Raw genomic sequence first — 55,856 nt, 5'->3', positions numbered from 1 at the left:
CAGCTCTTCATAGGCCACCGGCAGTCTGTCTGGGGTGGGGGTGTGTGGGTTCGCGGGACCCTGAGCCGCATGGATGCGGCGACGGAGCTTACAGGGGTGAGGGCGCATTGCTTGCGAGGCACTGCCTCGCATGCGTCCGAACGCACAGCCGCCAGCGGCTGGGCCGGGCCGCGGAGCGGGACTTGCAGCGTGTCCCGCGGGCCCGCACACCCCCACCCAATCCAGCGATCGTTGCGCCAGAAGCCGTTGCGGTTGCTTTGGCTTCGCTCTGGCTTTACGAGGAGCCGGCCAGCGGCCGGCACTACCCACAGCCGCCGGCGGGCGGCCGACACCGCCACGCGGCCAGCGGCCCGCAGCAGCGCGTCGGGTGGTCAGCGGGTGGGGCGTTCCAGGTGGGTCAGGTACAGGCGCAGATCGAATTCCAGCTGGTGGTAATCCGCTTCCATGTGCGTGCACAGCTGGTAGAACGCCTTGTTGTGGTCCGATTCCTTCAGGTGGGCCAGCTCGTGCACTACGATCATCTTCAAGAAGGGCGCTGGGGCCTCGCGGAAAACCGTCGCGATCCGGATCTCGCGGCTCGCCTTCAACCGGCTCCCCTGAACCCGTGACACCGTCGTGTGCGTGCCCAGCGCATGTTTCAGCACCTGCAGCCGGCTGTCGTAGACCACCTTGGACAACGGCGCCGACTGCCGCAGATAGCGCTCCTTCAGCCCCTGCGTGTAGTCGTACAACTGCCGATCGTTGCGCACCGTGTGCAGGTCCGCGTAGCGCTTTTCCAGCCACGGCCCCAGGCGGTCGCCCGCGATCAGCTCGCGCACCTGCTGCTGCAGGGCCTCGGGGTAACCGGCTAGGTACTTCAGGGCGGTCATGGACGACGGTTGGGGCTGGGCGGGCAGACCAGTATGATGGCCTCCGGAATCCCGCAACAACAGATGCAAGCGTATGGCGAAGGCAAATCCCCTGCAGGAGCAGCTGCTCAAGGCCGGGCTGGTCAAGAAATCCCAGGTCTCCCAGGCCGCCCGTGAACAGGTGAAAGCCCGCCACGGCAAGGCCCCGGTCGCGCCCAGCGAAAGCCAGCGCGAGGCCGAGCGCCTGCGTGCGGAAAAAGCCGAGCGTGATCGCGCGCTGGAAGCCGAGCGCAAGGCCAAGGCCCACGCGCAGGAGCTGCAAGCCCAGGTCCGCCAGATCATCGAGGCGCACAAGGTCAAGCGTGAGGGCGAGAGCGAATACCGCTTCAACGACGGCACCGTGATCCGCACCCTGCTGGTCAACAACGTGCTGCGCCGGCAGCTGGCCTCGGGCAGCCTGGTGATTGCCCGCCACGGCGAGGGCTTCGAACTGCTGCCGCGTGCGGCGGCCGAGAAGGTCCGCGAGCGCGACGCGAGCGTGATCGTGCTCGACAACAGCCAGCCCGGCAGCGAGCCGAGCACCGGCAATGCCGAGGATGATGCGTACTACGCCCAGTTCCAGGTGCCCGACGACCTGGTCTGGTAAGCGCTGCCTGAAGCATTCACCCGGCGCCGTGCGCGTTCAGCCCCACGTCGGCTGGCCGCGCCGGGCCGGGTCTATGCTGGTGGCCTGACACCGGCATGGGAGACACATCATGGCGACAGGTTGGGCAGGCGACGGCGCGGTGCAGGACCAGATCGACGCCACCGTTGACGACGCCATCCAGCGCGCCCGCGCGCAGCTCAAACAGGGCCCCGGGCTGACCCACTGCGAACACTGTGACGCGCCCATTCCCGAGGCGAGGCGCAAGGCCGTGCCCGGCGTGCGGCTGTGTGTGCGCTGCCAGGAAGAAGACGACGCGGCCCAGCACGAAAACGGCGGCTACAACCGCCGTGGCAGCAAGGACAGCCAGCTGCGTTGACGCGTGCGGGTCGTTCTCCTGTCGTGCGTCGCGGGAGGCGTGAACGGTGCTGCGCCGACCTCGATGGACGGCAGCCCTATGCGTGGTTGTGATCACCGCGACGCGCCATACTGGTGCGAGATAGCACCCTCTACCAGGCGCAGGCGGATGACCACCGGGCATGAAGACGAGCCTCTCCATCGATTGTCGTCATGGATTGGAACCGAGGACTCTAACTGGACCCACTACAGCAGCGAACTAGTCGCAAAGACAGTGCTGGTGGATTTCAGGGACCGGCAATGGGACCAGTTGCAGAGTCAGATATTGAATCAGCCTGAGTACTGGCAGCACCGTTGCGCAGTAGCGCTGGGGCAAGACAGGACGGAGCGCGCCATCGACACCATGAAGCTGCTGCTCGTTCATTCGCAGCATCGAAACGTGAGGATAGAGGCGGTATACGAACTGGACTGGGCCGAAGTAGCCATGGAAAGCGACTATGGGCCGCTGATTCGGGCTCTTATCGCATCCACCCCGCTGGATGAGATCGAGCCTGAGTTCTACAGCCTGCTGGCAAAAGCCGATGCAGCAAAGCACTGAGTGACGTCGCACAGCGGGGCAGCTCGACCCGGCGTATGCCTCCATCGCTCATGGAGGCGGCGGCTGGGCCCTGTTGGATGCCGACGAAAGTGCGACGCCCTCAACCGTCGCCTTGAATACCGCCCGGGGCCTGCGACGGATCACGCCAGCGGCGCACGGTGCGCTGGAAGAACATGTTGTTGGGAATCTGCAGCACGGTCCCCTCGTGGTGACCGTCGGTTTCCTGCAGCGTGGTGTAGATCAGGTTCACGTCGATCACGCGGCCCTTCAACCCCGGCTTCTCGCCGTTCTCCAGCAGCTCGATGTAGTCGTGCAGACGGAACGGGCGCGTGGTGAAGATCAGCAGCGTGCAGAAGATGTTGGACAACACGCTCCAGGCGGCGAAGAACGCCACCGCACCCACGGCGGCAAAGCCGGTGAAGGCGGTCCACAGCACGCTCGCCTTGACCCCGACGATGCTCAGGATCACCAGCAGGGCGGTTGTATAGACCACGAAACTGAAGGCGCGGCGCACGCCCATGATCATTTCCGGAGGCAGCGTGTAGTGCTCGCCGACGCGGCGCATCAGCCGCCGCGCGACCAGGCGCAGCAGCCAGGCGGCCAGCAGGGTCAGCAGGATCTGCAGGGCAGGAACCCCGTAATGCAGCCATTCGTGGGTCCAGGTAGGCAGATGGTCTTTCATGTGCAGCGTGGATCCTTGCAGCGATAGTGCGTCGAGCCCCTATCTTAATGCGGCTGCGCGCCGAGGGCCGCCCCGTCGTTCAAACCACGGGCTGCGATGCCAGGCGTGCGATCAGTACCGAGGCGCAGACCGGGTCATGCGCGGCATATTGCACGCACAGGTCCGGTTGCGGCGACACCGACAGGCGGACAGTCACCGGGCTCCAGGGAAGGGTGCAGCTGCTGGCCAGCGACAACAGCAGGACGAGGCAACTGGTGGACATGGCGATTCCTTGGCGATGGCACGTGGGGTACGCAGGCTTGGATGCGGGCGGCGGCCAAAAGGTTTAGAACCGGCACCGGCGAACATCGCGGCAACCGGTTTAAACCTTTTCGCTGGACCCCGCATCCAACGGATATGCTCAACGCCACCATGCCCGCATCCCGTGCCCCGACTGAGGCCGATCCCGCCGACGACCACGCCCTGGTCCGCGCCGCGGTCGCGGGCAACATGGCCGCCTACGAACAGATCTACCGACGCCATTCGCCGCGCATCTACGCCGTGCTGTGGCGGTTGTGTGGCGGCCACGCCGCACGCGCCGAGGATGCCCTGCAGGACGCGTTCCTGCAGGCATGGAAGGCGTTGCCGGGGTTCCGTTTCGACAGCAGCCTGGCTACCTGGCTGCACCGGCTGGGGGTGAACGCGGCGCTGATGGAACTGCGCGCCAGTGCGCACTGGCAGCTGACCGATGCCGGCGAGGAAGGGCATGACAGCCTGGCCACGCTGGTGGCGGTGGACCGGTGCGCGGGCACCACGCTGGACCTGGAGCGCGCGCTGGAAACCCTGCCGCCGCGCGCCCGTGCGGTGCTGGTGCTGCATGACATAGAAGGATGGAAACACCACGAGATCGCCGAGCAGCTGCAGATGGCTGTGGGCAGTTCGAAGGCGCAGTTGCACCGTGCACGCGGACTGTTGCGCGCACGCCTGGGAGAAACCGCATGAACGACATGAACCACATCGACAATTCCGATGACCTGCAGGCGCGGTTGCGCGCGCTGCCGGCCGAGCGGCTGCCGCCGGCACGGGTATGGCAGGGCATTGCCGCGCAGTTGCCGGCCATGCCGATGCCCGCGCCGGCACCGGCCGCCGTGACCGTGTTGGCCCGGCGCCGACGCTGGCCGCTGCGGGTTGGCCTGGGCATGGCCGCCGCACTGGGCCTGCTGATGGTGGTGCCGACACCGGTGCCGCAGACCCCGCCGCCGACGCTTGTGCAGCGCCAGGCCGAGGCGATGGTGGCCGAGTACCAGCAGGCGATGGCGACCCTGCCCACCGCCCAGGTGGGGGGCGAATGGCAGCCGGCGCTGCGCGAGCTGGACAGCAGTGCCGACCATATCCGCGCCGCCCTCAGTGAAAACCCCCGCTCGCGCGTTCTGCTCGGGCAACTGCAGCGCACCTACGCGCTGCGCCTTGAACTTACCCAGCAGGCCGTGATGGCCGCTGGCCTGCCATCCTGAAGGAGACACCACCATGCACCATTCATTGCGTTTGATCGCAGCCCTGGCCCTGCTGCTGCCGTTGGCGGCGCAGGCGGCCACCCGTGTCGATGAGCGCGCCCCGCTGGGAGCGGGCGGGCGCGTGGAAGTGAGCAACATCGCCGGCAAGGTCAGTGTGCGCGGCTGGGACCGCAACGAGGTCGCGCTGACCGGTTCGATGGCCGATGGGCTGACGCTCAAGCAGGACCGCAGCGCCAACCGGGTGCGATGGGAGGTGGTCTATCCGCGCGGTCGGAGCAACGGCGGCGCAACGCTGGAACTGCGGGTGCCGCGTGCGGTGGAAGTACAACTGGGGACGGTCAGCGCGGACATCGATGTGGCCGACGTGGACGTGCGGCGGTTGCAGGCCAATGCGGTGAGCGGCGGCATTTCGGCCGCCGGGCGCAGCGGGGAGACGGCGTTGACTACGGTCAGCGGTGGGATCCGTTCACAGGTGCAGACGCCGCGGCTGGACCTGCGGGCGGTCAGCGGCGGGATCCAGGCCGGCGGCGGTGCGTCGGGCGAGGTGGCGCTGGAGACGGTGTCAGGCAGCATCAAGGTGGACGCGGGCCGGGTGCAGCGGCTGTCGGCTGAAGCGGTGTCGGGCAGCGTGACGGTGGCGGCGGCCGGGTTGGCGCCGGGCGGCAAGGTGACGTTGCAGACGGTGAGCGGGTCGATCGGGCTGCAGTTGCCGCGGTCGGTATCGGCGCAGCTGAGCGTGAAGACGTTCAGTGGCGACATCCAGTCCGATTCGGGCACGGTGGAGCGGCCGCGGTACGGGCCGGGCCGGAGTCTGGATGCAAAACTGGGGGGCGGCGACGGTGACATCGCGATCAACGCCCATTCGGGCAGCGTGCGGGTGGGGCTGGGCGGGCGTTGAATGCGGCCCCCGCACCGGCACGGGGCCGGTGCGGACGGCTGCAGGTCAGCCGGTTTTCTTCAGTGCCAAGGTGTTGCCAAGCACTTCGATCTTGCCACCGCCCTTGCGGAACGCGGCCAGGTCGGCTGCGATGCTGGTGCTGTTGACGGCCGTGCTGGAACCCTGCTTACGGTCGACGCGAACGGTGTTGCCTGCCTTGGGGGAGGTCTTTGGCGTACGAGCCATGGATGCTCCTGTCATGGTTGGAACGAGGGAAAAAGCGTCGACAGATCGTGCTGTTGTCGACGGTAGTCCTGCCGCACAAGGCGGCAGTCATCGCCGCCCATGTCAAACTGGCGGCAGATGGCGGGACGCTGCGAGTAGATGGTGCAGCGCAGGTGATAGGGGTCGATGGCGGCGCACCAGCCTTCGTCGTTGCGCGCCATGACGGTGCGGCCGGCTTCATCGGTATCCAGCAGGTAGCTGGGTACGTTGTCGTCGGGCATGACGGTCACCGACATCCGGCAACAGACCGCGTCACAACGGCGGCAGTCGATGGGGTCGGGTTCGGCAGCGGTAACTGGGGCTGGTACAACCAGGCGTTCGCCCAATCGGATATCTCTTGGCGGCTCAGGGCGCTACATGCTGGGAACGAGCCGGATCACAGCGTAAAAGCGATCCCGGCGCCCGGGACATATCCAAGGCGGCAGCATCGAGAAGGACGGTGGCCTGTACTAGGCCCGGGACGACGTGCGCATTGCGCATTGACGCCGAAAGATGATAGCGCTTTTGGAGTAACGTTTTGTTAATGCTCGCGGGTGCTGGGGCGAAACCCTTGCGGGGCCTGGCTTTCCGCCTTCCTTGCCTTCCCTTTGATGGGGGTGGGAGGGGTGGAATTCAAGAGCGAAGGGCAACGTCTGGAGCCAAGTCCAGGTCCAAAGCCAGAGCCAGAGCCGAAGCTAAAGCCCTGGGCCGCGTGGTCCTGGGTGGGGCGCGTCGTGTGTGGGTTGGCAGGGCACGCTGCAAGTCCCGCTCCGCGGCCCGGCCCAGCCGCTGGCGGCTGTGCGTTCGGACGCATGCGAGGCAGTGCCTCGCAAGCAATGCGCCCTCACCCATGTAAGCTCCGCCACCGCATCCATGCGGTGGAGGGCCCTGCCAACCCACACACGACGCACCTGCACATAGGGTCGGTGCGCAAGGGAATAGCCGGAGCAACGGCTGCTACGCCAGTTGGGCTGGCGGGACGGGCACGCGGATTGATCGGCAGCACTGTCTGAGGCTGCGGCTGCGGCTTAAGTTTGGATGTGTGTGGGTGTGGCAGTGAGCAAAGGCCGCGAGAGCGGCAGCGCCTGTAGCTGCTGCTTTGGCCGTTGCTTCGGCCTTTGCAGTGGCCTTTGCAGTTGCTTCGAAAGTGCCGAGCTACGCTCGGCATCCTCCCCCCCCAAAAAAGCTGCGGTGCTTTTTGCATGCGCACCGGCCAACTGTCGGGGGGCGGGGTGGGTGAGGTTGCGGGGCCCTCCACCGCATGGATGCGGTGGCGGAGCTTACAAGGGTGAGGGCGCATTGCTTGCGAGGCACTGCCTCGCATGCGTCCGAACGCACAGCCGCCAGCGGCTGGGCCGGGCCGCGGAGCGGGACTTGCAGCGTGCCCCGTAACCTCACCCACCCCGACCCAAACCAGAAGGCCGTCAGCCCCGCTCTAGATTCACCGCAGTTACGAAGCCGCCGCCCATGCCAACCCGTGGACTACGCCGAAGGAGGGGTTGCCGCGGATCAGCGTTGCGCCCGGGAATGCTGCCGCCACCGCCTCCTGCAGATACCCCGCGCGCGACATCCCGCCGGTCAGGAACACCGCGGCCGGGTCGTGGCCGATGTCCGCGCGCACCTGCTCCAGCAGCGTCGTCAGCTCGGCCAGGTAGTTGCCCGCCGCCGCTTCCAGCCGCGCGCGTTCCACCTGCACCGCCATCCCGCGCTCGATGAAATCCAGTGCGCTCTCATGCGCCACCGCGCTGCTCAGCGCGATTTTGCACTGCTCCACCTCACGGTACAGCCGCGCCGTGTTGCCCGTGTCCTGCAGCGCCTGCAACCGCTTGCCCCACGGCGCTTCCGCATCGCGATAGGTGTGCTGGCGGAAATCGCGCTGGCGGGTCATGTCCTGCACCATCGCCGCTTCCACATAGTGGTGCGCCGGCACCCGGCTCACGCCGCGGCCGAACAACGGCATGTACGCGCCCAGGCTCAGCGCCAGATCGATATCCGTACCACCGCGCGCGATACCCCATGCGCGGTGGATCTTCGGGGCGTGCTGCCCACCCACCCGCGCATGCGCGATATCGGTCGTACCGCCGCCGATGTCCACCACGATGGCCTCGTGCTCCTGGGCGCTTTCGGCGTGGTAGTGCATCGCCGCCGCGGCCGGCTCCTCGAGGAAATCCACATCGTCAAAGCCCGCCGCGATCGCCGCGCTGTGCAGGATCTCCAGCGCCTGGTCGTTGCCCGCCGCGCCGATCGAACTGCGGAACTGCACCGGGCGCCCCAGCGTGGCCGTGCGCACCGGGCGGTCCAGCTGTCGCGAAGCGGTCAGGCGGATGTGTTCCAGGATGTGGGTGGCAATGCCGGTGATGGTCTGGCGCGCGCGCGGATGCAGGTTATAGCCCAGCATCGACTTCGGGCTCTGCACCAGGTTGCCCTCGTTCTCTTCGAAATAGGCTTCCAGCGCCTCATCGCCATACACCGCGTTCTGCAGCAGCTTGGTCGAGGTCAGCGGCGCGCGCATCTGCTCTTCCATCCACTGCCGGCGCACCACGCGCAGCGCTTCGCGGCGCAGGGCGTCGTGGGCGCGTTCCTGGCCGGCCGCGCGTGCATCGCGCGCGGCGGCGTCGATCAGCCGGGCCAGCTCGTGTTCCAGCGCCGGGGTCAGCTCGAAGTCGTTCGGGTCGCGCATCACTTCCGGGAAATACACCGTCGTGCGGAACTGCTCGGCCTGGCCGAACTGGATCGGCACGACCCTTCCGTCCACCACCGCGGCGGCGGCGGAGTTGCTGGTACCAAAGTCGATGCCGATTTTCATGCGGGGCCGGGCCGGAGGTCAGGGGGCGCGCACTGTGCGGCAAGCGGGCCAGCGGTGCAAGGGCCGGAAGGCGGGCGGTTACAATAGGGGTTGTTCAGTTTTCGAAGGCTTCACCATGTCTACCGCTCCCGCCTGCCCGCAATGCACCCTGGAAAACACCTACGCCGATGGCGCGCTGTGGATCTGCGCCGACTGCGGGCATGAGTGGACCGCCGCCGAAGCCAGCGCCGGGGGCGTGGTGGTGCGCGACAGCAACGGCAACGTGCTGGCCGGGGGCGACACCGTCACCGTGATCAAGGACCTGAAGGTGAAAGGCTCCTCCATCCCGCTCAAGCAGGGCACGGTGATCCGCAACATCCGCCTGGTCGAAGACGACGCCGAGCATATCGAAGGCAACTCGGACAAGATCAAGGGCCTGGTGTTGAAGACCTGCTTCCTCAAGAAGGCCTGAGCCGGGCTCAGTTGACCGCCGCGGTGCCTTGCCGCAGGCGGTGCAGGGTGTCCAGTTTGGCCTGGTACTGCGCCTTGAGAAAATCGGCGTTGGTCCCGGCCAGGTCGCGCGCCTTGGACATTTCCACCGAGGCGCGACGGTTGTCGCCGGCCAGGAAGTAGGTGCGGGCCAGCCCGAAATGGAACTGGTGCGCGGTGCCGTACAGGCTGATCGCGCGCCGGTAGGCACGGATCGCGTCGGCATAGTCGCGGCGCTGCTCGGCCTCGTTGCCGAGGCGGAACTGCACGAACGGATCGCTGCGCTGCACCTGCTGCAGGCGTCGGGCGAGCAGGCCGGCCTGGCGGGTGTCACCCATGCGGCGGTACAGCGCGCTGGCGTTGGTCAGGCTGGCGGCATTGCGCGGCTTGAGCCGCAGCGCGGTGCGGTAATCGCGCTCGGCTTCGGCCAGGTTGCCGCTACGCGCATCCAGCACGCCAAGGTTGTTCCAGCCCGCCACGAATGCTGGGTCCTGCGCCAGCGCGGCCTGGAAGTAGGCGCGTGCCTGCACCAGGTCGCCCTCGCTCATGCGCATGGCGCCGCGGTTGTTGTAGAAGTGCGCCAAGGCACGCGGCTGGTCGATCTGCTGCGGGCCGTAGCGGTCGTAGAGCACGTTGCGGTCCAGGTCTACCAGGGCGATGCGGCCGTCCAGGTTCACCCCGGCGTTGACGTGCCCGATGTTGTAGATGGCGCCCTGGTCTTCATACCAGGTGACCACCTGGGCCACCTCCTGCACGCGCGCATCGATGCCGGCCGCGCGCGCCAGCGTCACGAACATCAAGGTGAAGGACAGGCAGTTGGCACGCCGGTTCTGCCAGGTTTCGGTCAGGGTCTGGGTGGCATACGGGTCGTATGACAGGTGCATGGCGTCTTCGTCGAAGATCATGTGCACCAGCCGCTGTACGCGCTGCTCGCGTGAGTAGACCGGGGCGATCACCCGCTGTTTCAGCAGTGCCTGCAGCTCGGGCGGTATCGCCAGGATCTGTTCGGGCGTCGGCGGGGGGGCGGCGGTCCACGGCGCGGGCGCAGCGACCGGCGCAGCGGCGGCGGCCGGCAGCGCGGGCAGCGCCGACAGCAGGGCCAGCACACACAGCATTCTCCAGGCGGACATGTCGCTCACCTCGCGGGGACGGTCGTTGCCGACTTCAGTCTAGGCCTGCGCGAGGCGGCCGGGGTGCCGTCCGTCGGCGCGATCGCCATCCACAGCCGGTGTGGACCAGCCATGGGCAAACCTGTGGATAAGCCGGTGCACGCGCCGTGCGGCGGGCCTTCGCGATGGGTGGTCAAAAAACTGCCAGCGGTGCCTGCTTGCCAGCCGCTGGCAGGAACGCCACTGTTGGCCCATGCGCTTTGAACCGATGACCTTGCCAGCGGCCATGCAGGCCGACCTTGAAGCCGCCTACGCGATGCCGGCGCGGGCGTACCACAATTTCTCGCACGTGCAGGCGGTGCTGCAGCACTGCCGCGCGGTGGCCGACGGGCCGGGCTGGGAGCACCCGCGCGAGGTGCAGTTGGCCGCGCTGTACCACGACGCGATCTACGACGCCGGGCGCAGTGACAACGAGGCGCGCTCGGCGGTGATGGCGCGCGAGGCGATCCAGCGCTGGCTGCCTGACGCCGGCATCGACGTGGCCCGGGTGGTGCAGCTGATCGAACTGACGGCCCGCCACGGCGCGTTGGGGGCAGCCGACATCGATGCGGAGGCGGCCCTGTTCCTGGACTGCGACATGGCCATCCTGGGGGCGCCGGCTGCGGTGTTCGACGCCTATGACCAGGGCATCGCCGAGGAGTACGCCGGCCACGTGCCCGGATTCCTGTTCCGGCTCAACCGGCGCCGCTTCCTCAAGCAGCTGCTGCTCAAGCCGCGCATTTTCCTGAGTGCGTTCTTCCATGCGCGGCTGGATGCCGCCGCGCGCGCCAACCTGCGCCGCCGCATCGGATAATGGCGGGGGCGCCGGTCTGGCGCCCCGGTCTCCCTCCACCACGTCCCGCCTGCCCATGTCCCTGCCTGCCGTTTTCCCCGATCCCGACCCGCGTCCGCAGCCGCCCGAAGAGCCCGGCCCCAACGAGTGCTGTGGCAGTGGCTGCCCGCTGTGCGTGCTGGATCTGTACAGCGACGAGCTGCAGCGCTACCGGGCCGCGCTGGCGGCGTGGAGAGTGCGCCACCCCGACGCCACCGACTGAGCGGGGCCGCCGGGATGACCATTGCCCCTGCTGCACACGGTGTATCGCCCCGGCACGGCCATGCCGCGCTGCTGGCGGTGGCGGCGCTGAGCGTGTTTTCCGCCACCGCGCTGTGGCTCCAATGGGCACGCCAGGATCTGGACTGGGTGCAGGCCACGCTCAGCCTCTACCTGCACGGCCCGGGCGGGCTGGCGTTGCGCAGCGCGTACTGCGTGCTGGCGATGGCGATCATGCTGCTCGCCTGGTCGCTGCACGCCGGCAGCCGTTCGCCCCGGCGCAGCAGTGCCGCACCGCTGTTGTTCTGCGTGGCCGGGCTGGGCCTGATGGGCGTGGCGATCGGCGACAGCTGGTTGCCGGCGCTCGCCCCGCTGCTGGCGCCGCTGGTGCACGCGGTGGCGGCCAACACCGCGTTCCTGTGCGTGAGCGTGGCCATGCTGCTGCAGAGCTGGTACCTGCGCGCCGACCCGCTGTGGTCGCGCTGGGCGGCCCCGGCCTGGTGGTGGGCCTGGGGCTGCTTCGTGCTGCTGTGGCTGCACGTGCTGTGGCGCGCTCCGCCGCGCGGGGCGGGGCAGAAGCTGGTGATTGCCGCCGTGGTGGTGTGGCTGCTGGCGGTGGCGCTGCGCCAGTGGCGGCACGCGCGCCGCCGGGCCGGTTGAGCGGCGCGAAGTTGCAGCCAGTCTGTGTACATGCCGTTGCCGGGGGACCGGCGTATCGTGGCGAGGACTCTTTTGGGATGCGTAACGATGCGGCGAGCCGGGTGGGGGAAGGTTCTGGGTCTGGTGATCGGGGGCTGGGTGTCGGTGGCGGCTGCCGCGACCCCGCAACAGGTCAGCCATGGGCGGTTCCAGCAGGTGCCGGTGTACCTGCCCGACGGCCACCCGCAGCGGGTGGTGGTGTGGTTCGACGGCGGCCACGAGCGTGAGCGCAGCCGCGGGCGCATCGACGCCCTGCGCGCACAGGGCGCGCTGGTGGCCCAAGTGGACGTGGCCCGGCTGCGCCAGGTACTGGCCAAGGAAGGCAGTGGCACCTGCGCATTCGGCGCCGGTGACGTGGAGAATTTCTCGCGCTGGTTCCAGGCCTACCTGCACGTACCCGGCTACCACCTGCCGCTGATCGGCGGTGATGGCGAAGGGGCCGAGCTGGCCTACGCGGTGGCCGCGCAGGCCGATACGCAGGTATTCGCCGGCCTGCTGACCACCGGCTTCTGCCCCGACCACGCGCGCGAGCGCAAGGTCTGCGGTGCGGGCAGCAGCCATGGCCGGCTGCAACCGGCCGAGCTGAATTTTCCGTGGTTGAACGCGGCGGGCGAGCGCCATTGCACCGCCGGCAACGCGGCCGCATTCGTGCGCAAGGTGGCGATGGGGCGTGATTTCCAGCGCACCGCCGACGGTGACGACCTGCCGGGGCTGTTGGCGGCCGCGCAGGTGGTCGGGGCGCAGAAGGGCGTGAGCCTGGCGCCGCCGCCGGATGCGCTCAAGGGCCTGCCCGTGGTCGAGGTGCCTGCCAGCAAGCCTGGCGACACGTTCGCCATCTTCGTGTCCGGCGACGGTGGCTGGGCCGGACTGGACAAGGAAGTGGCGGCGGCGCTGGGCGAGGCGGGGGTGCCGGTGGTCGGCGTGGATTCGCTGCGCTACTTCTGGACGGCACGCACCCCGGAAGGCTTCGCGCGCGACCTGGAGCGCATTGCCAGCCACTACAGCCAGCAATGGCAGCGCAAGCGGGTGGTGCTGGTCGGGTTCTCGCAGGGCGCCGACGTGCTCCCCGCGGCGATCAACCAGCTGTCCCCGGCCACGCGCGCCAACGTGGCGATGATCGGCTTGATGTCGGTCGGCAAGAACGCCGACTACGAGTTCCACGTCAGCAACTGGCTGGGCGGTGGCGGCGGCGGCATCCCGATTGCGCCGGAGATCGCCAAGCTGCCGGCGGGCAAGACGCTGTGCCTGTATGGCGAAGATGACGACGACGCACTATGCCCGTCGCTGCCGGCGGGCAACGCGCAGGTGATCAAGCTGCCGGGCGACCACCATTTCAAGGGCGATTACGATCGCCTCGCGCAGACGCTGCTGGACCACCTCCCCGCCCGGTAGAGCCGACCGTTGGTCGGCTGCCGTAACGCCGTACAGGGTAGAGCCGACCGTTGGTCGGCTGCTGTAGCGCCGCGCATCAGAGCAGCCGACCAACGGTCGGCTCTACCGGCTCGGGTCCAGCGCCATCCGCCGGGGGTAGGGCGTGACGATGATCGGCTTGATGTCGGTCGGCAAGAACGCCGACGACGAATTCCACGCCGCTTGGCGCAGACGCTGCTGGAGGGTAGAGCCGACCGTTGGTCGGCTGCCGTAACGCCGTGCGGGTAGAGCCGACCGTTGGTCGGCTACCGTAACGCCGCGCGGGTAGAGCCGACCGTTGGTCGGCTGCCGTAACGCCACGCATCCAAGCAGCCGACCAATGGTCGGCTCTACCGCCGCGGGTCCAGCGAGATCAGCCGGGTGGCATCGAGCAGCGCCGCAGGCAAGTGCACGCCGCCCGGTGCGGCCAGGTAACGCGCGCGCCATTGCGGGGCGAACTTGGACTTGAAGCGGCGCAGCCCGCTGAACCCATAGAAGCGTTCCCCGTGGCGGGCCACGATGTTGGCAAAGCGGTTCCAGCGGCCGGCCAGCCGGTGTTGGGCCAGCCCGGACAGCGGCGCCATGCCCAGCGAGAAGCGGTGGAAGCCGTGTTCGCGGCCCCACAGGAACAACTCGATGAACAGGAAATCCATGGTGCCCTTGGGCGCGTCGTCGACGTGCCGCATCAGGTCCACCGACAGTTCATGCCCGGCCGGCGCCTGCCACAGATTGGCGAACGCCACGATGCGGCCTTCAGCCTCCACCAACGCGACCGGGAAGCGCACCAGGTAGTCCGGATCGAAGCTGCCCAGCGAGAAGCCCTTTTCGTCGCCGGCCTTGTCGTCCAGCCACTGTTGCGAAATGGCGGCCAGTGCCGGCAGCAGCGCCGGCACCTCTGCCGGTGCAGCCACGCGGAAGCTCAGGCCGCCGCGCTTGCCGCGGTTCCAGGCCTGGCGCAGGTCGGCGCGGTCGCGTCCTTCCAGGCCGAAATCCTGCAGCGGAACCATCGCCTCCTCGCCCAGTTTGACCAGGGTCAGCCCCAGGTCGAGGTAGGTCTGCCAGTACGCTTCGCCAACCTGGTAGAACACCGGGCGCAGGCCGAGCCGGTCGGCTTCCTCGCGGAAGCGCCAGATCAGCCCACGCGCCACGTCCGGCGGTCCCACCGGGTCGCCCATGGCAATCAGCGAACCGCCGTAGCGCTGCATCATCACAAAGCCGCGCTGGTCGGCATCACGCAGCACCGCCTTGTCGGCGGTCAGCACCAGGCAGGCCTGGGTGTCTTCGGCGGCGAGCAGGATCGGCGCAAGCGCATCCAGCGTGGGCGTGTCGGCCGGCGGCAGCGGGCTGCGGGTGCTGTGCAGCAGCCGCGCCAGGCCGAAGATGGTGAGCGCGATGGCCACCACCAGCAGCGCACGCAGGGCGCGCGGCGCATTGCCTTGCAGGGCGAACTGCCACCACAGCTCGTTCTGGTATTCCACGTGGCTGTAGACGAAGAACAACAGCCAGATCACCGCCACCAGCACCAGGCCAAGGTTGCGGATCCACGGCCATGACCAGGCTTCGTCCAGCAGCGCGCCCTGGCGGTAGAACTCGCGACGCGAGGCCCACAGCGCCATGGCCACCAGCAGCGCCGACAGCGCGATCAGCACCTGGCCGCCGCGCAGCCAGATCGGCAGCGGCGCGATCACGCAGATGCCCAGCGCCAGCATCCACGCGGCGTGGCTGCGCCGCTGCAGGCCCTGGCCGATCAGCAGCAGCGCCACGCCGGCGAGGCTGCCGAGCAGGTGCGAGGTTTCCAGGATCGGCAGCGAGGCGTTGAGCAGGTGCCGGCGCGGCGTGGGCAGGGTGCCGTCGATCACCAGCGCCGCGCCCACGCTGAACACCGCCAGCGCGATGATCTGCGGCAGCCACGGGCGCAGCGCGGTCCAGCCGGCGCGGGTGGCCCCGGCGCCGACCCGCAGCGGCTTGCGCAGGGCCGGGCCCAGCGCCAGCAGCGTGGCCAGCAGCAGCGGCAGCACGTAGTAGGTGACGCGGTAGATCAGCGCCGCGGCCAGCACGGCGGCCGGTGCCACCTGCGGCAACAGCTTGAGCAGGCTCCACTCGAACACGCCCAGACCCGCCGGCACGCTGGAGATCAGCCCGGCCAGCACCGCCACCAGGTACAGGCCGACAAAGCCGGGCAGACCGGTCGGGGTGTCCATCGGCAGCAGCACGTAGAACGCGGCGCTGGCCAGCACCAGTTCGACCACGCTCAGCGCGGTGACCCAGAGCATGGTGCGGCGGTCGGGCAGCCACAGGGCGTGGCCGCGGATGCTGAAACTGCGCCCGTCGCGGCCAACCAGCAGCAGCGTGGCGGCATAGCCGAGCAGGCCGACGATGCCGGCCACGCGCACCGCCTGCACCGATACCGGCAACGCCAGCGCGGCCGCGCCGGGTTCCAGCACGAAGGCCAGGGCGAGCAGCAGCCAGGCACCGAACACGAAGCCGAGCGTGCTCATCAGCACCACCTGGCCAATCTCGCCCAGGCTCAACCCGGCGCCGCCGTAGCCGCGCAGCCGTACCGCACCGCCGGTGAGGGCGGCAAAGCCCAGGGTCTGGCCCAGCGTGTGCGCCAGGAACGCGGTGATGCCCACGCGCGCCGGATGCAGGCGCTTGCCGCTGCGGCGCAGGCCGATGGCATCAAAACCGATCAGGCAGGCGTAGCTGGCCAGGCCCAGCACCACGGTCAGTGCAATCTGCCCCGCGCCGAGATGGCGGAAGGCTTCGCGGATGGCACGGTAGCCATGTTCGTCGAATTCGCTGGCCAGCCCGCGCAGGGCCAGCGCCAGGATCGCCAGGCTGAAGATGACGGTGGCGGCACGGCGCCAGGCGAGGCGGGCCGGTGCGGGAGCAGGGGTTGTTTCGGTCATCGGTGAAGCGTGCTCCGGGGCGGGCGATGAAAGAGTCAAGACAGGCGGCGCGGTGTGCGCGCGCATCGTGCGCCTGATGCGCACGCTTGCCAAGGGTGTGCGCTGTGCCTGCCGTGGCGGCAATGATCCAGGGCAAGGACAGGCTCACACCGCATCGGTGACAATGGCCCATCACCCAGAGGAGCCATCGCCATGTTGGAACGTTTCGACGTCGGTCCGCGCATGTCTGAAATGACCGTGCACAACAAGGTTGCCTATCTGTCCGGGCAGATCCCGGAAGACACCAGCCAGGACATCACCGGCCAGACCCGGCAGGTACTGGAAGAGATCGACAAGCTGTTGGCCCTGGTGGCCAGCGACAAGCAGCACGTGCTGCGCGCGGAAGTGTTCCTGGCCGACATCAACGATTTCGCCGGCATGAACGCCGCGTGGGACGAGTGGGTGGTGGCGGGCATGACGCCGGCGCGCGCGACGGTGGAAGCCAAGCTGGCCGACCCGAGCTGGAAGGTGGAGATCGTGATTACCGCTGCGTTGCCGTAAACAGGGGCACATAGAGCCGGGCTCTGCCGCGCCACGCGAACCGATGGGCGCCGTGATTCTCGACGCATCGCCATGCGCCCATGCGTCACCGCTCTCGCGGTGCATGTAGTAGAGCCGGGCTCTGCCGCGCCACGCGAACCGATGGGCGCCGTGATTCTCGACGCATCGCCATGCGCCCATGCGTCACCGCTCTCGCGGTGCATGTAGAGCCGGGCTCTGCCCGGCTGTCCGCCGGCCATGCAAATTCAACAGCAGCCGGGCAGAGCCCGGCGCTACGGGCGTGTGCCGCGATCAACGTTCGGCGTTGCGGGGCGTGTGCCGCGATCAACGTCCGGCGTTACCGGGCGGGTGCTGCGATCAATGCGATGCAATCCACCGGGCACGGGGGAATGCACAGCTCGCAACCGGTGCACAGATCGGGCAGGACGGTGTGCATGTACTTGGCACCGCCCACGATGGCGTCCACCGGACAGGCCTGGATGCATTTGGTGCAGCCGATACAGTCGGCTTCGACAATCAGCGCGACCTGCGCGGGTTTGTGCGCGCCGCGGCTGCGATCAAACGGCAGCGCCGGCACGCCCAGCACATGGGCCAGCGCACGGGCGCCGTCGTCACCGCCCGGTGGGCAGTGGTCGACGCCGGCCTCGCCACGGGCCATGGCCTGCGCATACGGGTAGCAGCCGTCATAGCCACACTGGCCGCATTGGGTTTGCGGCAACAGGCGGTCGAGGCGTTCGATCAAACTGGCGGTGGTACTGGGCATGCGTGGCGTCGGCTGCGCGGGACGTTATTTGAGGGGTTTGCCGCGATACCAGCGGTCGTGGGCGAGCGCCAGCATCGGCCGGTCTTCGCGGCTGTCACCGTAGGCGTGGATGCGCTGGAAGCGTGACAGGTCGTAGCGTTGGCGGATGTGTTCAACCTTGCGCGGGCCACAGTCGCCGTCGGCATAGCGCCCGGTCAGGCGGCCGTCGTGGCTTTCCAGCCGGTTGCAGATCAGGCCCAGCCCCAGCGATTCGCACCACGGCCGCAGGTACAGGTCCAGCGAGCCGGACACGATCACCACGGTGTGCCGTTGTTGCAGGTGCCAGCGGATCTGTTCGAGCATCTGCGGGCGCACCACGCCGGGCAGCACGTCGCGGGCATAGCCGGCGGCCTGGGTGGCGATGTCCTCGCTGTGGCGGTTGCTGAAGGTCAGCCGGGTAACGCGGGCGCGGATCCGTGCGGCCGAGATCAGCTTGAGCCGGTAGGCCAGCAGCCACGGACCCACTTTCCACCAGGCTTGGGCCAGTTGTTCCGGGGTGGCCACGCGGCGCAGGAAGCGGCCGTAGGTGTCGCAGGTGGTGACCGTGTGGTCGAAATCGAACAACGCCAGTTCCAAACCGCACCTCCGTCCGTGCAGGCCAGCAGGCGGGGACGGCGGCAGCGCCGCCCCCGGATGCGATCAGCGTACCGGCATGCCGGGCTGGGCGCTGCTGTCGGCGTCGAGCAGGGCCAGGTCGCCGCCGTCGAAACCGGCCGACAGGATCATGCCTTCGCTCAGGCCGAAACGCATCTTGCGCGGGGCCAGGTTGGCAATGAAGACCACGCTGCGGCCGACCAGCTTCTCCGGTTCGCCGTAGCTGGCGCGGATACCGGAGAAGATCTGGCGCTTGCCGAGGTCGCCGGCATCCAGTTCGAAGCGCAGCAGCTTGTCCGAGCCGTCCACGAATTCGCAGACCAGCACCTTGCCGATGCGCAGGTCGAGCTTGGCGAAGTCGTCGATGCCGATGTAGGCCGGGCCGTCGGCAGGTGCGGCGGGCACCGCCGGTGCCGGTGCGGCAGCCGGCTTGGCGGGCTTGGCCGGGGCAGCCGGGGCGGCAGCGGCGAGGGTGTCCTTGGAGGCGTCGGTCATGGCGTCGATCATTTTCGGGTCAATCCGGGTGAACAGCGGGGCATACACGGCAATGGTGTGCGCGGTGAGCGGGCGGGCGACGTCGGTCCAGTCCTGCACGGGGGCGGCCAGGAACGCGTCGGCCTGGGCGGCGGTGGCCGGCAGAATCGGCTTGAGCGCGGTGACCAGCACGCGGAACAGGTTCAGGCCCTGGGTGCAGACGGCCTGCAGCTGGGCGTCGGCGCCCTCCTGCTTGGCGATCACCCACGGTTTCTGGTCGTCGATGTAGCGGTTGGCTTCGTCGGCCAGGGTCATGGTCAGGCGCACGGCGGCGGCCGGGTCGTTGCGCTCGTATGCCTCCCGGATGGGGGCGAGGGCGGCGACGAAGCGGTCGTACTGGGCGGCATCGGGCAGGCTGTCGGCCAGGCGGCCGTCGAAGCGCTTGCTGATGAAGCCGGCGCAGCGGCTGGCCAGGTTGACGAACTTGCCCACCAGATCAGCGTTGACGCGCGCGGTGAAGTCGCTCAGGTTCAGATCGAGGTCTTCGACGCCGCCGCCGGACTTGGCGGCGAAGTAGTAGCGCAGGGCCTCGGCTTCCAGGCCGACGTCGAGGTAGGTGCGGGCCATGACGAAGGTGCCGCGCGACTTGGACATTTTGGCGCCGTCGACCATCAGGTAGCCGTTGACGTGCAGGCGGGTGGGCGCGCGGTGGCCGGTGCCGTGCAGGACGGCCGGCCAGAACAGGCCGTGGAAGTTGACGATGTCCTTGCCGATGAAATGGTGCAGTTCGGTGCTGGTGCCGGCGCGCAGGTGGGCGTCGAAGTCTTCGCCGTTCTTGTCGCACAGGGTCTTGAAGCTGGACAGGTAGCCGATCGGGGCATCCAGCCAGACGTAGAAATACTTGCCGGGCTGGCCGGGGATTTCAAAGCCGAAGTAGGGGGCATCGCGGGAGATGTCCCAGGCGCGCAGGCCGCCGTCGGCATTGAGCCATTCGCCGAGCTTGGCCTTGACGCCGGGCAGGGCGACGTCGCCGGCGAGCCACTCGCGCAGGAAGGCGTCGAAGTGGCCGACTTCGAAGAAGAAGTGTTCGGAGTCGCGCATTTCCGGGGTGGCCCCGGAGATGACCGAGCGCGGGTCCTTCAGTTCGGTGGGGGCGTAGGTGGCGCCGCACACTTCGCAGTTGTCGCCGTACTGGTCCGGGCTGCTGCAGACCGGGCAGATGCCCTTGATGTAGCGGTCGGGCAGGAACATGCCCTTGGCAGGATCGTAGAACTGGGCCACGGAGCGGCGCGCGATGTGGCCTTCGGCCTCAAGCTTGAGGTAGAAGGCTTCGGTGAGCGCTTTGTTGGCGGCCGAGTTGGTCGAGTCGTAATGATCGAACGCCACGCCGAACGCGGCGAAGTCGCGCTCGTGGCTGGCCTGGATGTTGGCGATGAAGGCTTCCGGGGTGACGCCGGCCTTTTCGGCGGCGAGCATGATCGGGGTGCCATGGGTGTCATCGGCGCAGACGAACCAGGTTTTGCCGCCGCTCATTCGACGCGCACGCACCCAGATGTCCGCCTGGATGTAGCCGACCAGGTGGCCCAGGTGCAGGGGGCCGTTGGCGTAGGGCAGTGCGGTGGTGACTAGAGCGGTGCGGGTCATGGTCTGCGTTGTTGCCTTGGGGACCGGGGATTATCGCATGGAGGGGGTGGGCGCCTGCGGCGGGCTTTTTTTTCGAAGCCGGAGCCAGGGCCAGAGCCGGAGCCACAGCCGCAGCCGAAGCCGAAGCCACAGCCACAGCCGAAGCCTGTTGACCGGTCTGCTGGGGGAGGGCCGGGGTGGGTGAGGCCGCGGGGCACGCTGCAAGTACGTCCGTGTAAGCTCCGCCACCGCATCCATGCGGTGGAGGGCCCCGCAACCTCACCCACCCCAGCCCTTCCACAGTTGGCTGGTGTGCATGGGAACGGCGGGGGGGGGCAGGGCAGAGGCCGGAGACTAAGCGAAGCGAACCGGGCCGATCGAACCGAACCGAACCGAACCGAAAGGAGCTTCTGCGTGCCGGAGCCGGAGCCAGAGCGGTTTGGTTCGGGGTGTGGGGGAGAGTAGAAATGCAAAAGGCCGAAGCGGCGCAGCCGCTTCGGCCTTCTTCTTCCTCCCAACCGGCGATGCACATGCCTGGAGGGCGAGGCGGGTTCAACCCCACCGGGACCGTCCACGGCATGGATGCCGTGGACGAGCCCCCAGGGATGGGTTCACGGCGTGTCCCGGTGGGGTTGAACCCGCCTCGACCACACCGCAGCAATGACTAGCTAAACCAACGCCGAAAAATTACTCCCGCACCCATGTCTGGGAGCGGCAGATGAAGGCGATGCAGCCGGAGACGTCGAGCTTGGCGCCGCCGGTCTGGAGCTTGACCTTGGACTTGTAGGTCTTGCCGTTGGCCGGGTCCAGGATGGTGCCGCCGGACCAGGCGTTGGCGCCGTCGGCCTTCAGGTTCCACAGGATGGTCATGCCCTTGACCGGCTTGTTCTTGTTGGCGCCTTCGCAGCCGTCGCAGACCGGGTTGGGGCCCTTGTCCGAATGCAGGATGTCCACGACCTTGCCGGTCAGCGCGCCGTTGGCGGCCTGGGTGATCTCCACGATCGACTTCACCTTGCCGGTCTTGTCGTCGATGGTCTTCCAGCGGCCAACCGCACCGTCGGCGGCGCTGGCCGACATCGCGGCCAGCATCAGCGGCAGCGCCAGCAACAGGGTCTTGAAAGTCTTGCGCATGTTCCCCTCCCAGGGATGTCGGTGAAGGCCGGCGCAGTGCCGGTACAGGCCGACTGTATACCCATTCGCCGGGGTATGGGCAACGGGGATCAGCCGATTTCGTACAGCTCCAGCGGCAGGTCGTCCGGATCGGCGAAGAAGGTGAAGCGGCGGCCGGTGTACTCATCGGTGCGGATCGGTTCGCACACCACGCCGGCGGCGGCCAGGCGCGCGATCATCGGTTCCAGGGCCGCTACCCGGAAGGCCAGGTGGCGCAGGCCCTGGGCCTCGGGGCGGCTGGGCCGGGGCGGGGCGCCGGGGAAGGAGAACAGTTCGAGCTGGCTGCCGTCGGGCAGGGCCAGGTCCAGCTTCCAGGAATCGCGTTCGGCGCGGTAGTTCTCGTCCAGTACCCGCAAGCCCAGTACCTGGGTGTAGAAGGCCTTGGAACGGGCGTAGTCCGCGCCGATCACGGCCACGTGGTGGATGCCGAGCAGCGGGGTGTCGGTTGGAGGCGTCATTGCAGGGTGTCCAGCCAGCGCTGGGCGATCTGCAGCGCCAGCGGATAGGGTTCGGGGCCGTCGCGGTTGGTCAGGATGATCACCGTCAGGTGCTGGCGGGGATAACGCAGGATCACGTTGCGGAAGCCGATGCTTTCCCCGCTGTGCCATTGCGCGTCGCCATTGAGCCGCCAGCCGAAGCCGTAGAACGGCACGTCCGGCTCGTTGGTGCGCGTGGCGGGGGCGAAGGCCTGGCGCAGGGAGGCGGTCGTGAGCAGGCGCTGGTCGTACAGCGCCGCGTCCCACCGGGCCAGGTCGTCGAGCGAGGAATAAATGCCGCCGTCGCCCAGCACCGCGCTGGTCGGGCTCTGGTCGGTGCGCTGCCAGCGCCCGTCGAGCGCGCTGTAGCCATAGGCGCGCCGGGCCACGTCGTCCACGCCGTCCTGGTGGGCCACGGTGTCGCGCATGCCCAGCGGCTGGAAGATCCGTGCGCGCAGGAACGTGGCGAAATCCTGGCCCGATGCCTTGGCCACCACCAGCGCCAGCAGCGCGTAACCGCTGTTGCTGTACCGGTACTGGCTGCCCGGGGCGAACAGGGTGCGGTCCTGGGCCTCCAGCAGGTGCAGCACGTCGATGTCGTGCACCTGCGCGGTGGCCGTGGCGGGCATCAGGTCTTCGTAGTCGAGCAGGCCACCGGTATGGCTGAGCAGGTGGCGCAGGGTGATCGCGTCGGCGGCGGCCGGGAGCGAGGGCAGCCAGCGTTTGAGCGGGTCGTCCAGGCGCAGCGCGCCGTCTTCGGCCAGCAGCAGGATCGCCGCGGCGGTGAACTGCTTGCTGACCGAGGCCAGGCGGAAGTTGGTCCGGGCGGTCACCGCCGTGTGGTCTTCGACCACCGCCAGCCCGTAGCCGCGCTGGAACACCGGCTGGCCATCGTGCAGGACCAGCACCGCCGCGCCCGGCACCTGGTCGTCGTAGCGCTGCAGCAGCGCGTCGATGCCAGGGTCGGGCGGCGACAGTACCGGCGCTGCCGACGTGCCGCCCGCCGCCAGCAGGCCCAGCCAGACCAGACCGCCCGCCATCAACCTGCTGCGGTAACGCCGGCGATCAGGTGGCTGCATGGCCGGCTCCGTGCATGGGTCAGGGGGTCGAGGCGGGCGCCGCTGTGCCAGCCGTCTCGGCCGCGATCCAGCGGGTCATCTTGGCGTCCAGGATATCCAGAGGCATCGAGCCGTCGCGCAGGACTTCCTCATGGAAACGGCGCAGGTCGAAGCGCGGGCCCAGCGCGGCCTTGGCGCGCTCGCGCAGCTCCACCATCTTCAGTTCGCCCAGGCCATTGGGCAAGGTCTGCCCGGGCAGGGCCATGAAACGCTCGACTTCGGCAGTGGCATCTTCGGTGGGCATGTCGGCGGTCTTGACCAGATAGTCCACGGCCTGGCGCTTGCTCCAGCCCTGCGCATGCACGCCGGTATCAGCGGCCATGCGGGCGGCGCGGGTCAACGCGGCCTGCAGGTAGCCGATGCGCTCATAGGGGTCCTGGTACACGCCCAGCTGCTCGCCCAGCGATTCGGCATACAGGCCCCAGCCCTCGATGAAGGCGATATCACCGCCGAGGCGACGGAAGCGCGGCAGCTTGTCCAGCTCCTGCTGCAGGCCCAGCTGCACGTGGTGGCCGGGAATACCTTCGTGCAGGAACTGCATCGGCGCCGACCAGCGGCGGCGGGTGGGCAGGTTGGCGGTGTTGACGTACAGGATGCCCGGGCGCATGCCATCGGGCAGGGGCGGCTGGTAGGCCACCGCCGCCGCACTGGCCGCGCGCTCGGGTTCCACCGCACGCACCTCCAGCGGGGCCTTCGGCAGGGTGCCCAGCAGGGCCGGCAGGCGGCTGCCCACCTGGGCCTGCAACTGCTTGTAGCGGGTCAGCAACGCCTCGCTGTTGGCGTACTGGAAACTGCGGTCGGTGCGCATGTTGCGCAGCACTTTCTGCTGCGACCCGCGGATCTTGTTGTCCTTGAGGGTCGCGGTGATCTGCGCCTGCAGGCTGGCCACGCGCTGTTCGGCCACGGCGTGGATCTGCTTGGCGTCCAGGGTGACGGCGGTGCTCTGCACGATGTTCTGGGTGTACCAGGCCTGGCCGTTGGGCAGTGCGCCCAGGCCATCGCTGGTGCGCGTGGCCGGCAGGTATTCGGTGGCGATGAAGCCGCGCAGGGCGCGGTAGGCCGGCATGATGCGGTACTCGATCATGCGCTTGTATTCGGCGGTGATGCGCGCCTTGTCCGCCTCGGGGAAATCCTCGGGCATGTTGCGTACCGGCGCCCAGAAGATGCTCTCCTCGGCGGTCGGCTTGATCACGGCATCCAGCTGCGGCAGCACCTTTTCCATCAGGTCGCGCGGCTGCACCACGCCGGCCTTCATGCCGTCGCGCATGTTGGCCACGGCCTGGTCGAACAGCGGTGCGATGCCCAGCGAGCGCTTGGACCAGCTGTCGTAGTCGGCCACGGTGTTGAACGGCTGCGCGCCCGAACCGGAGCCCAGGATGGCCATGATGCTGCCCAGGTTGTAGTACTGGCTGACCGGCAGCATCCAGCTGGGGTACTTCTCGGCGGCCAGCGACATGCGCGCATCGCGCACGAAGATTTCGTAGCTGAGCAGGTCCTGGCCGGTCAGGCCATCGGTGCCGATCTTTTCGACCTTGCCCAGCCATTCCACGGTGAAATCATGCGACTGCTGGCGGTAGGCGGCCGACAGGATGTTGGGCAGCTGGTCGTTGTGGCGGGCATCGCCCTGGAAGGTGGCCTGCAGCGGGTTGAGCCGCATCGAGGCATCCCAGTATTCATCGTAGATGCGGTTGAGCTGGGCGGCCTTGCTCTGCTGGCGGACCAGCGGCTGGCGCGTAGGCGCGGCGGCCGGACGTGCGCGCGGCTTGGCCTTGGGCTTGGCGGCAGCGCGGGTCTGCGCGGCAGCCGGTCGGTTGGCCTTCTTCTTGGCAGCTTCAGCCGGTGCGGCGCTGCCGAACAGCAGCAGGGCGGCGATGGCGAGCGCCAGGGCGCGGGCGGGATGGGGCATCGGCGGTATCCGTAAAACACACAGACCGGGGAGCTTGCCCGATCCGTGCGCATACGGCCAGCGCCGGCCCCTGGTCAGTTTCGTGCGGTACGGGCCTCAGTCAGCTGCGGCATCGGCCCGCAGCTGCGCGGCGCGCTCGGCCCCCAGGTAGCGGGTGATGGCGCGCCGCATCAGGTACAGCAAGGGAATCAGGGCGATGGCAAAGCCCATCTTGTAGACATAGTTGACGCTGCTGACCGCCAGGAACAGCGAGGTGGGCCACTGCTGCGGGCCCAGCACGAACGCGATCCAGATCACCACGAAGCTGTCCACCAGCTGCGACACCGCCGTGGAGCCGGTGGCGCGCAACCAGACGTGGCGTTCGCCGGTGGCCCGGCGGATGCGATGGAAAATGGAGACATCGATCAGCTGCCCGACCAGGAACGCCACCAGCGACCCGGCGATGGTCCACATGCCCTGGCCGAACACCGCCGCGAACGCGGCCTGGTAGTCGGGCACGCCATGGGCGCTCATCGAGGTGACCCACCAGCTGGCCGGCACCAGCGAGATCGCGGCGAAGGCGAACAGGAAGCCGTAGCTGATCAACACCGCCGCCAGCCACGAGATGAACTTCACCCCGCGGCGGCCAAAGAACTCGTTGATGGTGTCGGTCATGATGAACACCACCGGCCACAGCAACGTGCCGGCGGTGAAACTGAGCGAGCCGGTCTGGCCGAACAGGTTCCAGTTGAACGGCGCCACCCCGAGGGTGTCTTCGAGCGCGAAGATCTTCACCCCGATCAGTTCGGCCAGCACCGCGTTGGCGCAAAAGAACGCCGACAGCGCGATGAACAACAGCACCGCGCGGTCCTGCAGCGGCCGCGCGCTCACCTCAGCGGTCGCCGGCGCGGGTGAACGGCACGCTTTCCGGCGCGACAGCACCGCCGGAGATGATGAAGCTCATCGCCTGGTCGACGGTCCAGTCGGTGGGGGTCAGCAGTTCCACCGGCACGATTTCCAGGTAGCCGGAGGTGGGGTTGGGCGTGGTCGGCACGTACACCGCGGCCAGCTCGCGGTCGGTGCCCTGTTCGCGGATCACCCGCGTGACCAGGCCGACCGACTTCATGTCACGGTGCGGGAAGTCGATCAGCACCACGCGCTGGGTGCTGCCCGGTTCGGTCTGCAGCATGTCCAGCAGCTTCTTGGCGCTGTCGTAGATGATGCTGGCCAGCGGAATGCGCTTGATGACCGCGCCGAACCAGCGCAGCAGGCGCTGGCCGATCACCCGGCGGCTGAGCACGCCCACGCTGAGGATCACCAGCAGGGTGGCAGCCAGGCCGATCACGTTCTGCATCCACTCGACCTTGACCCAGCCCAGGTAATGCGGGAACGAGGCGGCGATCTGCTCGGACAGGGGCACCACCACCGGGCTGGAAATGCCCGACAACAGCACGAACACGAATTTGACCACCACCCAGGTCAGCCAGATCGGCAGCAGGGTCAGCAGGCCGGTCAGGAACAGGCGCTGCAGGGAGGGGCGCGGAACGAGTTGGGGGGCTTCGGGCGACATCGGCGCATTGTAGCGGTGCGGCCGCCCGGATTACCCTGCCTGCCGCTGCAGGGAGCGGCGCAGGGAGGGAATGCTGTGTTGAAGGGACTGAAGTGGGTGGGTGTGACCGTGCTGGGGTTGGGCGCGCTGGTAGGGCTGGTGCTGCTGGTGTCGTGGTTGCTGCCGGTGCCGGCCGCGGAACGCCGGGCGCTGCAGGCCATGGAGGCGGGGTTGCCCACGATGGCACCCGAACGCAATGCGTTCCCGGCGATCTGGCTGCTGGACCATGACGGCATGACACCGGCGCAGGTGCAGGCGCAGACCGCCGAGGATGCGCGCCGTTGGGCGCCTGGGCCGGCCCGCGGCGCAGCGCCGGCCGGCGATGCCGTGGCGGTCGAAACGCACGTTGCGAAGGTCACGCCGGCCACCGGCTGGTGCAGGCGCGACGTCAGCGCCTGTCTGGCCGCGGTACGTGCCGACGCCGATGCGGTGGCGCAGGCCCATGCCGGCCATGACGGGTTGCACGCCCGCATTGCCGCGCTGGGCGAGGACGATCACTACCGCTCGCTGTTCGTGCCCGACGTGGCGATGCCCTTCCCGTCGTTCCAGGTGCTGATGGAGCGCACGTCGTGGCACGCGCTGGCGCACGTGCGCGGCAACAGCACCCAGGCACTGCAGGGCACCTGCGAGGACATCCGCACCGGGCGCATGCTGATGGCCCGCAGCGACAGCCTGCTGGTGGCGATGGTGGGGTCGGCGATGGCCGAGCGCAACGCGGGCCTGTTCACCGAGATCCTGGCCGAGCTGCCGGCGGGCACCGCTGTCCCGACAACGTGCCACCAGGCGCTTGTCGCCCCCACGGTGGCTGAGCTGGACCTGTGCCTGCCGATGCGCGGCGAGTTTGCGTTCGTGCGGGCGGCGATGGCCAACCAGCCGGCGCTGGAGCAGGCGCAAGGCTGGTTGCACGACGAAGGCAAGACCCAGGCCCGCAATGCCTGGCAGATGTCGCGTACCTGCAGCACCGAGGTGCAGGCGCAGATCCGCGACGATCGCCCCGTGCAGCTGCCCGCGGCGCCGTCGATCTGGTCATTGGCCTGCGTGGCCAACGCGGCCGGTTGCATGACGCTGGCCATCAGCGAGCCGGCATACGACGGCTATTCCCTTCGCATGCAGGATGCCGGCGCCCAGCTGCGGCTGGCGGGGGCGATGCTGTGGCTGCATGGGCAGCCGCGTGGCCAGACCGACGCGCTGGCCCGCCTGGCCGCGATGCCGCAGGCGCTGCGCAGCACGCAGCGCCCGCCGCAGCTGAGCGCCGATGGGCAGCGGGTGCAGGTGCCGCGGTACGGCCGCGCGGGCGATGGCGGGCCGCCGTGGGTCAGCGCAGCGCTGCCGCAGGCGTGGCGCGCGCATTGAGCGGCGGGGTCATGGCAGCGGATTGAACGCCGCACCGTCGCCGATGCTGTCCAGCGTCCAGCGCTGCGTCGAGGCCAGTTTCTCCCAGCCCACCTGCTCGCCATCCGTTTCGATGCTGCCGCTTGCGCGGCGTATTTTCGCGGTGGAGTAGTTGATGCTCACCGATTCGGTCTGGCCCGAATTGCGCATCATCGTGTCACTGTCGTAGCCGATCAACGCGAACGCGTCGTGCTGCCATCGGAAGGTGAAGCGGGTGGACCCGGAGGCCCAGCTGCCGGCGTTGGAGAAGGCGTACAGGCCCACCTGCAGCGTGCCGCGCACGATCGACACGCCGCCCGCGCCGTCCTCGAACACGTCCGACAGGTTCGGGTACTCGTGGCGCGGAATCAGCTGGTGGTTCTGCGCGGCCAGCGCATAGCTGCCATCCGGCCGCGCCCAGGCGATGGCGAGCAGGCGCGGGTTGCTGTCCAGCGGGCTGATGCCCATGCCGTCGTGTTCAAGCACGTTGCGGGGATCCTGCTGGCGCAGCACCAGCACCAGGTCGGCACGCCGGTCGGCGTTGAGGTCGCCGTCCAGCCGCTGTTCGATGCGCCAGCCGCGCGGCACGAAGCCGTTCGCATCCGCGGCGGTGGCCGGCAGCGTCGGATAATCCACCGGCGGTATGTCCAGTGCGTGCGCAAGCACCGGCAGGCACAGCAGGGGCAGGGCGATAAGCAGGGTACGCATGATGCAGGGGCCGACGTTGGGGGCGCCGAGCATAGCAAGCACGCCGCGTGCTCAGCCCTTGCGGGCGCCGCCGTTGCGCGCGTCCGGCTTCAGCCGCAGGTACACCTGCTTGCGTACCCGCGCGACCACCTCGCCCTGTGCGTCGCGAATGTCGTTGCTGAACCAGTGCAGGTACTTTTCGCCACCGGCCGTGGCGGCACGCAGCTGGTCCAGCAGCGCGTCGTCCAGATGGAATTCCGCACGCACCGTGCCGCGACCCGGTTTGAGGAATTCGATTTCGCCGGCCCTGTCCCACACGTAATAGTCGCGGCCCAGGTTGTGCATCACGGTGAGCATCCAGAACGGATCGGTCATCGCAAACAGGCTGCCCCCGAAATGGGTGCCCACGTAGTTGCGGTTCCAGGGGCGCATGCGCAGCTCGACCTGCACGTGGCGGTAGTCGGGGCTGACTTCGGTGACATGGATGCCGGTGAACAGGAACGGCGGCCACAGGTTCATGCCGTGGCGGAACACGCTGGCTTTCATCGGGTCGACCCAGGTTGCGAACGAGGGATGAATCTTACCATTCGCAGGCGTATGGTGTGGCAATCAGTCGCCGTCGTCGGCCATGTAGCCGTCACGACCCGCGGCCTTGGCCTTGTACAGCGCCGCATCGGCGCCTTCGAAGAAGTGCCGCGGTTCGCTGCGGATGGCGGGTACCCGCGTGTACACGCCCACGGTCAGGGTGATGTGGACGCGTTGCCCGTTTGCACCGGGCACCTCCAGCAGGCGTACCCGTGCCAGCAGGTCCTCGATCACCTGCACCGCGCCGTCGGCCGCGGTGTCGGGCAGGATCAGCGCGAACTCGTCGCCGCCGAAACGCGCGGCCATGTCGCGCGGTCGCCGCGCGTGTGCGCCGATCTCGGTGGCGATCAGGCGCAGCACGTTGTCGCCGGCCTGGTGCCCATACACATCGTTATGGTGTTTGAAGTGATCCACATCGATCAGCACCAGGCTCAGCGGGCGGCCACTGCGGCGGCCGGCGTCGTGTTCCTGCTGCAGGGTCTGCTCGAAACGCAGGCGGTTGCCCAGCCCGGTCAGTGCATCGCTGTTGGCCTGGCGGCGCCACGCGCTGATCCGCCACAACACCCACGCGCAGATGACGGCCAGCATGCCGGTGAGCGCCGCAGCCGGGGCAAACCAGAGGTTGCCGGCGCGCAGCAATACGAAGCTGAGCAGAAGGGTGGACGGCAAGGCCAGCAGCGCGCTGGCCGATGCCCGGGGCAGCGACAGGCCCAGGCAGCACAGCGCCACCAGCAGGCCGCTGAGCAGGTCCCGCCACAGCGTGGGTGGCAGGGTGATGACCTTGTCGGTGAGCAGCATGGAGGCGACGTTGGCCTGGTACTCGCTGCCGCTCATCCAGCGCTCGCGCGTGGTCGGGGTGAGCAGGCGCGGAGCGATGCCGCTGGCGGTCATGCCAACCAGGACCAGCCGCCCGCGCAGCAGCGCCGGGTCGACGTCGCCGTTGAGCAGGTCGACGTAGGACACCTGCGGAAACCGTTCGGGTGGGCCTGCGTAGCGCACCCGTACGTAATGGTCGCGGCGCCATTGATAGGGCGAGGACTGTCCCGGGTCCGGATCGCGCAGGCCGGGCAGCGGGCCGCGTGCGTCAGCCAGCGCCAGCCCGAGGGCGGGCCAGTGCGGTGAGCCGATCCCGGCGGTGAGATACAGGCCGCGTGCCACCCCGTCGGCGTCCACTTCGACATCGCTGTGCCCGAGCGTGGCTGCGTTGGCGGCGATCAGCGGGATCGGCAGCAGTTCCTCGGCCATGTTCGGGCCGCTGGCCGGCGCGGCCAGCACCGGCAGCACCACGTGTCCGTTGCGACGGATCGCCGCCGCCAGGTCCGCATCCTGCGCTGCATCCTGACGGTCCGGTTCGGACAGCATCAGGTCCAGTACCACCCGAGCGCTGCCCGCCTCGGTGAGGCGGTCAAGCAGGCGTGCGTGGGTCGAGCGCGGCCAGGGCCACTGCCCGATCTGCTGCAGGCTGTTGTCGTCGATCGCCACGATCAGCAGGCGCGGGTCGGGCGGGTAGTCCCACGCCCCGACATACGCATCGTAAACCGCCTCGTCCTGCTGCCAGAACCACTGCCAGTGGCTGGCGATGGCGGCCAGGCCGCCCACCAGTGCCGACAGCGCCAGCCGCTGCGGCCACGACAGTGCCAGTGGTTTCACAGCAGCAGCCACAGCAGCAGTGCGCCGCCGCCAGCGCCGTAGCAGGTGCGGCAGGGCAGCGTGACCTGCTGTGCCGGCGAGAACGGGCCGGCATAGCCGTCGTCATCGATGTACTGCACGCGCACGTGCAGGGTGCCGTGCCAGGGACGCTTCAGCGATACCTCCGGCTGGTCGACCTCGCGGTCCAGTAACGGGTTGGCGAAATCGCCTTTGCGGTCGATCTGCACGCGGTAGCGTTGACCGGTTTCACCGGCCTGCCAGCGCAGCGTCAACTGGCCCTTGGCAGCCTGCGGTGGCTGCAGGGCGGGATCGACGGGGGCATCGGTGAGGGTAAGCGCGACCGGGTGGCCGAAGCGGCCGCGGTGGCCGTTGCCATCGCGCGAGGCAACCCGCCAGAAGTACGTGCCCGGGGCCAGGTCCGCGGCCGCGCGTGCATGCGGGCTGGTGCTCTGCTGCTCCAGCACGGGCTCAAGGAACTGGGCGTCACGCGCGATCTGCAGCACGCTCGTCGCGGCGCCGTCGACCTGGCTCCACTGGAACCGCGGCCGCGCGCTGTTGACGGTTTCCTCGTTGACCGGGCGCACCGTCAACGGGGGCGGCGGTTGATCGCGCACCTCGAAATCGTGCTCGGCGTCGAGACCTTCCACATCGTCGGCGCTGACCGCGCGGACCAGTACGCGCAGCGTGCCGGGCGCCAGGTCCGGCACGGTCAGGGTGGTGGCCGTGGTGTCCTGTGCGAACAGCAGGATCTCGGGTTGGTCGGCACGCACCACGTCCACCCGGTAGTGCGCGGCACCGTCCACCGCCGTCCACGCCAGTTGCGCGGGCAGCGGGTCCAGGCGCAGCTGCGCCGGGTCCAGCAGTGGCGCCGGCAGCAACGGCTCCAGTGGGCCCGGGCGCGTGTCCTGCGATGTGCTGCGGGTGGCCTGGCCGCGGCTGACCAGGCGTTGGCCGCGCGGGTTGCCGACCTGCACCTTGCCCTGCAGCACTTCGGTGGCCGCGCTGCGCCCGTCACCGCCGGCGCTGACCCGGAACACGGTGCCGCGTACGCTGCTGGTCGCCGTTGGCGCATCGATGATGTAGCGCGATGCCGGACCAGTTGCCGGCGTTACCCGGTTGCTGGTGCGGCCCTGTTGCAGGCGCACGCGGGTGTCGACCATGCCGGTGTGCCCGTAGCGGCTGAGCTGGTCCAGGCGCAGCCGCGAGTTTTCGCGCAGCTGCAGCCGCGAATCATCGGCAAAGACCAGGGTGACGCTGGCATCGGCCCCGGTGACCAGATGCTGGCCGATCGTGAGCAGCTCGCCTTCGATCACATCGCGCAGGCCACCGCGCGCCGCGTCGCCAACCTGCACCGGCCCACGCAGGGCCAGTACCCGGGCCGGGACAGGCTGCACCGCCAGCCACGCCACCGGGAAACGCAGCTGGCTGCCCGGCGGCAACCGGTAGGGGTCGCTCACGCGGTTGTGGGATTGCAGGTGTTGCCACGGTACCGACGGTTTCAGGTAGCGCGACCCCAGGTCCCACAGGGTGTCGCCGGGGCGTACCCGGTAGGTCCAATCCTGGGCCAGCAAGGGAAATGCGGAGAACAGCAGGGCTGCCACCATCAACAGGCGTGCGGGCAGCGAACAGGGGTGAAGCAAACGGGTCGAACTCACGGTCATCTGGGCCCTGCTGGGCGGGGCTCAGCCGTGCGGCCCCCATGGCCCAGACCTCATCCCCCCGAATGGATCGCGGCGTCGTGGACGCCGCGGTCGCATTATTGCCCGGGACCCGTGCAGAGTTTCTGAACGTGACTTCCGTCACATTCCATGTGGGCGAGGCGCATCCGTCCGTAGTAACTGAACACGTGGCGCCTCCTGCGCCGGATCAGAACAGCAGCGATGCCATCCGGCGGCGATAGCGGCCCACCAGATCCTCGTCGGCGATCACCTTGAAGGCATCGATCAGCAGCTTGCGCGGCAGGCCTTCGGCGAAGGTACGGTCGCTGCGCAGCATGGCCAGGAACTGCTCCAGCGCGGCCTCATCCTCGCCGCCCAGCAGCAACTGCACGCCTCGCAGGTGGCGCGCCTGCAGGTCATCGCCATTGGCCGCGATGCGTGCGTCCAGCGTTTCGGCCGCCGGTGCGTCCTGCAGTGCGTTGGCGAAATCCAGGCGCGCACGGGCCCGTACCGCACGGTCGTCGGTGGCCAGGTTGGCCGGCAGCGCATCGATCAACGTGCTGGCCTCGGCGGTGCCGCCGGTCTGCAGCAGGGCCAGCGCCAGGTCCAGCTTCAGCTCGTCCTTGTCCGGCTCGGCGGCGATCGCCGCGCGCAGCACGTCGACCTGGGCCTGCGGGTCCAGCGGTTCGGGCTCGGCCACCGCGTCGGCGGCCGGTTCGGCCGGGGTGACGCCGTGCTGGGCCAGGAACTCGCGCAGCTGGCCTTCCGGGATCGCACCGGGAAAACCGTCTACCAGCTGGCCGCCCTTCACCAGGAACACGGTGGGCACCGAGCGGATCTGGAACGCCGCCGCGATCTGCTGTTCGGCATCCACGTCGACCTTGGCCAGCTCGAAGGCGCCGTGGTACTCAGCGGCCAGCTTTTCCAGCATAGGCCCCAGGGTTTTGCAGGGCTCGCACCAGCTGGCCCAGAAATCGACCAGCACCGGCGTCTGCAGAGACTTCTGCAGGACCTCGGTTTCGAAGGTGGCGGTGGTGGCGTCGAAGACGTGCGGCAATTCGCTCATGGTCGGCAATCAACGATTAAAGATGTACGCAGTGTATGGGTGCGCAGGTTGCGGGACGCAACCCCGGCTCCCGGGATCGGCGCAAACCGGTGACAATGCGCGGCGTTCCCTTTGGCCCAGGCAGACCTTCATGCACATTTCGCCCCGTATCGATCGCGGCATCGGCGCGCTTGCCGCGCTTGTGTTCGTCGTGGCGGTTGTCGGCTTCGGTGCGGCGCTGCCGGGGTACCGCGCGCTGTCGCATCCGGTGGCGCTGCTGGGCGCCACCGGGGTGCCGCATGCACAGGCATTCAGTTGGCTGGGGCTGGTGCTGCCGGGGGTACTGGCGTGCGGGGTGGCGCTGCGCCTGCTGGTGCGGGTGCCGCGCACGGCGCCCTGGACGCTGCGCGTGGGCGTGCAGCTGCTGGTGCTGGCGGGGGCCGGCTTCGCCGCGATGGGGCTGCTGCCGCTGGACGCCAGCGATATTGAAAGCCCGGCCAGCCAGTTCCATGCCAGTGCGTGGATGGTGTGGGTGCTGGCGTTCGTGCCGGGCACGCTGCTGTACGGGCTGGGCGCGCTGCGCGTGCCGGGCTGGCGCGCGCAGGCGCTGCTGCACCTGGGCTGCGCGGTGGGCATGGTGCTGGCCGCGTTCGTGCTGCAGGCATGGATGCCGGCACCGCTGGCGCAGCGGCTGGCCTTTGCCGTCTGGGCGGTGTGGCTGGTCGCGGCGCTGCCATTGGCGCATCGCCTGCGCTGAGCGGAATCCGTCGTCTGGGGAAAACCCTTGGCGATTCAACGGGATGAGGGCTTTGTGGGGCAGGGTAGCTGCGCTCGATTGGAGCCCCATGCCGCACTGCGGTACCCTGTCCCGCTTTGCCGCCGCACTAGCGTTTCCATGACCAGCGTCGAACCCAACGTTTACGATCCGCAGCAGGTTGAATCCGCCGCCCAGAAGTTCTGGGATGCCACCCGTGCCTTCGAGGTGAGCGAGACTTCGGACAAACCGAAGTACTACTGCCTCTCGATGCTGCCGTACCCGTCCGGGGCGCTGCACATGGGCCACGTGCGCAACTACACGATCGGTGACGTGATCAGCCGCTACAAGCGGATGACCGGGCACAACGTGCTGCAGCCGATGGGCTGGGATGCCTTCGGCCTGCCGGCCGAGAATGCGGCGATCAAGAACAAGACCGCGCCGGCCAAGTGGACCTACGCCAACATCGAGCACATGCGGGGCCAGTTCAAGGCCATGGGCTATGCGGTGGACTGGTCGCGCGAGTTCGCCACCTGCACGCCGGAGTACTACGTGCACGAGCAGCGCATGTTCACCCGGCTGATGCGCAAGGGCCTGGCCTACCGCCGCAACGCGGTGGTGAACTGGGACCCGATCGACCAGACCGTGCTGGCCAACGAGCAGGTCATCGACGGCCGCGGCTGGCGTTCCGGCGCGCTGGTGGAAAAGCGCGAGATCCCGCAGTGGTTCCTGCGCATCACCGATTACGCCCAGGAACTGCTGGACGGCCTGGATGAACTGCCGGGCTGGCCCGATTCGGTCAAGACCATGCAGCGCAACTGGATCGGCCGCTCCGAAGGGCTGGAAATCCAGTTCGACGTGCGCGACGCTGACGGCAGCGCGCTGGATTCGCTGCGCGTGTTCACCACCCGTCCGGACACGGTGATGGGCGTGACCTTCGTGTCGATCGCCGGCGAACACCCGCTGGCCCAGCACGCGGCCAAGTCCAACCCGGCACTGGCCGCACTGCTGGCCGAGATGAAGCAGGGCGGCGTGTCTGAAGCCGAACTGGAAACCCAGGAAAAGCGCGGCATGGATACCGGCCTGCGCGCCGTGCATCCGGTCACCGGCGCCCAGGTGCCGGTGTGGGTGGCCAACTTCGTGCTGATGGGCTACGGCACCGGCGCGGTGATGGCCGTGCCGGGCCACGACCAGCGCGACTTCGAGTTCGCCACCAAGTACGGCCTGCCGATCCGCCAGGTCATCGCGCTGAAGGCGTTGCGCAAGGAAGAAAGCGCCTACGACGCCAGCCGTTGGCAGGACTGGTACGGCGACAAGACCCGCGACACCGAACTGGTCAACTCCGACGAGTTCGACGGCCTGGACTTCCAGGGCGCCTTCGAGGCGCTGGCCGAACGCTTCGAGCGCAAGGCCCAGGGCCAGCGCCGCGTGAACTACCGCCTGCGCGACTGGGGCGTGAGCCGCCAGCGCTATTGGGGCTGCCCGATCCCGGTGATCTACTGCCCCAAGTGCGGCGCGTTGCCGGTGCCGGAAGAACAGCTGCCGGTGGTACTGCCCGAGAACGTCAACTTCGTCGGCACCGGGTCGCCGATCAAGGCCGACCCGGAATGGCGCAAGACCACCTGCCCGGACTGCGGCGGCGCGGCCGAGCGCGAAACCGACACCTTCGACACCTTCATGGAGTCCAGCTGGTACTACGCGCGTTACACCTCGCCGGGTGCCCGTGATGCGGTGGACAAGCGCGGCAACTACTGGCTGCCGGTGGACCAGTACATCGGCGGCATCGAGCACGCCATCCTGCACCTGATGTACTTCCGTTTCTTCCACAAGCTGCTGCGTGATGCGCGCATGGTGGACAGCAACGAGCCGGCGCAGAACCTGCTGTGCCAGGGCATGGTGATCGCCGAGACCTACTACCGCCCGAACCCGGACGGCTCCAAGGACTGGATCAACCCGGCCGACGTGGACGTGCAGCGCGACGAGCGCGGCCGCATCACCGGCGCCACCCTGATCGCCGACGGCCAGCCGGTGGTGATCGGCGGCACCGAGAAGATGTCCAAGTCCAAGAACAATGGCGTGGACCCGCAGGTGATGGTGAGCAAGTACGGCGCCGACACGGTGCGCCTGTTCTCGATGTTCGCCGCGCCGCCGGAGCAGTCGCTGGAGTGGAACGAGGCCGGCGTGGATGGCATGGCGCGGTTCCTGCGCCGCTTGTGGACGCAGGTGCAGAAGCACGCTGCCGAAGGCCCGGCCCCGGCGCTGGACGTGGCCGCGCTGAACGCCGAGCAGAAGGTGCTGCGCCGCAAGACCCACGAAACCATCGGCAAGGTCGGCGACGACTATGGCCGCCGCCACAGCTTCAACACCGCCATTGCCGCGGTGATGGAACTGATGAACGCGCTGGCCAAGTTCGACGATGCAAGCGGGCAGGGCCGTGCGGTCCGCCAGGAAGCGTTGCAGGCCACCGTGCTGCTGCTCAACCCGATCACCCCGCATGCCAGCCATGCGCTGTGGCAGGTGCTGGGCCACGGCGAAACGCTGCTGGAAGACCAGGCGTTCCCGCAGGTCGACAGCAGTGCGCTGGTGCGCGATGCGGTCACCCTGGCGGTGCAGGTCAACGGCAAGCTGCGGGGCACCATCGAGGTGGCCGCCGATGCGCCGCGCGACCAGATCGAAGCACTGGGCCTGGCCGAGCCGAACGCGGCCAAGTTCCTGGACGGGCTGACGGTGCGCAAGATCATCATCGTGCCCGGCAAGATCGTGAACATCGTCGCTGCCTGATCCACGTAGAGCCGGGTTCTACCCGGCTACCGTAAAGCCGGGTTCCACCCGGCTGCAGCACCCCCGTAGAGCCGGGTTCTACCCGGCGCCCCCCGGAGCGGGGCAGAGCCCCGCTCTACGTTCACGCGGCATCGGGCATCTTCAGTGCCTGTTGCCGCGCCCGCCCGGCTCCCCCAGACTGTGCCCATGACCCGATTCCTGCTTGCCCTTGTCCTGACCGCGTCCCTTGCCGGCTGCGGCTTCCACCTGCGCAACAAGCTGATGCTGCCGGCCGATACCGCCGCAGTGAAGGTGGTGTCCACCGCGCCGTACAGCGAGCTGGCCAAGCTGCTGCGCCGGGGGCTGCAGTCGTCGGGGGCGCAGATCGCCGAGTCGGACGACACCGCCAAGGCGGCCCAGCTGCAGGTGCTGTCCGAGCGCTGGGGTGATCTGCCCATTGCCATCGATGCCCAGGGCCGTGCCCAGGAATACAGCTTGCGCTACGCGGTGATCTTCAAGTTCCTGCGTGAGGATGGCAGCGAGCTGGTGCCGCAGCAGGTGATCGAGCTGTCGCGCGACTACGTGTCCCCGCCCACCGACGCCACCGGTACCACCACCGAGCGCGAGATCCTCGCCGACGAACTGCGTCGTGAGATGTCGGCCTCGATCATGCGCCGCATCGACAGCGTGGTGCGCGCCGAGATGGAAGGCCGCATCCCGGTCAAGCCGGCCACCCCGGACAGCCTGCCGGTTGAACCGCCGGTGCCGCCGCCGGCGGCCCCTGCTACGCCCATCCCGGGGCACTGACCGGTCCCTCCGGACCGGCGCCAGGATGGAACTGCGACCCGAACAATTCGCCAGCCAGCCGGCTGGCCAGGCATTGGCCCCGGTCTATCTGATCGCCGGCCCGGAAACCCTGCGCGTGCTGGAAGCGGCCGACGTGGTGCGCGCCCGCGCCCGCGCCGACGGCATCGACGAGCGCGAGGTCTTCGATGCGGACGGCCGCGATTTCGATTGGCACCAGGTCGAGGCCAGCTTCAATGCGCCCAGCCTGTTCAGCCCGCGGCGTTTGATGGAACTGCGCCTGCCCAGCGGCAAGCCGGGCAAGGAAGGCGCCGAAGTGATCAGCCAGTTCTGCGCGAATCCTGCGCCGGACGTGATCCTGCTGATCACCTGCAACGAATGGAGCAAGGCCCACCAGGGCAAGTGGGCCGAGGCGGTCAATCGCGTCGGCGTGCTGTCGGTGGCCTGGGCGATCAAGCCGCACGAGTTGCCGGACTGGATCGAACGCCGCCTGCGCAGCAAGGGCCTTCGCGCCGAACCGGCCGCTGTGCAGCGCCTGGCCGAGCGGGTGGAAGGCAACCTGCTGGCCGCCGCGCAGGAGATCGACAAGCTGGCCCTGCTGGCCGCCGGGCAGACCCTGGACGTGGACACCATGGAATCGCTGGTGGCCGACGCCGCCCGCTATGACGTGTTCCGCCTGCTGGAGGCCACGTTCTCGGGGCAGCCGGTGGCGGTGCTGCGCATGCTGGCCGGGCTGCGGGGCGAAGGCGAAGCGGTGGCGGCGCTGACCCCGATGGTCATCCGCGAGCTGCTGTCCACCGCCGGGCTGGCCCGCGTGCAGGCCCGGGGCGGCAACCTGGCCGCCGAGATGAAGAGCCGCGGGATCTGGGAATCGCGGCAGGCGCCGTTCAAGCGCGCCCTGCAGCGCCATCCCGAACCCAAGCGCTGGGAGCGTTTCGTGGCCGAGGCCGGTCTGGTGGACCGCATGGCCAAGGGCCGTGCCGACGGCGACCCGTGGCTCGGGCTGGAACGCCTGCTGCTGGCCGTGGCCGAAGCCCGCGCCGTGCGCCTGCTGGCCCGCGCCTGAGCGGCATGGGCCTGCGCATTCATTACGGCGGTACCTTCGATCCTGTGCACCTGGGCCACCTGGCGATCGCGCGCGCGGCGCGCGACCAGTTGCAGGTGGCGGTGCGCCTGCTGCCCGCGGCCGACCCGCCGCACCGGGCCGCGCCGGGCGCCGATGCCGGGCAGCGGGCGCACATGCTGGCACTGGCGATCGGCGACGAGCCGGGCCTGCTGCTCGATCTGCGTGAGCTGGAACGGTCCGCGCGCCAGCCCGGGGTGCCGTCCTATACGGTGGACACCCTGCGCGAGCTGCGCGCAGAGCTGGGCCCCCATCAGCCGCTGGCGTGGCTGGTGGGCGCCGACAGCCTGCTGGGCCTGACCGGCTGGCATGACTGGGAGGCCCTGTTCGGGCTGGCCCACTTCATCGTCGCCGACCGCCCGGGCAGCCCGCTGGAGCAGGCCCTGCCGCCCGCGCTGGAGGCCGCCCTGGCCGGGCGCTGGGCCGACCACGAGCGCGCGCTGCTGGGCGCCCCGGCCGGGCGCGTGCTGCGCCTGCAGACCCCGCTGCGCGAGGAATCGGCCAGTGCCGTCCGCGCCCGGATCACCGCCGGCGAAGACTGGCGCAGCCTGCTGCCGCCTGCCGTGGCCGACTACATCGCCGACGGGGGCCTGTACGGCGCCCAGCGTGTGTGAATACGCGCGGGGCCCCGGGCCCGTATAATCGGCCCCACATTTATCGAGTTCACCCGCTTTGAGCAACCAAGCCCAGCCCCAGACCATCAAGGTCCAGATGCCGAACCCGGCACCCTCCAACGCGCAGCTGCTGGAGTGCGTGCGCAAGGCCACCGAAGAACTGAAGGCCAAGGATCTCGTCGAAATCGATGTGATCGGCAAGTCCAGCGTCGCCGATTACATGGTGATCGCCTCGGGTACCTCCAGCCGTCACGTGAAGTCGATCGCCGATGAGGTCGTCAAGTTCGCCAAGGCCCTGGGCGTGATGCCGCTGGGTGTGGAAGGCGAGCGCGAAGCCGAGTGGGTGCTGGTCGACCTGGGCGACGTGGTGGTGCACGTGATGCTGCCGCGCGTGCGCGAGTTCTACGCGCTGGAGCGCCTGTGGACGGTCGGCGACCAGCCGCCGAGCCTGCTGGACGACGACGCCGAAGAAGGCGACGAGTACGGCCACGGCGCACGCTGAAGCGGCGCGTCGCGGACACGATGACGGCGCCGATGGCGCCGTTGTCATTTCAACGGCATCGCCGCAGATGCCGGGAGACTGCAGATGAAAGCCAGGCTGATCGCCACCGGCGAACGCGCCCCCGCCTGGGTGGCGCAGGGCTTTGCCGAGTACCAGAAGCGCCTGTCGCACTGGTTGCCCTTCGAGCTGGTGGAGATCGAGCCGGGCCTGCGTGGCAAGGGCCGCGACGCGCGCCGTGCCACCGACGATGAAGGCAAGCGGGTGATTGCCGCGCTGCCGAAGAATGCCTACGTGGTGGTGCTGGATGTGCCGGGCCGCCAGCTCAGTTCGGAGCAGCTGGCGCAGCGCCTGGAACATTGGCGCGGGCAGGGCAGGGACATGGCCTTCCTGATCGGTGGGCCCGAAGGCCACTCGGCGGAAGTGTCCGCGCTGGCCGATGAAAAATGGTCGATTGGTCCGCTGACGCTGCCGCACATGCTGGTGCGACTGGTGGTGGCCGAGCAGCTGTATCGCGCGGCGGCGATGCTGGCCAACCACCCGTACCATCGCGCCTGACAACGGGCTGGAAGAAAACCTGCGAAAACGGGTTACATCCTGTGAAAAACGGGCTACAATGCGCACCCCGCCCGAATAGCTCAGCCGGTTAGAGCACTTGACTGTTAATCAGGGGGTCGTTGGTTCGAGTCCAACTTCGGGCGCCAAGTTTTGAAAAGCCTCGCAGCGATGCGAGGCTTTTTTTTGCCCGCCATCCGGGGGGCATCGCGCGCAACGCGGCAATGATCGAAACCAACGCCCACGCCGCCGCCAACAAAAAGCCCGGGCACTGCCCGGGCTTTTCGTTCCCCACATGCGTTACATCAGTTGAAGGTGTACTTGGCCCCCACGGTGAAGTAACGGCCGATTGCACCGCTGAAGTGCAGCGGGTTGTAGTTGACCGCGCCGTAGGTCGTCGGATCCAGCGGCGCAATACGGTCGAACACGTTCTGCACCGAGGCGTTCAGCTCGAAGGCTTCGGTGACGTTCCAACGGCCGGACAGGTCGAAGGTGGTGAACGAGGAGATCTTCGTCACCGGCGTCTCGTCGGCGTAGAAGGCCTGGTAGGAACCACCGCGCTTGTCGATGTTGTCCATCTTGGAGATGTAGTTGGCCACGCCGCTCACACTCCACATGCCCTGCTTCCAGGTGGTGCCGAAGTTGATACGGTCCTTCGGCGTGCCGATGCAGTTGGTCACGTCGCAGTTGCCGTGCGTGCCCGCGTAGTCATCGGTGGTGGTGCCGCTGGTGCGCTCGAACTTGAGCACATGGCTCCACTGCAGATCCATCTCCAGCTGGCCCGGGCCGATATCGAAGGTCTGGCGGATATCGGTGTCGATGCCGCGCACCCGCGACGAGGTGGCGTTGACGTAGTCGGTGTTGACCGCAAGGATCGTGCCGCTGTTGGGCACGCCATTGAGGTTGTTGCTGTCACGCAGCACATTGCCCGCGGCGATCGCATCGTCGGTGTCGCCCGGGGCGATTTCGTTGGTGCGCTTGATCTCCCATGCATCCACCGTCAGCGAGGTGGTCGAGGTGGGCTGCATCACGATGCCGACCGAGTAGCTCTTGGACTCTTCCGGCTTCAGGTCCGGGTTCGGACGGGTGATGATCGCCACCTGGCGGGCCTGGCAATCGGCGGTTGCGCCGGTGATGCCGCAGCGGACCGGATCGACCGCGTTGGAGAAGGCGGCCAGGCCACCGTCACCGTTTTCGGCCGGGTTCGGGGCGCGGAAGCCTTCGGCGTAGCTGGCACGCAGCGCCAGCCAGTCAACCGGGCTCCACTTCACGCCCAGCTTCGGCGTGGCTTTGCCTTCACCGCTTTCGTACTTGTCATAGCGCAGCGCGGCGCTCAGTTCCAACTGCTCCAGCACCGGTGCGGACAGTTCGGCGTAGCCGGCGTACACGTTCTGCGTGCCGTCATAGGCCGAGTAACCCAGGCCGATGATGTCACCCTGGTCGGTGTAGGTCTGCGGGGTCAGGCTGTTGCTGGTCTTGCGCCACTCGGTACCCAACGCCAGGCCCAGCGGGCCGCCCTTGAGGTCCATCAGGCTGCGCGACACGGTGAAGTCGAACATGTCCAGGCTGGACTTGGCGCGAGCACTGATGTCCGGCGAGATGTAGTCGTACAGCGCCTGCGAGTTCAGACCGGCATTGTCACCGATGCGCCAGACGCCACCCGGGCAGGCCGCATTGCCCAGCGCGCAACGCACGGCGCTGTAACGCAGGAAGCCGGTGCGCTTGTTGGTCAAGTCGGTACCCGAATGCAGGTACGCGGTGTCATAGCTCCACTCGCCCCAGTTGCCCTTCACGCCGACCAGGAAACGATTGAACTCGTTGGTGTTGTTGGTCACGCGCGGGCCCACGTCCCACGCCGAGTAGCGCAGGCGTGCGCCGGTGGCCGACAGTGCCGGCGGCAGGTCCGGGTGGCCCGGGCCCAGCACGGTGGCGCCAGCGCCGCTGTTGGCGTTGACCGGGCCGCCGGGATAGCCCCAACCGCCCGACACGCCCGACGGGGTGTTGGTGAAGGTGGTGTCTTTCTTGGAGTAGCCGATTTCGGTGTACACCTCGCCGCCTTCGCCGAAGGCGAAGCTGGCGCGGCCGAACACGTTCACGTACTTCTCTTCCGGGGTCAGGTCACGGTACTGCTGGTTCGGATCCCACAGGCAGCCCTGTGCCTGTGCGGTGGCATCGGTCTGGCCCGGGATGGTGGTCAGGCCGGCGCAGCCCGGCAACGCGACCAGGTGGCCGGTGGCGTCGAACACCGAGCCGTTCGGGCCCGTGCCGCCGCCGGTGCCGCCGTTGAGGAAGGCGCCGCCGAGGAACTGGGCGTCGGTAGCCGCGTAGCCCCACGGGCGGGTGTCGCCGGTGCCGATCCACTTGCGGTTCTTGCGGTCGCTGATCTTGATCGCGTCGGTCTTGCCCACGTCCAGGCTGAAGAACGCATTCCAGCCATCGCTGTTGAGGTCGCCGGTACCGGCGGTCAACGTGGCCTTCTTGGCATTGCCGTCGCCATCGCCGGAGGTGCCGTAGGAGCCACGCAGGATGGCGCCCTGGAAGTCGCTGCGCAGGATGATGTTGACCACGCCGGCGATCGCGTCCGAACCATAGATGGCCGAGGCGCCGTCCTTGAGGACGTCGATACGCTCAACCGCATCCAGCGGAATGGTGCTCAGGTCGGTGAAGACCTTCTGGCCGTCATCGGCCAGGCCATAGGTCGCCATGCGGCGGCCGTTCAACAGCACCAGCGTCGAGCCGGCGCCGAGGCCACGCAGCGAGATGCCGGCGCCGCCGCCAGCGAAGCCGTTGCCGAAGGTCTTGGGAATCGAGCCGGAGCCGTCGGCGGTCAGGGTCTGCAGGTATTCGGCGACCGTGGTCTTGCCGGTGCGGTCGATCTCCTGGCGGGTGATCACCTGGACGGGCGAGGGGGTTTCGGTGTTCGTACGCGGGATGTTGGACCCGGTGACGGTGATCCGGTCAAGGTTGGTGGCCTGTTCCTGCGCGAACGCAGAAGAGGATGCCAGCGCTCCGACCAGCAACAGGGTGCTGCTGGTGAGTACGGTGGAAATGGATTGGGCGAGGCTATTGCGGCTGCTGTTGAGCCGTTGGACCGGGTGTTTCACAGCTTCTCTCCTGACTGGGAAAACCAACAATGACGATGGATCGGCACTGAAAATGAGTGACGACGGCGACAATCTAGGTTTCCGGAGGGTGACGAAGTCGTGAAAAATTGCTTAATTCGGGTCGCCGTCTGTCGGCGACCAAAGGCGCGGGGAGGCCGTGGCCGGTCCCCCGCGCCTATTACGTCACTGCGGCCTCAGTCCGGCAGGGTGAAGCTGACCGGCACCAGGCCATCGGCCGGCACCTGCTGGCCGTCCACCATGGCCGGCACGAACCGCCACTGGCGCAGCACCTGCTGGCGGGCGGCGTTGTCCAGCGCCCGCGAGCCACTGCTGCGCTCGATCACCACGCTGGAGGCCCGGCCATCGGCCTCCACCCGCACCCGCAGCAGCACCGTGCCCTGCTCATGGTTGCGGATGGCGGCGATCGGGTAGGCCGGCGGCGGCGCGCTGCGGTACTGCAGCTGCGCCCCGGCACCACCGGCAGCCGGCCCCGGCACGCTGGGGGCCAGGACCGGGGACTGGGGTTCACTGGCCGGCAGCGGCGCCACCGCCAAGGCATCGTCGGCGTTGGCGGTCGGCGGCGGCAGCGGGGCCACCTGCGGCTTGGGCACGGTGCGCGGCTGCACCAGGGTGGGGACGTCCGGCTTGATCGGCACCGGGACCGGCGGGGTGGGCTCCGGCGGTACCACCATCCGTATCTGCATGCGTTCACGTGGCAGGGGCGCGGCCACATACGCTGCCGGGATCAGCAGCAGCATCAGCGCCAGCACATGCAGGGCCAGGGCGGTGCTCCAGCCGAGCACGCGGGAAACGTCGATCTGCAGCGGCACTACGCGGGGTTGGGTACGGACCATGCTCCACTCTCCTTGCCAGATGTGCGGGAACATCAAACGTGCGGGCGCGGCCGGTGGGGTTGCAGGACGCAGAAGGCGGGGCCGCGCAATGACAGCAATACCGGAGCGGGGCGCGGCCCGGAAGTCAGGGGGCATGTGGGTGTTTGGCTGGCGCTCAGGAACCGGGCCCGGAACGCATGACGGCGCCCGCAGGCGCCGTCACGTCATGGACCGCTGGCCGTTACCGACCCAGGTCGAACACCACGTCCAGGTTCACCGACACCGACGACTCGCCCGGCGACACCGGGGTGGACACATCGGCGGCCATCGGCGCGGCGGCCGCACGCATCATCACCGGGCGGAAGTTGCCGCCGCCGTTCTCGGAGATGCTCACGATGCGGCGCACGCGCAGGCCCAGCGACTTGGCGTAGGTCTCGGCGCGGGCTTGGGCCTTCTTCAGCGCGGCCAGGCGGGCTTCGTCATACACCGGTTCGGGCTGGTCGATCTCGAACTGCGGGCCATTGATCTGGTTGGCGCCCTGGGCGGCCAGCGCGTCCAGCACCTTGCCCAGCTTGGCGATGTCGCGCACCTTCAGGCTGACCGTGTTGCTGGCCTGGTAGCCGGTGATCTTCGGCGGCTCGTTGTCCACATAGCGGTACTGCGGGTTGAGGTTGACCCCGCTGGTCTGTACGTCACGTTCGGCAATGCCGGCGGCCTTGATCGCGGCCAGCACCTTGACCATCTGCTCGGCGTTCTGGCGCATCGCGGTATTGCCATCGACGGCCTGGGTGACCACACCGGCCGACAGCGTGGCCACGTCCGGCACGCGCTTGGCTTCGGCGTTGGCCGAGATGTTGAGCAGGGTGCTGTCGGCGGCGACGGCAACGGCGGGCGAGGTCTGGGCGTGGGCGGTCATCGAGGTTCCCAGGGCAAGGGACAGGGCGAGCAGCAGCGGGGACAGGGATGGGCGGCGCATGTACATCTCCTTGTGAAGGCGTTGAGGTTGGTGTCGGGGCGATGAACGCTCCGTGAGCTTTTCCGGGGTTGAGGGGCGATTGGGTGCGGTTGCTTTCGATTCAGACACGGGCCGCAGGTTATGCTTCCGCGATGCTTTATCTTGCCTCCCGTTCCCCCCGACGTACCCAACTGTTGACGCGCCTGGACCGACCGTTCCGTGCGCTGGACCTTGAGGTGCCTGAAGTCCGTGCCGCCGATGAGTCGGCGCTTGGCTATGTGCAGCGCGTGGCCGCCGACAAGGCGCTGGCCGGGCTGGCCCTGGTGGCCGCCGATGCCGAGGCGGTGGTGATCGGCTCGGACACCGAAGTGGTGCTGGACGGGCGGGTGTTCGGCAAGCCGGTCGACGCCGAAGACGCCGCCGCCATGCTGCGCGCCCTGTCCGGGCGCACCCACCAGGTGATGACCGCGGTGGCCGTCGTGGCCCACGGCCGCCAAGACGGTGTGCTGGTGGTGTCGGAGGTGAGCTTCATCGAGATCGACGAGGCCGCCATCGCGGCCTACGTGGCCAGCGGCGAGCCCATGGGCAAGGCCGGGGCGTACGCCATCCAGGGCGGCGCCGAACGTTACATCCGCCATCTGGCGGGAAGCTATTCGGGTGTGATGGGATTGCCCCTGCAACAGACCGAGCAGTTGCTGCAGGCGTTTGGCGTTTCGCCCGCTGCTTTCACCACGCCAACGGAGGGTGTCGCCCATGTCTGAAGAAATCCTGGTCAATGTCACCCCGCGCGAAACCCGCGTGGCCGTCATCGAGAACGGCATGCTGCAGGAACTGCACATCGAACGTGGCTGGCGCCGCGGCGTGGTGGGCAACATCTACAAGGGCAAGGTGCAGCGGGTGATGCCGGGCATGCAGGCGGCCTTCGTCGAAGTGGGCCTGGAGCGCGCCGCGTTCCTGCACGCCAACGATGTGATCCGCCCGGCCCCGGTGGCCAGCCCGGATACCGAGGGCACCACGCTGCCGCCGCCGTCGTCGGTGCCGATCGTGGAGCTGCTGCGCGACGGCCAGGACATCGTGGTGCAGGTGGTCAAGGACCCGATCGGGACCAAGGGCGCGCGCCTGACCACCCAGATCAGCATTCCCTCGCGCTACATGGTGCTGCTGCCGCAGTCCAAGGTGGTCGGGGTCTCGGCGCGGATCGAGGACGAGGCCGAGCGCGCACGCCTGAAGTCGCTGGTCACCGAACTGTCGGCCCAGCACGGGGGCTACGGCTACATCGTGCGCACCAACGCCGAAGGCCAGCCGGCCGAAGCCATCGCCGAGGACGTGGCCTACCTGTCGCGGGTCTGGAACGTGGTGGAGCGGCGCGGCCGCGATGCCGCTCCGCTCAGCGTGATCTACGAAGACCTCAGCCTGCCACTGCGCTCGGTGCGTGACCTGATCCGCAAGGACGTGGACAAGGTGAAGGTGGACTCCAAGGAAACCTTCACCCAGCTGCAGGCGTTCGTGGCCAAGTACATGCCGGTGCTGGCCGAGAAGATCGAGCTGTACAGCGGTGACCGGCCCATCTTCGACATGTTCGGGGTGGAGGACGAGATCGGCCGCGCGCTGGACAAGCAGGTGCCGCTCAAGTCCGGTGGCTACCTGGTGATCGACCAGACCGAGGCGATGACCACCATCGACGTCAACACCGGGTCGTTCCTGGGCCAGCGCAACCTGGAAGAGACGGTGTTCCGCACGAATCTGGAAGCGGCGCAGGCGGTGGCCCGCCAGCTGCGGCTGCGCAACCTGGGCGGCATCATCATCATCGACTTCATCGACATGGATGACGCCGAGCATCGGCGCCAGGTGCTGCGCACCCTGGAAAAAGCCCTGGCGCGCGACCACGCCAAGACCACCGTCTACGATTTCTCGCCGCTGGGCCTGGTCGAAATGACCCGCAAGCGCACCGTGGAAAGCCTGGAGCGGCAGCTGTCCGAGCCGTGCCCGGAGTGCAGCGGGCGCGGGTCGATCAAGACCGCCGAAACAGTCACCTATGAGATCTTCCGCGAAATCACCCGCGCGGTGCGCCAGTTCGATGCGGCCCGCCTGCTGGTGATCGCCTCGTCCAAGGTGGTGGCGCGCATCACCGATGAGGAATCCACGGCCGTGGCCGAGCTGGAGGAATTCCTTGGCAAGTCGATCCGCTTCCAGGCCGACGAGCAGTACCTGCAGGAGCAGTTCGATGTTGTGTTGCTCTGATTCCCGCCCACTGGCGCGCGTGCGCGCCGGTGCCTTCGCATTGCGATGAGCACGCCGCTCCGACTGCGACTGCGAAGGATTCGCCGCCATGCCGTGTATGCATTGGCGATCGTGTTGGTGTGCGTGGCGGTGTTGGTGGGCACCGTCAGTCAAGTGTTGCCGTTCGCCGAGCGCCACCCCGACAAGGTGGCGGCCTGGTTGAGCGCGCGTGCCGGGCAGCCGGTGCGCTTCGATCATCTGGATACGGCCTGGACCCGCCGCGGGCCCCTGCTGGAACTGAAGGGCCTGCGCATCGGCGAAGGGCAGGGCATCGCCATCGGCGAGGCCGAGGTGCTGGTGTCGATGTATGCCGGGCTGCTGCCGGGCCACTCGCTGACCGAACTGCGCCTGCGCGGCCTGGCCCTGGTGCTGCAGCGGGCCGACGATGGCCGCTGGTCGGTGCGCGGGCTACCGCAGGCCGGCAGCGGCGACCCGCTCGAGGCACTGCGTCGCCTCGGCGAGCTGCAGGTGATCGGCGGTCGGCTGCGGGTGGATGCGCCCTCGTTGAACCTGCAGGCCGAGCTGCCGCGCATCGACCTACGCCTGCGCGTGAATGGCCAACGCCTGCGCGTGGGCGCGCGCGCGTGGGCCGACCTCAACGGCCAGCCGCTGACGGCCGTGCTGGACTTCGACCGCCGCCACGGTGATGGCCAGGCCTGGTTGTCGGCCGACCCGGCCGATTTCCGCGCCTGGTCGCACCTGCTCCAGTTCGCCGGGGTATCGCTGCAGCAAGGCACCGGGGAGCTCAATGCCTGGGTCGACCTGCGCGACCACCGCCCGGTGATGGTCACCGCCGACGCCGACCTGCAGGATCTGCGGCTGCGCGGCGCCCCGCTGGCCGATGGCAAACGCCCGCAGCTGGCGCTGGATACCCTGCAGCTGCGCGCGCGCTGGCGCTGGGTGACCGGCGGCTGGCGCGCCGACGCGCCGCAGCTGCGCATCGGCCTGGCCGGCAGCAGCGAGGTGCAGCGCCTGGACGGCCTGCTGCTGGCCGGTGGCCAGCACATGGCCCTGGCCGGCGACAACATCGATGCCACCGCGCTGCTGCGCGGGCTGGCGCTCAGCGATCGCATCGAACCAGGTCTGCGTGAGTGGCTGCAGCACGCCGCGCCGCATGCGCGCATGACCCAGGTGCGGGTCGCCGCCGAACGCGGCGGCCCGGTGTCGATCCAGGGCGAACTGGCCGACGTCGGCTTTGCACCGTCCGGGCATGCGCCCGGGCTGAGTGGCGTGGGCGGGCGCTTCAGCGCCGACGCCGACGGTTTCCAACTGGACCTGCAACCGTACCGGGTGATGCACTTCGACTGGCCCACCGGCTTCGGCCAGCGCCACGACGTGCGCCTGGCCGGGCAGCTGGTGGGCTGGCGCGACGAAGCCGGCGGCTGGCGGTTCGGCACCCCGGCGCTGCGCGTGCAGGGCACCGACTACGCCGCCGACGTGCGCGGCAGTGTCTGGTTCCAGGGGGACGGCACCCGGCCGTGGCTGCAACTGGCCGCGCGCATCGACGACGTGCCGATGACCGTGGCCAAGCGCTTCTGGATCCACTCCAGGATGAGCAAGGGGGCCACCGACTGGCTGGATGCCGCGCTGGTGGCCGGGCAGGTCCGCAACGGCGTGGGCCTGGTCAGCGGCGACCTCGACGACTGGCCGTTCGATCGCAACAACGGTCGCTTCGAGGCCACCGGGCATATCAGCAACGGCACCATCCGCTTCCAGCATGACTGGCCGGCCATGGGCAAGGTGGACGCCGACATCGCCTTCATCGGGCCCGGCTTTGAACTGCACGGCGGCGGCGACCTGGCCGGCGTGGCGGTGAACCATTTCGATGCCGGTATCGTGGATTTCGGCGAAACCCCGCTGTACGTGAAGGCCACCACCCAGACCGAGACCGGTGCCCTGCTGGCGATGCTCAAGCAGAGCCCGCTGCACGCCACCTATGCCGAGACCCTGGACAATCTCACCGCCAAGGGCCCGGCCAAGGTCAGCTATGACCTGCTGCAGCCGCTGCATCCCGACCAGGGGCCGGGCCACATGCTGGGCACGGTAGACCTGCAGGGCGTGGCACTGACCGAAAAACGCTTCGCGCTGGCCTTCGACGGCATGCGGGGCCAGGCCCGCTACAGCCGCGATGGCTTCGGCGCCGAAGGGCTCAACGTGCGCCACCTGGGCCAGGACGGGCTGCTCAGCCTGCGCGCCGGGGGCTTCGTGCGCGACCCGCAGCAGGCCTTCGAATCCGAACTCACCGCGTCGCTGGATGCCGGTGCATTGCTGGACCGCGCGCCCGAGTTGAACTGGCTCAAGCCCTACATCGCCGGCAACGCGCGCTGGACGATCGGGGTGACCCTGCCCAAGGTGGCCGCCGGCGCGAAGACCGAGCCGCCGACCCTGCTGACCCTGCGGTCGGACCTGGTCGGCACCCGCCTGGACCTGCCGGCGCCGCTGGACAAGGACCCGGGCGTGCCGCTGGCAACCACGGTCAACGCCCAGCTGCCGATGGGCAGCGGCCGGGTGGACGTGGCCTTTGGCCAGCGTCTGGCCCTGGCCGCTCGCACCCACAACAACCAGACCGGCGTGCAGGTGACGCTGGGCAGCGACCGGGTCGACCGCGACCCGCCGGCCAGTGGGCTGGCGGTCAATGGCCGCAGCGGGTCGCTGGATGCCCTGGAATGGATCGGCCTGGCGCGCACGCCCGATGGCGGTGACGGCAAGGACGCCATGCCGTTGCGCCAGGTGGATGTGCAGGTCGGGCAGCTGCTGCTGGCCGGGGGCGTGTTCGCGCAGACCCGCCTGCAGCTGCGGCCTACGCCGTCCACGGTGGAAGTGCGCCTGGACGGCCCCTCGCTGGCGGGCACCCTGAGCGTGCCCAATGCCGAGGGCGGCACCATCGTCGGCAAGCTCAGCCGCGTGCATTGGCAGTCGCTGCCGACCCCGGCCAAGGTGCCCTCCGATGGCGCGCCGATCCTGCTGCCGCCCGATGCCACCCTGCCGGCCCGGGTCCAGGCCAGTGCCAACGACACCAACCCGGCGAAGATTCCGCCGCTGGCGCTGGACATCGAGGACCTGCAGTTCGGCAAGGCCAAGCTGGGCCAGGCGGTGCTGCGCACGCGCCCGTTCGGCAACGGCCTGAGCGTGGACCAACTGCAGTTCCGCGCGCCCAAGCAGGCCATCGACATCCAGGGCCGCTGGCTGGGCATGGGCGCTGCTGCGCGCACCCAGGTCAATGTCGACGTGAAAAGCGAGGACCTGGGCGGCCTGATGCAGAACCTGGACTACGGCGGCCAGCTGCGCGGCGGCCAGGGCCAGCTCAGCCTGGACGCCGGCTGGCAGGGCGGTCCGTCGGACTTCCAGCTGGGCGCGCTGCAGGGGCAGATGCAGGTCCACGCGCGCAACGGCCAGTTGCTGGAGCTGGAGCCCGGCGCCGGGCGTGTGCTGGGCCTGCTCAGCGTGACCCAGCTGCCGCGCCGGTTGATGTTCGATTTCCGTGACTTCTTCTCCAAGGGCTTTGCCTTCAACCAGGTCGAGGGCGCGCTCGAGTTCGCCAACGGCATGGCCACCACCGACAAGGTGCTGATCGAAGGCCCGGCGGCCAACATCAGCATCCGCGGCCAGACCGACCTGCGCCGCCAGCAGTTCGACCAGACCATCGACGTCAACCCGCGTGCCGGCAACCTGCTGACCGTGGTCGGCGCGGTCGCTGGCGGCCCGGTGGGCGCCGCCGTGGGTGCGGCGGCCAATGCGGTGCTGGGCAAGCCGCTGGGGGCGATCGGGGCCAAGACCTACCGGGTCACCGGCCCCTGGGCCGAACCCAAGGTCGAGGTGATCGACCGTGACGATGCCCCGCCGCCCCGTGCGGCTCCCGCTGCGTTGCCGCCCCCGGTACGCTGACCTCCTTTCCCGCGCCCGGGTTGCGAACGTGGCCCGCGCCCTCAGATAGATGACATGACCGATAACGCACTTACCCTTGCAAACGACCGCCTGCTGCTGCCCGCCGGGCTCGATGCCGGTGGACTGGAACGTACCTTCGGCACCCTGCTGGGCCCGGGCATCGATTTTGGCGATCTGTATTTCCAGCACGCCCGGCGCGAAAGCTGGAGCGTGGAGGACGGCATCGTCAAGGACGGTGCCCATTCGATCGAGCAGGGCGTCGGCGTGCGCGCCATCGCCGGCGAAAAGACCGGCTTTGCCTACTCCGACGACATCCACCGCGACGCGCTGCTGGCGGCGGCGCAGTCGGCCCGTGCGATCTCACGCGAAGGCGGGGCGCAGCAGGCGCGCTCGCTGGTGCGTGGCAACGGCCGCGCGCTGTACCCGGCGCTGGACCCGATCGACGGCATGGGCAACGAAGCCAAGGTCGAGGTGCTCAAGCGCCTGGACCGGTACCTGCGCGCCGCCGACCCGCGCGTGCAGCAGGTGATGGTGAGCCTGTCCGGCGGCGTGGACACGGTGCTGATCGCGCGCAGCGACGGCGTGCTGGCGGCCGACATCCGGCCGCTGGTGCGGCTGAACGTGCAGGTGATCGTGGAGCAGCACGGGCGCCGCGAGTCCGGCTATTCCGGCGGCGGTGGCCGTTACAGCTATGCCGAACTGTTCGCCGACGACCGCCCCGAGCGGTTTGCCCGCGAAGCGCTGCGCCAGGCGCTGGTGAACCTGGAGGCGATCCCGGCCCCGGCCGGGGTGATGGCCGTGGTGCTCGGCCCGGGCTGGCCCGGCGTGCTGCTGCACGAGGCGGTGGGCCACGGCCTGGAAGGCGACTTCAACCGCAAGGGCACCAGCGTCTATGCCGGCCGCGTGGGCGAGCGCGTGGCGGCCCCGGGCGTGACCATCGTCGATGACGGCACCCTGGACGGGCGCCGCGGTTCGCTCAACATCGACGACGAGGGCCATCCCACCCAGTGCACCACGCTGATCGAGGACGGCATCCTGGTCGGCTACATGCAGGATTCGCTCAACGCGCGCCTGATGGGCGTGGCCCCGACCGGCAACGGCCGCCGTGAATCGTTCGCGCACATGACCATGCCGCGCATGACCAACACCTACATGCGCGCCGGCCAGCACGATCCGGAAGAAATGATCCGCTCGGTGAAGAAGGGCCTGTACGCGGTCAATTTCGGCGGCGGCCAGGTCGACATCACCAGCGGTAAATACGTGTTCTCGGCCACCGAGGCCTACCTGATCGAGGACGGCAAGGTGACCGCGCCGGTGAAGGGCGCCACGCTGATCGGCAACGGGCCGGAAACCATGCAGAAGGTCCGCATGATCGGCAACGACCTGGCCCTGGACGAGGGCGTGGGGATCTGCGGCAAGGATGGCCAGAGCGTGCCGGTAGGCGTGGGCCAGCCGTCGCTGCTGATCGATGGCATCACCGTGGGCGGCACCCAGGCCTGAGCCAGGCAATGCGCCCGTGCTGCCGGTTCGAGCGCCCCGCGGGGGCCAGCCCTGGGCTGGCGCCGCCGCGTGGGCAGCCGGGCTCAGTCTTCGGCGGTGTCGTCGCCGTCCTGGTCGTGCCGGTCGTCCTGGTCATCCAGGTCGTCGGCCGAGGTCAGGTTGGCCGCATCCAGGCCCAGCGCGGCCGGCAGCAGCAGCGTCCGCAGCAGCTGGTAGATCTCGCGGTAGGCGCGCGGCGGCTTGTTCTTGGCCTTCTCGGCCTGGGCGTTGCGCACCAGCGTGCGCAGCTGCTGGCGGTCGGCATGCGGGTATTCGTCCAGCAGCGCGCCCAGCGCCTTGTCGCCGTCCTTCAACAGGCGCTCGCGCCAGTCTTCCACGCGGTGCATGGTGGCCACTTCACGGCGCGAGGTTTCGCTGTTGGCATCCAGCGCATCGCGGATGGCATCCAGCGCGGCATCGTCCTCGCGGCGCATGTGCTTGGCCAGGAACGCCAGCTGGCGCTTGTGGGCGATGTGCGCGGTGATGCGCTTGGCCTCGGCGATATGCGGCAGCAGGTCTTCGGGCACCGGCACCCGGGCCAGCTGGGCCGGGGTCAGCGCGACCAGCTTCTCGCCGAGCGCCAGCACGTCCAGGGCGTCCCGGCGGTTCTGGCTACGGCTGATGTCTAGGAATTCACCGGTATCTTCGTCGCGTCCGCGCATCGTCTTATTTCCACATCCGTAAACTGTGCCCCGCGTTGCGCCAGGCACTCACCCGTACAGGATAAAGCATTGAACGTGATCTCCCCTGAAGTCTCCCCGGCCGACGACAGCCTGCAGCGCCTGGAGCAGCTGGCCGACATCTCCCAACGCCTGCTGGAACGGGCCAAAGCCATGGGCGCCAGCCAGGCCGAGGTCAGCTGCAGCGACGAGCGCGGCCTGGACGTGAATGTGCGCCTGGGCGAGGTGGAAACGGTGGAATCCACCCGTGACCGCGGCATTGCGGTGACCGTCTACTTCGGCCAGCGCAAGGGCAGCGCCAGCACCGCCGACCTGCAGGACGCCAGCCTGGAATCGACCGTGGCCCAAGCCTGCGCCATTGCCCGGCACACCGAGGACGACGCCGCGGCCGGGCTGGCCGAGGCCGCCCTGATGGCGCGCGCGTTCCCCGATCTGGACGGCTGGCACCCCTGGGACCTGGGCGCCGACGAGGCGCTGGACCTGGCCCTGGCCTGTGAAGCGGCCGGGCGCGAGGCCGATGGCCGCATCAGCAACTCCGATGGCGCCTCGGCCGCCACCTCGCAGAGCCTGTCGGTGTACGCCAATTCACATGGTTTCATCGGCCGCGAGCGCAGCAGCCACCACTCGGTGGGCTGCGCGCTGATCGCCGGGCAGGGCGACGGCATGCAGCGCGATGGCTGGTACAGCAGCGCGCTGGCCCGTGAAGACCTGGAATCGGCCGCCGCGATCGGCCGCCGTGCCGCCGAACGCACCGTGGCCCGGCTGCAGCCGCGCTCGATGGCGACCGCGCAGATGCCGGTGCTGTATTCGCCGGAGGTGGCGCGCTCGTTGATCGGCAGCCTGCTTGGCGCGGTATCCGGCGGCGCGCTGTACCGGCGGGCCAGCTTCCTGCTCGATAGCGTCGGCACCCGCCTGTTCCCGGACTGGTTCCAGGTGGAGGAGCTGCCGTTGCTGCGCCGCGGGCTGCGTTCGTCGGCGTTCGACGGTGATGGCGTGGCCACCCGCAACGCGGCGTTGATCACCGACGGCGTGCTGCAGCGCTACATCCTGGGCAGTTACTCGGCGCGCAAGCTGGGCCTGACCACCACCGGCAATGCCGGCGGCGTGCACAACCTGAAGGTGGCGGCCAATGCCGGCGACCTGGCCTCCATCGCCCGGCAGATGGGCGAGGGCCTGCTGGTCACCGAGCTGATGGGCCAGGGCGTCAACGGGGTGACCGGCGACTACTCGCGCGGTGCCGGTGGCTTCCGCGTGGAGAACGGCGAAATCAGCTATCCGGTCGATGGCGTCACCATTGCCGGCAACCTCAAGGACATGTTCGCGAGCATCGAGGCCGTGGGCAGTGACGTGGACCGTCGCTCGCACGTGCAGGTCGGTTCGATCCTGGTCGGGCGGATGACCGTAGCAGGCAACGATTGACGTATCCTATCCCGGCTGCTCTGGCAGGCGGGGAGCCTGTCGCGCAATACCTACACACACCGAACAAGGAGTTTCACCGTGAGCGAATTCGACAACGTCACCGCCCCGCCGCCGGCCCCGACCGGCACCGCGCCGGCCGATCAGCGCACCATGGCGCTGGTGGCCCACATCCTGGGCATCTTCACCTGGTTCATCGGCCCGCTGATCATCTGGATGATCAACAAGGATGACAGCAGCAAGTCGTTCGTGACCGACCAGGCCAAGGAAGCGCTGAACTTCCAGATCACCATCACCATCGCGATGCTGATTTCGTTCGTGCTGATGATCGTGATCATCGGCGGCCTGCTGGCCCCGCTGGTCGGCATCCTGAACCTGGTCTTCTGCATCATCGCCGCGGTGAAGGCGAACAACGGCGAAGCGTACCGCTACCCGTTCACCCTGCGCCTGATCAAGTAATCAGTCCCGCAGTGGAAACAAAAAACGCCCGGCACTGCCGGGCGTTTTTTTGGGTG

At 68.7% G+C, this 55,856-nt stretch carries 52 protein-coding genes and 1 tRNA gene; 27 read left to right on the top strand and 26 right to left on the bottom strand.

Annotated elements, in window-relative coordinates; all coding sequences use genetic code 11:
• Positions 1 to 371: 371 nt before the first annotated feature.
• The gene (locus AC6CHL_RS04425; RefSeq protein WP_038687037.1) at positions 372 to 869 is read right to left on the bottom strand and encodes a M48 family metallopeptidase; all 498 of its coding nucleotides are present in this window, start codon (positions 867 to 869) and stop codon (positions 372 to 374) included.
• A gap of 73 nt (positions 870 to 942) precedes the next feature.
• Here AC6CHL_RS04425 and AC6CHL_RS04420 point away from each other — a divergent pair, with 73 nt between their 5' ends.
• The 3 genes from AC6CHL_RS04420 to AC6CHL_RS04410 all read left to right on the top strand — a co-directional run bounded on the left by AC6CHL_RS04420 (position 943) and on the right by AC6CHL_RS04410 (position 2,446).
• Entirely contained in the window at positions 943 to 1,494 is a 552-nt protein-coding gene (locus tag AC6CHL_RS04420; RefSeq protein ID WP_137191561.1) for a DUF2058 domain-containing protein, read from the top strand.
• A gap of 109 nt (positions 1,495 to 1,603) precedes the next feature.
• The gene (locus AC6CHL_RS04415; protein ID WP_038687041.1) at positions 1,604 to 1,870 is read left to right on the top strand and encodes a DksA/TraR family C4-type zinc finger protein; all 267 of its coding nucleotides are present in this window, start codon (positions 1,604 to 1,606) and stop codon (positions 1,868 to 1,870) included.
• 147 nt (positions 1,871 to 2,017) lie between these two features.
• Complete coding sequence (locus AC6CHL_RS04410; RefSeq protein WP_498293536.1) at positions 2,018 to 2,446, top strand: hypothetical protein; 429 nt, start codon at positions 2,018 to 2,020, stop codon at positions 2,444 to 2,446.
• A gap of 100 nt (positions 2,447 to 2,546) precedes the next feature.
• Here AC6CHL_RS04410 and AC6CHL_RS04405 read toward each other — a convergent pair whose 3' ends face one another.
• On the bottom strand, positions 2,547 to 3,128 hold the full coding sequence (locus tag AC6CHL_RS04405) for a mechanosensitive ion channel family protein (protein ID WP_038687045.1): 582 nt from the start codon (positions 3,126 to 3,128) through the stop codon (positions 2,547 to 2,549).
• A 79-nt stretch (positions 3,129 to 3,207) separates the two neighbouring features.
• Positions 3,208 to 3,390 (bottom strand): hypothetical protein, encoded by a 183-nt coding sequence (locus tag AC6CHL_RS04400; RefSeq protein WP_038687047.1) that lies wholly within the window; start codon positions 3,388 to 3,390, stop codon positions 3,208 to 3,210.
• Between the two features lie 134 nt (positions 3,391 to 3,524).
• Between AC6CHL_RS04400 and AC6CHL_RS04395 the strand changes: the two genes are divergently transcribed.
• From AC6CHL_RS04395 to AC6CHL_RS04385, 3 genes are read left to right on the top strand one after another with little or no spacing between them, the layout of a single operon-like run.
• Positions 3,525 to 4,109, top strand: a complete 585-nt coding sequence (locus tag AC6CHL_RS04395) for an RNA polymerase sigma factor (RefSeq protein WP_038687049.1) — start codon at positions 3,525 to 3,527, stop codon at positions 4,107 to 4,109.
• Complete coding sequence (locus tag AC6CHL_RS04390) at positions 4,106 to 4,621, top strand: hypothetical protein (RefSeq protein WP_463601427.1); 516 nt, start codon at positions 4,106 to 4,108, stop codon at positions 4,619 to 4,621. Before AC6CHL_RS04395 ends, AC6CHL_RS04390 begins: the two co-directional genes overlap by 4 nt.
• Positions 4,622 to 4,634: 13 nt before the next feature.
• Positions 4,635 to 5,519: a DUF4097 family beta strand repeat-containing protein gene (locus tag AC6CHL_RS04385; RefSeq protein ID WP_038687053.1), complete on the top strand. Its 885-nt coding sequence runs from the start codon at positions 4,635 to 4,637 to the stop codon at positions 5,517 to 5,519.
• A 45-nt stretch (positions 5,520 to 5,564) separates the two neighbouring features.
• On the opposite strand, the gene AC6CHL_RS04380 is transcribed toward AC6CHL_RS04385, so the two are convergent.
• The 3 genes from AC6CHL_RS04380 to AC6CHL_RS04370 all read right to left on the bottom strand — a co-directional run bounded on the left by AC6CHL_RS04380 (position 5,565) and on the right by AC6CHL_RS04370 (position 8,568).
• A complete protein-coding gene (locus AC6CHL_RS04380) occupies positions 5,565 to 5,744 on the bottom strand; it encodes a hypothetical protein (RefSeq protein ID WP_038687055.1) in 180 nt (59 codons plus the stop codon).
• An 11-nt stretch (positions 5,745 to 5,755) separates the two neighbouring features.
• A complete protein-coding gene (locus AC6CHL_RS04375; protein ID WP_081797314.1) occupies positions 5,756 to 6,055 on the bottom strand; it encodes a YkgJ family cysteine cluster protein in 300 nt (99 codons plus the stop codon).
• Between the two features lie 1,157 nt (positions 6,056 to 7,212).
• A complete protein-coding gene (locus AC6CHL_RS04370) occupies positions 7,213 to 8,568 on the bottom strand; it encodes an Hsp70 family protein (RefSeq protein ID WP_447595036.1) in 1,356 nt (451 codons plus the stop codon).
• 115 nt (positions 8,569 to 8,683) lie between these two features.
• Here AC6CHL_RS04370 and AC6CHL_RS04365 point away from each other — a divergent pair, with 115 nt between their 5' ends.
• On the top strand, positions 8,684 to 9,019 hold the full coding sequence (locus AC6CHL_RS04365; protein ID WP_038687058.1) for a zinc ribbon domain-containing protein YjdM: 336 nt from the start codon (positions 8,684 to 8,686) through the stop codon (positions 9,017 to 9,019).
• A 7-nt stretch (positions 9,020 to 9,026) separates the two neighbouring features.
• Here AC6CHL_RS04365 and AC6CHL_RS04360 read toward each other — a convergent pair whose 3' ends face one another.
• Positions 9,027 to 10,166, bottom strand: coding sequence for a tetratricopeptide repeat protein (locus tag AC6CHL_RS04360; RefSeq protein ID WP_498293533.1), 1,140 nt, complete (start codon positions 10,164 to 10,166; stop codon positions 9,027 to 9,029).
• A 232-nt stretch (positions 10,167 to 10,398) separates the two neighbouring features.
• Between AC6CHL_RS04360 and AC6CHL_RS04355 the strand changes: the two genes are divergently transcribed.
• The 4 genes from AC6CHL_RS04355 (at position 10,399) to AC6CHL_RS04340 (ending at position 13,326) form a co-directional block, all read left to right on the top strand.
• Positions 10,399 to 10,998, top strand: a complete 600-nt coding sequence (locus AC6CHL_RS04355) for an HD domain-containing protein (RefSeq protein ID WP_038687062.1) — start codon at positions 10,399 to 10,401, stop codon at positions 10,996 to 10,998.
• 55 nt (positions 10,999 to 11,053) lie between these two features.
• A complete protein-coding gene (locus AC6CHL_RS04350; protein ID WP_038687064.1) occupies positions 11,054 to 11,239 on the top strand; it encodes an oxidoreductase-like domain-containing protein in 186 nt (61 codons plus the stop codon).
• A 14-nt stretch (positions 11,240 to 11,253) separates the two neighbouring features.
• Positions 11,254 to 11,895: a DUF998 domain-containing protein gene (locus AC6CHL_RS04345; RefSeq protein WP_498293532.1), complete on the top strand. Its 642-nt coding sequence runs from the start codon at positions 11,254 to 11,256 to the stop codon at positions 11,893 to 11,895.
• An 87-nt stretch (positions 11,896 to 11,982) separates the two neighbouring features.
• Positions 11,983 to 13,326: a virulence factor family protein gene (locus AC6CHL_RS04340; protein WP_498293530.1), complete on the top strand. Its 1,344-nt coding sequence runs from the start codon at positions 11,983 to 11,985 to the stop codon at positions 13,324 to 13,326.
• A gap of 368 nt (positions 13,327 to 13,694) precedes the next feature.
• On the opposite strand, the gene mprF is transcribed toward AC6CHL_RS04340, so the two are convergent.
• A complete protein-coding gene (mprF, locus tag AC6CHL_RS04335) occupies positions 13,695 to 16,253 on the bottom strand; it encodes a bifunctional lysylphosphatidylglycerol flippase/synthetase MprF (protein ID WP_498293529.1) in 2,559 nt (852 codons plus the stop codon).
• Between the two features lie 192 nt (positions 16,254 to 16,445).
• On the opposite strand from mprF, the gene AC6CHL_RS04330 reads away from it, so the two are divergent.
• The gene (locus tag AC6CHL_RS04330) at positions 16,446 to 16,793 is read left to right on the top strand and encodes a RidA family protein (RefSeq protein WP_038687069.1); all 348 of its coding nucleotides are present in this window, start codon (positions 16,446 to 16,448) and stop codon (positions 16,791 to 16,793) included.
• A gap of 337 nt (positions 16,794 to 17,130) precedes the next feature.
• On the opposite strand, the gene rnfB is transcribed toward AC6CHL_RS04330, so the two are convergent.
• From rnfB to AC6CHL_RS04285, 9 genes are all read right to left on the bottom strand, one after another.
• Positions 17,131 to 17,556: an Rnf electron transport complex subunit RnfB gene (gene rnfB, locus AC6CHL_RS04325; protein ID WP_447595024.1), complete on the bottom strand. Its 426-nt coding sequence runs from the start codon at positions 17,554 to 17,556 to the stop codon at positions 17,131 to 17,133.
• A 24-nt stretch (positions 17,557 to 17,580) separates the two neighbouring features.
• Positions 17,581 to 18,171: an HAD family hydrolase gene (locus tag AC6CHL_RS04320; RefSeq protein WP_137191545.1), complete on the bottom strand. Its 591-nt coding sequence runs from the start codon at positions 18,169 to 18,171 to the stop codon at positions 17,581 to 17,583.
• Positions 18,172 to 18,234: 63 nt separating this feature from the next.
• Complete coding sequence (gene metG, locus AC6CHL_RS04315) at positions 18,235 to 20,307, bottom strand: methionine--tRNA ligase (protein WP_463601421.1); 2,073 nt, start codon at positions 20,305 to 20,307, stop codon at positions 18,235 to 18,237.
• Positions 20,308 to 20,973: 666 nt separating this feature from the next.
• Entirely contained in the window at positions 20,974 to 21,417 is a 444-nt protein-coding gene (locus tag AC6CHL_RS04310) for a DUF2147 domain-containing protein (RefSeq protein WP_038687075.1), read from the bottom strand.
• An 89-nt stretch (positions 21,418 to 21,506) separates the two neighbouring features.
• Complete coding sequence (gloA2, locus tag AC6CHL_RS04305) at positions 21,507 to 21,914, bottom strand: SMU1112c/YaeR family gloxylase I-like metalloprotein (protein ID WP_463601420.1); 408 nt, start codon at positions 21,912 to 21,914, stop codon at positions 21,507 to 21,509.
• Positions 21,911 to 22,972 (bottom strand): serine hydrolase domain-containing protein, encoded by a 1,062-nt coding sequence (locus AC6CHL_RS04300; RefSeq protein ID WP_498293999.1) that lies wholly within the window; start codon positions 22,970 to 22,972, stop codon positions 21,911 to 21,913. Before AC6CHL_RS04300 ends, gloA2 begins: the two co-directional genes overlap by 4 nt.
• Positions 22,973 to 23,030: 58 nt before the next feature.
• Positions 23,031 to 24,956: a DUF885 domain-containing protein gene (locus tag AC6CHL_RS04295; RefSeq protein WP_498293526.1), complete on the bottom strand. Its 1,926-nt coding sequence runs from the start codon at positions 24,954 to 24,956 to the stop codon at positions 23,031 to 23,033.
• Between the two features lie 96 nt (positions 24,957 to 25,052).
• Positions 25,053 to 25,826 carry a queuosine precursor transporter gene (locus tag AC6CHL_RS04290; protein ID WP_498293524.1) on the bottom strand — a complete coding sequence of 258 codons (774 nt, stop codon included), beginning with the start codon at positions 25,824 to 25,826 and terminating at the stop codon, positions 25,053 to 25,055.
• A 1-nt stretch (position 25,827) separates the two neighbouring features.
• A complete protein-coding gene (locus AC6CHL_RS04285; RefSeq protein WP_038687085.1) occupies positions 25,828 to 26,505 on the bottom strand; it encodes a DUF502 domain-containing protein in 678 nt (225 codons plus the stop codon).
• A 75-nt stretch (positions 26,506 to 26,580) separates the two neighbouring features.
• Here AC6CHL_RS04285 and AC6CHL_RS04280 point away from each other — a divergent pair, with 75 nt between their 5' ends.
• Positions 26,581 to 27,897: a hypothetical protein gene (locus AC6CHL_RS04280; protein WP_498293523.1), complete on the top strand. Its 1,317-nt coding sequence runs from the start codon at positions 26,581 to 26,583 to the stop codon at positions 27,895 to 27,897.
• 9 nt (positions 27,898 to 27,906) lie between these two features.
• On the opposite strand, the gene AC6CHL_RS04275 is transcribed toward AC6CHL_RS04280, so the two are convergent.
• The 5 genes from AC6CHL_RS04275 to trxA all read right to left on the bottom strand — a co-directional run bounded on the left by AC6CHL_RS04275 (position 27,907) and on the right by trxA (position 33,561).
• Positions 27,907 to 28,623, bottom strand: a complete 717-nt coding sequence (locus tag AC6CHL_RS04275; protein ID WP_498293522.1) for a hypothetical protein — start codon at positions 28,621 to 28,623, stop codon at positions 27,907 to 27,909.
• Between the two features lie 51 nt (positions 28,624 to 28,674).
• Positions 28,675 to 29,148, bottom strand: a complete 474-nt coding sequence (locus tag AC6CHL_RS04270) for a DUF4442 domain-containing protein (RefSeq protein WP_463601415.1) — start codon at positions 29,146 to 29,148, stop codon at positions 28,675 to 28,677.
• A gap of 63 nt (positions 29,149 to 29,211) precedes the next feature.
• A complete protein-coding gene (locus AC6CHL_RS04265) occupies positions 29,212 to 30,837 on the bottom strand; it encodes a CHASE2 domain-containing protein (RefSeq protein WP_498293520.1) in 1,626 nt (541 codons plus the stop codon).
• Positions 30,834 to 32,498, bottom strand: a complete 1,665-nt coding sequence (locus AC6CHL_RS04260) for a FecR family protein (protein WP_498293519.1) — start codon at positions 32,496 to 32,498, stop codon at positions 30,834 to 30,836. Before AC6CHL_RS04260 ends, AC6CHL_RS04265 begins: the two co-directional genes overlap by 4 nt.
• Before the next feature lie 205 nt (positions 32,499 to 32,703).
• Positions 32,704 to 33,561, bottom strand: a complete 858-nt coding sequence (gene trxA, locus AC6CHL_RS04255; protein ID WP_313426412.1) for a thioredoxin — start codon at positions 33,559 to 33,561, stop codon at positions 32,704 to 32,706.
• A gap of 130 nt (positions 33,562 to 33,691) precedes the next feature.
• On the opposite strand from trxA, the gene AC6CHL_RS04250 reads away from it, so the two are divergent.
• From AC6CHL_RS04250 to AC6CHL_RS04215, 8 genes are all read left to right on the top strand, one after another.
• On the top strand, positions 33,692 to 34,297 hold the full coding sequence (locus AC6CHL_RS04250) for a DUF998 domain-containing protein (RefSeq protein ID WP_447595005.1): 606 nt from the start codon (positions 33,692 to 33,694) through the stop codon (positions 34,295 to 34,297).
• A gap of 138 nt (positions 34,298 to 34,435) precedes the next feature.
• On the top strand, positions 34,436 to 37,075 hold the full coding sequence (leuS, locus tag AC6CHL_RS04245; protein ID WP_038687096.1) for a leucine--tRNA ligase: 2,640 nt from the start codon (positions 34,436 to 34,438) through the stop codon (positions 37,073 to 37,075).
• A 186-nt stretch (positions 37,076 to 37,261) separates the two neighbouring features.
• The gene (locus AC6CHL_RS04240) at positions 37,262 to 37,861 is read left to right on the top strand and encodes an LPS-assembly lipoprotein LptE (protein ID WP_038687098.1); all 600 of its coding nucleotides are present in this window, start codon (positions 37,262 to 37,264) and stop codon (positions 37,859 to 37,861) included.
• A gap of 25 nt (positions 37,862 to 37,886) precedes the next feature.
• On the top strand, positions 37,887 to 38,924 hold the full coding sequence (holA, locus tag AC6CHL_RS04235; protein WP_141058969.1) for a DNA polymerase III subunit delta: 1,038 nt from the start codon (positions 37,887 to 37,889) through the stop codon (positions 38,922 to 38,924).
• 5 nt (positions 38,925 to 38,929) lie between these two features.
• The gene (nadD, locus tag AC6CHL_RS04230; protein WP_498293517.1) at positions 38,930 to 39,595 is read left to right on the top strand and encodes a nicotinate-nucleotide adenylyltransferase; all 666 of its coding nucleotides are present in this window, start codon (positions 38,930 to 38,932) and stop codon (positions 39,593 to 39,595) included.
• Between the two features lie 97 nt (positions 39,596 to 39,692).
• Positions 39,693 to 40,097 carry a ribosome silencing factor gene (gene rsfS, locus AC6CHL_RS04225; protein ID WP_051598970.1) on the top strand — a complete coding sequence of 135 codons (405 nt, stop codon included), beginning with the start codon at positions 39,693 to 39,695 and terminating at the stop codon, positions 40,095 to 40,097.
• 84 nt (positions 40,098 to 40,181) lie between these two features.
• The gene (gene rlmH / locus AC6CHL_RS04220; protein WP_498293516.1) at positions 40,182 to 40,652 is read left to right on the top strand and encodes a 23S rRNA (pseudouridine(1915)-N(3))-methyltransferase RlmH; all 471 of its coding nucleotides are present in this window, start codon (positions 40,182 to 40,184) and stop codon (positions 40,650 to 40,652) included.
• 69 nt (positions 40,653 to 40,721) lie between these two features.
• Positions 40,722 to 40,798, top strand: a tRNA-Asn gene (locus AC6CHL_RS04215).
• A 156-nt stretch (positions 40,799 to 40,954) separates the two neighbouring features.
• On the opposite strand, the gene AC6CHL_RS04210 is transcribed toward AC6CHL_RS04215, so the two are convergent.
• The 3 genes from AC6CHL_RS04210 to AC6CHL_RS04200 form a co-directional block, all read right to left on the bottom strand.
• Positions 40,955 to 43,753, bottom strand: coding sequence for a TonB-dependent receptor (locus tag AC6CHL_RS04210; RefSeq protein WP_498293514.1), 2,799 nt, complete (start codon positions 43,751 to 43,753; stop codon positions 40,955 to 40,957).
• A 194-nt stretch (positions 43,754 to 43,947) separates the two neighbouring features.
• A complete protein-coding gene (locus AC6CHL_RS04205; RefSeq protein ID WP_498293512.1) occupies positions 43,948 to 44,607 on the bottom strand; it encodes an energy transducer TonB in 660 nt (219 codons plus the stop codon).
• A 220-nt stretch (positions 44,608 to 44,827) separates the two neighbouring features.
• Positions 44,828 to 45,562 (bottom strand): SIMPL domain-containing protein, encoded by a 735-nt coding sequence (locus AC6CHL_RS04200; protein ID WP_038691947.1) that lies wholly within the window; start codon positions 45,560 to 45,562, stop codon positions 44,828 to 44,830.
• Between the two features lie 131 nt (positions 45,563 to 45,693).
• On the opposite strand from AC6CHL_RS04200, the gene AC6CHL_RS04195 reads away from it, so the two are divergent.
• The 4 genes from AC6CHL_RS04195 to tldD are packed head-to-tail and all read left to right on the top strand — an operon-like array spanning position 45,694 to position 53,206.
• On the top strand, positions 45,694 to 46,302 hold the full coding sequence (locus tag AC6CHL_RS04195) for a Maf-like protein (protein WP_498293510.1): 609 nt from the start codon (positions 45,694 to 45,696) through the stop codon (positions 46,300 to 46,302).
• On the top strand, positions 46,295 to 47,782 hold the full coding sequence (gene rng, locus AC6CHL_RS04190) for a ribonuclease G (protein WP_038687114.1): 1,488 nt from the start codon (positions 46,295 to 46,297) through the stop codon (positions 47,780 to 47,782). Before AC6CHL_RS04195 ends, rng begins: the two co-directional genes overlap by 8 nt.
• Before the next feature lie 45 nt (positions 47,783 to 47,827).
• Positions 47,828 to 51,706 (top strand): YhdP family protein, encoded by a 3,879-nt coding sequence (locus tag AC6CHL_RS04185; protein WP_498293508.1) that lies wholly within the window; start codon positions 47,828 to 47,830, stop codon positions 51,704 to 51,706.
• Positions 51,707 to 51,760: 54 nt separating this feature from the next.
• Positions 51,761 to 53,206, top strand: a complete 1,446-nt coding sequence (tldD, locus tag AC6CHL_RS04180; protein ID WP_498293507.1) for a metalloprotease TldD — start codon at positions 51,761 to 51,763, stop codon at positions 53,204 to 53,206.
• Positions 53,207 to 53,289: 83 nt separating this feature from the next.
• Here tldD and yjgA read toward each other — a convergent pair whose 3' ends face one another.
• A complete protein-coding gene (yjgA, locus tag AC6CHL_RS04175) occupies positions 53,290 to 53,907 on the bottom strand; it encodes a ribosome biogenesis factor YjgA (RefSeq protein WP_038687119.1) in 618 nt (205 codons plus the stop codon).
• Positions 53,908 to 53,976: 69 nt separating this feature from the next.
• Here yjgA and pmbA point away from each other — a divergent pair, with 69 nt between their 5' ends.
• Entirely contained in the window at positions 53,977 to 55,344 is a 1,368-nt protein-coding gene (pmbA, locus tag AC6CHL_RS04170) for a metalloprotease PmbA (RefSeq protein ID WP_038687121.1), read from the top strand.
• 78 nt (positions 55,345 to 55,422) lie between these two features.
• A complete protein-coding gene (locus AC6CHL_RS04165; RefSeq protein ID WP_038687123.1) occupies positions 55,423 to 55,800 on the top strand; it encodes a DUF4870 domain-containing protein in 378 nt (125 codons plus the stop codon).
• Positions 55,801 to 55,856: the final 56 nt, after the last annotated feature.

The organism is Stenotrophomonas sp. GQ19, assembly GCF_059758695.1.
The sequence above is the reverse complement of the archived record's forward strand: the minus strand, read 5'-3'. Positions and strand labels throughout refer to the sequence as shown.

Bases quoted from the DNA above. Each gene is read 5' to 3' on its own strand.
- AC6CHL_RS04380 (WP_038687055.1), bottom strand. From the start codon at position 5,744: ATGGCTCGTACGCCAAAGACCTCCCCCAAGGCAGGCAACACCGTTCGC.
- AC6CHL_RS04240 (WP_038687098.1), top strand. From the start codon at position 37,262: ATGACCCGATTCCTGCTTGCCCTTGTCCTGACCGCGTCCCTTGCCGGC.
- AC6CHL_RS04400 (WP_038687047.1), bottom strand. From the start codon at position 3,390: ATGTCCACCAGTTGCCTCGTCCTGCTGTTGTCGCTGGCCAGCAGCTGC.
- rsfS (WP_051598970.1), top strand. From the start codon at position 39,693: ATGCCGAACCCGGCACCCTCCAACGCGCAGCTGCTGGAGTGCGTGCGC.
- AC6CHL_RS04275 (WP_498293522.1), bottom strand. From the start codon at position 28,623: ATGCGTACCCTGCTTATCGCCCTGCCCCTGCTGTGCCTGCCGGTGCTT.
- AC6CHL_RS04260 (WP_498293519.1), bottom strand. From the start codon at position 32,498: ATGACCGTGAGTTCGACCCGTTTGCTTCACCCCTGTTCGCTGCCCGCA.
- AC6CHL_RS04200 (WP_038691947.1), bottom strand. From the start codon at position 45,562: ATGCGCCGCCCATCCCTGTCCCCGCTGCTGCTCGCCCTGTCCCTTGCC.
- AC6CHL_RS04370 (WP_447595036.1), bottom strand. From the start codon at position 8,568: ATGAAAATCGGCATCGACTTTGGTACCAGCAACTCCGCCGCCGCCGCG.
- AC6CHL_RS04365 (WP_038687058.1), top strand. From the start codon at position 8,684: ATGTCTACCGCTCCCGCCTGCCCGCAATGCACCCTGGAAAACACCTAC.
- AC6CHL_RS04310 (WP_038687075.1), bottom strand. From the start codon at position 21,417: ATGCGCAAGACTTTCAAGACCCTGTTGCTGGCGCTGCCGCTGATGCTG.
- AC6CHL_RS04195 (WP_498293510.1), top strand. From the start codon at position 45,694: ATGCTTTATCTTGCCTCCCGTTCCCCCCGACGTACCCAACTGTTGACG.
- AC6CHL_RS04360 (WP_498293533.1), bottom strand. From the start codon at position 10,166: ATGTCCGCCTGGAGAATGCTGTGTGTGCTGGCCCTGCTGTCGGCGCTG.
- AC6CHL_RS04350 (WP_038687064.1), top strand. From the start codon at position 11,054: ATGTCCCTGCCTGCCGTTTTCCCCGATCCCGACCCGCGTCCGCAGCCG.
- AC6CHL_RS04295 (WP_498293526.1), bottom strand. From the start codon at position 24,956: ATGCCCCATCCCGCCCGCGCCCTGGCGCTCGCCATCGCCGCCCTGCTG.
- trxA (WP_313426412.1), bottom strand. From the start codon at position 33,561: ATGAGCGAATTGCCGCACGTCTTCGACGCCACCACCGCCACCTTCGAA.
- AC6CHL_RS04205 (WP_498293512.1), bottom strand. From the start codon at position 44,607: ATGGTCCGTACCCAACCCCGCGTAGTGCCGCTGCAGATCGACGTTTCC.
- AC6CHL_RS04415 (WP_038687041.1), top strand. From the start codon at position 1,604: ATGGCGACAGGTTGGGCAGGCGACGGCGCGGTGCAGGACCAGATCGAC.
- rlmH (WP_498293516.1), top strand. From the start codon at position 40,182: ATGAAAGCCAGGCTGATCGCCACCGGCGAACGCGCCCCCGCCTGGGTG.
- leuS (WP_038687096.1), top strand. From the start codon at position 34,436: ATGACCAGCGTCGAACCCAACGTTTACGATCCGCAGCAGGTTGAATCC.
- AC6CHL_RS04355 (WP_038687062.1), top strand. From the start codon at position 10,399: ATGCGCTTTGAACCGATGACCTTGCCAGCGGCCATGCAGGCCGACCTT.
- AC6CHL_RS04300 (WP_498293999.1), bottom strand. From the start codon at position 22,972: ATGGCGGGCGGTCTGGTCTGGCTGGGCCTGCTGGCGGCGGGCGGCACG.
- AC6CHL_RS04395 (WP_038687049.1), top strand. From the start codon at position 3,525: ATGCTCAACGCCACCATGCCCGCATCCCGTGCCCCGACTGAGGCCGAT.
- holA (WP_141058969.1), top strand. From the start codon at position 37,887: ATGGAACTGCGACCCGAACAATTCGCCAGCCAGCCGGCTGGCCAGGCA.
- AC6CHL_RS04250 (WP_447595005.1), top strand. From the start codon at position 33,692: ATGCACATTTCGCCCCGTATCGATCGCGGCATCGGCGCGCTTGCCGCG.
- nadD (WP_498293517.1), top strand. From the start codon at position 38,930: ATGGGCCTGCGCATTCATTACGGCGGTACCTTCGATCCTGTGCACCTG.
- AC6CHL_RS04345 (WP_498293532.1), top strand. From the start codon at position 11,254: ATGACCATTGCCCCTGCTGCACACGGTGTATCGCCCCGGCACGGCCAT.
- metG (WP_463601421.1), bottom strand. From the start codon at position 20,307: ATGACCCGCACCGCTCTAGTCACCACCGCACTGCCCTACGCCAACGGC.
- rng (WP_038687114.1), top strand. From the start codon at position 46,295: ATGTCTGAAGAAATCCTGGTCAATGTCACCCCGCGCGAAACCCGCGTG.
- AC6CHL_RS04405 (WP_038687045.1), bottom strand. From the start codon at position 3,128: ATGAAAGACCATCTGCCTACCTGGACCCACGAATGGCTGCATTACGGG.
- AC6CHL_RS04270 (WP_463601415.1), bottom strand. From the start codon at position 29,148: ATGAAAGCCAGCGTGTTCCGCCACGGCATGAACCTGTGGCCGCCGTTC.
- AC6CHL_RS04410 (WP_498293536.1), top strand. From the start codon at position 2,018: ATGACCACCGGGCATGAAGACGAGCCTCTCCATCGATTGTCGTCATGG.
- AC6CHL_RS04425 (WP_038687037.1), bottom strand. From the start codon at position 869: ATGACCGCCCTGAAGTACCTAGCCGGTTACCCCGAGGCCCTGCAGCAG.
- tldD (WP_498293507.1), top strand. From the start codon at position 51,761: ATGACCGATAACGCACTTACCCTTGCAAACGACCGCCTGCTGCTGCCC.
- AC6CHL_RS04185 (WP_498293508.1), top strand. From the start codon at position 47,828: ATGAGCACGCCGCTCCGACTGCGACTGCGAAGGATTCGCCGCCATGCC.
- AC6CHL_RS04385 (WP_038687053.1), top strand. From the start codon at position 4,635: ATGCACCATTCATTGCGTTTGATCGCAGCCCTGGCCCTGCTGCTGCCG.
- yjgA (WP_038687119.1), bottom strand. From the start codon at position 53,907: ATGCGCGGACGCGACGAAGATACCGGTGAATTCCTAGACATCAGCCGT.
- AC6CHL_RS04340 (WP_498293530.1), top strand. From the start codon at position 11,983: ATGCGGCGAGCCGGGTGGGGGAAGGTTCTGGGTCTGGTGATCGGGGGC.
- gloA2 (WP_463601420.1), bottom strand. From the start codon at position 21,914: ATGACGCCTCCAACCGACACCCCGCTGCTCGGCATCCACCACGTGGCC.
- AC6CHL_RS04285 (WP_038687085.1), bottom strand. From the start codon at position 26,505: ATGTCGCCCGAAGCCCCCCAACTCGTTCCGCGCCCCTCCCTGCAGCGC.
- AC6CHL_RS04390 (WP_463601427.1), top strand. From the start codon at position 4,106: ATGAACGACATGAACCACATCGACAATTCCGATGACCTGCAGGCGCGG.
- mprF (WP_498293529.1), bottom strand. From the start codon at position 16,253: ATGACCGAAACAACCCCTGCTCCCGCACCGGCCCGCCTCGCCTGGCGC.
- AC6CHL_RS04420 (WP_137191561.1), top strand. From the start codon at position 943: ATGGCGAAGGCAAATCCCCTGCAGGAGCAGCTGCTCAAGGCCGGGCTG.
- AC6CHL_RS04330 (WP_038687069.1), top strand. From the start codon at position 16,446: ATGTTGGAACGTTTCGACGTCGGTCCGCGCATGTCTGAAATGACCGTG.
- rnfB (WP_447595024.1), bottom strand. From the start codon at position 17,556: ATGCCCAGTACCACCGCCAGTTTGATCGAACGCCTCGACCGCCTGTTG.